The sequence below is a fragment of the Ligaoa zhengdingensis genome, assembly GCF_014384885.1.
GTDB lineage: Bacteria > Bacillota > Clostridia > Oscillospirales > Ruminococcaceae > Ligaoa > Ligaoa zhengdingensis.
On sequence record NZ_JACRST010000014.1, the window covers coordinates 1 to 57671 of the forward strand.

Consider the following 57671-nt stretch of genomic DNA (forward strand, 5'->3'; position numbering starts at 1 on the left):
CTCCTTTCTCCGCCATGATACAAAAATACCGCCCGTAGTCTCGTTTGGGCGGTACTTTGTGTAAGATTGGCAGTCCATTATTAAGTTTTTTATTATGTTCCCTTTGTACACCGTTGCAACAGGAACCTCACCACCTATACCCGCGAAATGGTGCTGAAAAACTTGTCCCCCTATTCGGTGGAGAACTACGACCTTATGGTGGAGCGCCTTGCGGAGACCAATAACCTGGGCGGCGCGAAGGAGGAGGTCATAAAACAGTTTCAGCTGGAAACCATGATCCGGCTGCTGGAGGAGAAACCGGCCGGTTATGACTTCGTGTTTTCAATTCGGAAAGAGGATGGGATACGGTATAAGCAGGTCAATGTGCTGTGGGGAGGTGAAAACCACAGGATGGTCTGCCTGGTCCAGGCGGATGTGACCGACATGTTGACCGCAGAGCGCCAAACCAAAAAGGCGTTGGAGGGGGCGCTAACCGTTGCGGAGGAAGCAAACCGGGCGAAGAGCGACTTCCTTTCCGCCATGAGCCACGACATCCGCACCCCGATGAATGCCATCATGGGGATGACGGCGCTGGCGACCGCCCATTTGGACGATCGGGAGCGGGTGTCCGACTGTCTGCGGAAGATTTCCGTCTCGTCCAAGCATCTGATGAGCCTCATCAATGATATCCTGGATATGAGCAAGATTGAACGCTCTAAAATCACCTTGAACCGGATGAAAATATTCCTTCCAGACCTGATCGAACAGATGTCCGCGATGATGGCGCCGCAGGCCCGTGAGGCCAGTTTGCGGTTTGAAATCGAGGCGAAGGGGGTTCGGCACAACTATTTTTACGGCGATTCTCTGCGTATCAGCCAAATTTTGATCAATCTGCTGAGCAATGCGATCAAATTCACGCCCGAGGGCGGCGCGGTGCACTGCTTGGTGGAGGAGTTAGACCCGGCCGATGACCCGTTATGCGCGCGTTATCGGTTTACGATCAGCGATACTGGAATTGGAATGTCGGAGGAACTGCTTACACACATTTTTGAGCCGTTTGCGCGCAGCAGGAACGCGCGATATGTCGAGGGTACGGGCCTCGGCCTCAGCATCACCAAGGGCTTGGTCGACCTGATGAAGGGCGAAATTTCCGTGGAGAGCCGGGCGTATCAGGGCACCACGTTCCGGGTCGAATTGGAATGTGAATACCTGGGGGCTGAACTGGACGCGCGCACGGATGCCGGTGAAGCTCGCCCCCCCGCATCTGAGCATACAGAGATATTCGCCGGCCGCTGCTTCTTGGTGGCCGAGGATAACGCGATCAATTCGGAGATCCTGTGTGAGCTGCTTCAGATGTACGGTGCGAAGGCGGTTGTAAAGACAGACGGCGCACAGACGGTGCGAGCGTTCCAGGAAGCGGCGCCGGGCGCCTTTGACGCGATTCTGCTGGACATTCAGATGCCGGTGATGAATGGTTATGAAGCTGCACGGGCCATCCGAGGGATGAAGAGGGCTGATGCGGGGATCGTTCCGATCATTGCGATGACAGCCAATGCCTTTGCTGAGGATATCCAGGCGTCGATCGATGCCGGGATGGATGCGCATGTCGCCAAACCTATCGACCTGGAGGTGCTGAACGCCACATTTCTCAGGCTGTTGGGGAAGAACCGGACGGCTGAACAGTGAGCAGAAGGGTGATGCGGCCAAACGTCCGCTGCATCCACTGAAAAGTTCCTGGAACCACTGGTTTCAGGAACTTTTTGTATCGATGCGGTGGAATATTTTTCGCCCTTTTACCAACGCTAACAGTATTGGTATCGGGAGCGCGGCCGTTTGAAGGTTTCCTCCAAAAGATGCCTCCGGCGGATGGGGCGACACGCGCACTGCGCGCGTCCCCTCGCCAATGAACAAAGATGCTCTTATCGTCCCTTTCCTTCGCGCGATAAGGGCCTGCTTTCCAACAATATTTTGTGCCGGCGTGAAGCGGCGGAATGGAGAATTGATATGAGAGCGCTTGATTGTCAAGACATCCGAGCGGTACAGAAGCTCAGTGGCCGTATGAAAGGGGCGATGCGGCTGTGAACGAATCCATTTGGAGCAAAACGGTCCAGTTCCCGGAGCGTCCACCGCTTCCGGGCGACTTAACCGCTGATGCCGCCGTGATCGGCGGAGGTCTGGCAGGCGTGCTCACGGCGCATTTTTTGAAGGAGACGGGCCTGCGCGTGGTGGTTCTGGAGGCGTCCCGCGTGGGCAGCGGGCAGACCAAAAACACCACGGCCAAAATCACCTCCCAACACGGGTTGATCTATCACCGCCTGCTCGAACAGATCGGGGAAGAGCGGGCGAGGCAGTATGCCGAAGCCAACCAGCGCGCCATAGAGGAATACCGAACCCTTATCGCTGAGCGGCGGATGGAATGCGACTTTGCCGAAGCGCCCGCCTACCTTTATTCCACCGCTGAGCGGGAGTCGTTGGAGCAGGAGTTCAAAGCGGCAAGGCTGCTCGGGATCGACGCCGCCCTCTGCGACGGCGCGGAGCTCCCGTTTCCCGTAGCCGCCGCCCTGCGGTTCGACAGGCAGGCGCGGTTTCATCCGATGAAATTCCTGCGAACCGTGGCGGAGCCGCTGGAGATCTACGAACAAACCGCGGTGCAATCGGTGGAAGGGAACAGGTTGCAGACCGATCGCGGCACAGTGACGGCGCGGCACATTATCTTTGCGACCCATTATCCGTTCCTGAACGTCCCCGGTTATTACTTTATGCGGATGCATCAGGAGCGCAGTTATGTGCTGGCGCTGGAAAACGCCGCACAGCTTGCGGGGATGTACCTGGGGATTGATGAGGACGGCCTCTCTCTCCGCCCGCAGGGAGATCTGCTGTTGCTCGGCGGCGGCAATCACCGCACTGGGGAAAACTCAGCGGGTGGACAGTATCGCAAATTGCGGGAGACCGCAAGGCGGTATTGGCCGGAAAGCAGGGAAGCGGCCGCTTGGAGCGCTCAGGACTGCATGACGCTGGACGGCGTGCCCTATATCGGGCGGTTTTCGTCCTCCACGCCGAATTGGTATGTGGCGACTGGATTCCAAAAATGGGGGATGACCTCGTCGATGGTTTCCGCCCTGCTTTTGACCGATTTGATCGTAAAGGGTGAAAGCCCGTGGGAAGCGGCGTTCACCCCCCAGCGCTTCGAGCCTACCGCTTCGGCGAAGGCGCTGATGCAGGAGACCGCCCAGGCCACCAAGGGGTTGGCGCGCAAGCTCTTCACGCCGCCCCGGGCGGACATCGAGGCGCTCCCCAACGGGCACGGCGGAGTGGTGGAATACGACGGCGATAAGGTAGGCGTCTACAAGGACAACAGCGGCGAAGTGTTCATCGTTTCAATCCGCTGCCCGCACCTGGGCTGTCAGTTGGAGTGGAACCCGGACGAAAAAAGCTGGGACTGCCCCTGCCACGGTTCCCGGTTCGATTACCGCGGGAATCTCATCGACAATCCCGCACAGAAGGGGTTGGAACATGAGTGAAAATCTGCTGATCCATGAAAAGTCGCCCTATCTGCTCCAACATGCCCACAACCCGGTGCATTGGTATCCCTGGGGCGACGAGGCGTTCCAGGCCGCCCGCCGGGAGGATAAGCCGATCTTTCTCTCCGTCGGCTATTCCACCTGCCATTGGTGCCATGTGATGGAGCGGGAATCCTTTGAAGATGAAGAGGCCGCGGCGCTCCTCAACCGGGCGTTTCTTGCAATCAAGGTGGACCGGGAGGAGCGGCCGGATGTGGACGCTGTTTATATGGCGGTATGCCAGGCGCTGACCGGGTCCGGCGGATGGCCGCTCACCATTCTGATGACCCCGGATCAAAAACCGTTTTGGGCGGGTACCTATCTGCCCAAGCGCAGCCGCTACGGCCAGACGGGCCTGATGGAGCTTTTGGAGCGGGTGGAAGCCCTCTGGAATACCGGCCGGGAACAGCTCTTGCAGGCCGGGGACGAGATTGCGGCCCACATCGCCCGCCCCGAAAACACGCGGGCATCGGAGCCGGACAAGGAATTGCTGCACGAGGCTGTGAAGCTGTTCCGCCGCAGCTTCGACGGCAAAGACGGAGGTTTTGGGGCGGCGCCCAAATTTCCAACGCCCCACAACCTTTTGTTTCTTATGGAGTATGCAGGGCTGGAAGGCGCCCCAGATTCCCTCCACATGGCGGAAACAACCCTCGTTCAGATGGCGAGGGGAGGGCTGTTCGACCAGATCGGCGGTGGATTTTCGCGTTACTCCACGGACAAGCGGTGGCTGGCGCCCCACTTTGAAAAGATGCTCTACGACAATGCGCTGCTTGCCTACACCTACCTAGAGGCGTTTCAGCGGACGGAGCGACAGTTCTACCGGGTTGTGGTCGAACGCACGCTGGATTATGTCCTGCGGGAGCTCACCGGCCCATCGGGGGAGTTCTACTGCGGCCAGGATGCCGACAGCGACGGTGAGGAGGGCGGATATTACCTGTTTACACCGGGCGAGGTGGAGCGGGTACTTTCTGCAGGGGAGAGTAACTTGTTTTGCAAGTGGTACGGAATCACCCAGCAGGGCAACTTTGAGGGAAAGTGCATCCCGAACCTGCTGATGAACCCCGATTATGATCGGGAACCGCCCGAGCTCGCCCAGGTACGCCAAAAGCTGTACGAGTACCGCCTGAACCGCACCAAGCTACACCGGGACGACAAGGTGTTGACCGCCTGGAACGCCCTGATGATAGCAGCCCTGGCAAAGGCGTACCGGGTGCTGGGGGAAACGAAGTATCTGGATGCTGCATGCCGTGCACGGGATTTTATCCGTGAGAATATCGCCCTTCCGGATGGGCGGCTCCGGCTGCGCTGGCGGGAAGGGGAGGCCGCACATGCCGGGCAGTTGGACGATTATGCGTTTTACGCCTGGGCACTGTTGGAGCTCTACGCTGCAAATTTTGATGCCTCCTGCCTGATGGAGGCGGTGTCGCTTGCGGAACAGATGAGGGAACACTTTTGGGATGAACAGCGCGGCGGCTTTTATCTCACCGCCAACGATGCGGAACAGCTCATCGCCCGGCCGAAAGAGACGTATGACGGCGCGATGCCCTCCGGGAATTCGGTCGCCGGGTTGGTGCTGGTCCGGCTGTGGAAACTGACCGGAGAGGAAAAATGGTCAGAGCTTGCAGGCCGTCAGCTATCGTTTTTGGCTGGCAGCGCGCAGGAGTATCCGGCGGGTTTCAGCTTCGCGCTGCTGTCAATTTGCGAAATGCTCTATCCCTCGCGGGAGATGGTCTGTGTCACGGCGAACGGCGTGCCGGATGGACTGTGTAAGCTCAGCGAACAGAACCGGCTGCACACCCTGCTCAAGTCTCGAGAAAACGCGGATTTGCTGACACAGGCTGTACCGTTCACGGAGCACTATTCCGTGCCGAAATCGGGGAATGCTTTTTATCTCTGCAAAAACGGTGCCTGCGCCGCCCCGGTTTACGATCTAGAGGAGCTCAAGCGAATGATATAGAAGTAGCGAGGCCACTATTTTCTACGCGCATCCGGGCACTTCGTGCCCTGGCGCTTTCGATTCTAAGGTCGTGGGGCGCCTAACGCCTCACATGGCCGCTTTTTATATCTTGCCCTGGGGCGAGATATAAAAAAACCGCCTCTTCACAAAATGGAGAGGCAGTTTTGCTCGCTGCTTTATTTTAAGACCGCTGCTTCACGGGTGCAGCCAGAATTTCGTCTTTTCTCTGTAAAAGTGTGTCGGAGAACAGTTCCTGCTCCAGTTTCTCAACCCCAATCCGGTCAATGGCGGCTCCCAAGCGCTCCTTTTGGCAGGCGTTTTCTTTGAACCAAAGCATGGTCTTTTCCAACAGTGGGAAGATTTCGTCCTCCTCCACCATGCGGGAAAGGGCGGTGCCCATGCGGGTGTGCTTGCCCCAGGTACCGCCTACAAAAATTTGATACAGCACGTGGTCGTGGCGCTCCACCGCACCAAAGGGGCATTTGCCGGTGCACACCCCGCAGGTTTTGCAGGTATCGTCTATCACCAGCTTTCCGCCTTTTAACGAGGCGGCCTTTACCGGGCAGCATTTTTCTATTTGGCAAACCTTGCAGCCCCGGCATTTTTCATCGCTGTAATGCGGCGCACGGTGCCCTTCAACGCCAAAGTCGTTCAAGCTGGGCTTCATGCAGCTGTTGGGGCAGCCGCCCACAGCGATTTTAAATTTATGGGGCAGCTTCACGTCCCGCCACCCTTCGTAATAGCGTTGATGAATTTCCCTGGCCATAGCCTGGGTGTCAAAATTTCCATAGACACAGGTCGTGCCCTTACAGGCGGTGACTGGCCTGATCTTGGCGCCGGTTCCCCCAAATTGCAGCCCGCGTTCCGCCGCGTAGGCCACCGCGCCTTCTATGTTTTCGTAGGGGATCCCCACAATTTCTGCGGTGAGCCTGGTGGTAAAGGCCACTTTGCCGCTGCCAAATCGATCGGCTATTTCTGAAATCACCTGCAAATCCGCCGCGCTGAACACGCAGCCGGCGGGCACAATGCGGCCGGAAAATTCTTCCGTCCCCCTGTTAAGTAAAAAGCCCATCGCTTTTACTTCGGCAATTTGTGCTGGTTTCAACGACATTTTTACCATCCTTTCTCTTTTTCACACATTTCCTATTGTACACCCAGCCAGTTATTTTGTATAATATCAATATCGCGTTGTTTTAATAGGTAAATAGCTATAGATGGAAGGGGAAAACAGAATGACGCAACGCCTGCTGTATATCTTTCTGGCGGTGGTGGATGAAGGAACTATGAGCGCAGCCGCCAAAAAACTTTATATTGCCCAGCCTTCCATCAGCGGGGCTATCGCAGAGTTGGAGCGGCACTACAACACAAAATTGTTTGACCGTCTGGGTCGCCGCTTATACCTCACCGAAGCGGGGCGCAGGCTGAGCATCCATGCCCGCCGCCTGCTGGAAATGGAGCGGCAGATGGAGCTGGAGATGCGGGAGAACGCCCAAAATACGCCCCTGCGCCTGGGCGCCACTGTGACCGTGGGAGCCACCATTTTAAGCGGCATTATCAAGCGTCTCAACAGCCCTGCCGCCCCCTTTGTGCGCATCGATAATTCCGCAGAAATAGAAACCCTGCTGCTGAAAAGTGAATTGGACGCGGCGCTGGTGGAGGGCTGTGTCCACAGCCCGGACCTGCTGGTAAAACCGGTGATTCAAGATGAGCTGATTTTGCTGTGCCCACCGGGACATCCGTTTGCTCAAAAGCGGGAAATTTCGCTGCACATGCTGGACCAGCAGCCCTTTATCCTGCGGGAAGCCGGCAGCGGGACCCGATCCCTTTTTGAAGAAACCCTGCGCAGCCATAACATCGCCATCCGGCAGCAATGGGTATGCAGCAGCCCTGCCGCGATTTTGCAGGCGGTGGAAAATGGCCTCGGACTCACAGTTATCAGCCGCCGCTTGGCGCAGGAGAAAATGGACCAGGGCAGGGTGTGCGGGGTGGCTTTTGAAAACCATTGCTTGCAGAGGGATTTCAGCCTGGTCTATCACCGGGATAAATATTTGACGCCTCAGCTTTTGGAGTTTTTTGTTCAATGTGAAGAGGTCTGATTTTGCTGTAAAAAGGCACGGCAATAGGCTGTGTGCTCTCCGCGGCGCAGCCTTAAAGCAGGTTTTATAACCCATAAAAGCGCAACAGGGCAGCCAGGATTTTTCCTAGCCGCCCTGCACTGATGCGGTAAAGTTACTATTTAACGGGACCAATGAGATGTTGAACTATATTCAGCTTCAAGACACCGATCCCGTGGCGTTGTGGCTGGTGGTTTGATAAAGAACGATATCTTGTGGAATGTTTTTTCCTGAGGCTCAAGACCTTCACGCGTATTGCACCAGATATGAAAAGAAAGCACGTTTCTTTGCTGCTGCTCTCTCTTGCATCTTCGTTTGGTCACTTTGATAATTTTAAAGCAGACTTTAGTGCGTCCGCCATTCCGCCATCCTCGCATTTATATGACACAGGCTATAGTTCTTGCTTTTACAACGAGATTCGTTGACATTCGCGATTGGATGTAGTATAATCTTCCTTAACAACTGAATAGAACTATATCAAGTGCTCTGCCCACAGGCGCAGAGATAATAGGGAATTGGGTGAGAATCCCAAACGGACCCGCCGCTGTAAACGTGGAGTGCAGCTTTTATTATGTCACTGAGCAATCGCTTGGGAAGACGAAGCTGCGTGAGGATGCGTGAGCCAGAAGACCTGCTTGGTATTTCACTGGAAGCAAACTACGTGGAGAACAGTTTGTGAGGGGGCGTTTTTCGCCTTTTGTTGTTGCGAATACGTGCGACGGTCAGAATTTTCTGATCGTCGCATTTTGTTTTGCAGGGCAGATCGCGGAAAGAGCTGACGTATAGCTGTGAAAACGGACGGCCGTGGAAACTTTGGTTTCCGCGGCCGTTTTGATTTTTTAAATACAATCGGCTGTCCCACCGTTCTGACCGCAAATTTGCCTCTGAACAAGTATGAAAAAAGGAGATTCCGACTTTGAGCGCCATGCGCTCAAAGTCTCTCTTATGGGAGGTGTGGCCGATCGTTTCGCACATGGCGGTATCCATACATTCAGCAGAAGAAAAACATTGATTGAGGATCAGTGAAAGGGGTAGAATTTGATGAAATCAAGTTTTAAAATGCGGAGATTAAACCGCATTGTGTCCTTGGTACTAAGCATCGTGCTGGCATTTTCCCAGTTTTCGGTCTTAGTTTATGCGAACGACACAGGGATGAATGCGGGTTGGGCTATTTCCCCCCGGATCGAAAGTGAAACTCATCAGGAAAACAATGAAGAACTGGTAACGGACAGCAAAGCAGAGAATCGGCCAGAAGCTCCACCCGCAATAGAAGGTGGTTCCGATTCCAAAGAAGAGGATCGTCCGGACGATCCGGGGAACCAGCCGACGCCGGAATGCACCTGCGAGGTGTCGGAGGGCGAATCCCACACGGAGGATTGCCCGCTGTATGTGGGGCCGTTTGAAGCCTCTGCGACAGTTGAGGGCGTCATCGTAGAAGTGAAAGCGGATACAGGCGTGCTGCCAGCTGGCGTTTGCATGGAGGTCCGGGCCATTGTGGACGAGGGCGAGACCGCACAAATCCGAGAGGCCATTGAGAGTCAACTGGACGGCGGAAGAGTCATTCGCAGGATTAATTCCTATGACATCAGCTTCTGGAGTTATGGGGAAAAGGCCCATAGCACGGATTGTGCGTCGCTGAGCGGGGAGAACTGCAATTGTGGCTCTCAATCGGGGAAGGCATTGGAGGTCCAGCCGGACAACGCCAAGGGCTCTGTTACTGTGACATTCCGTGAGATCGAGGCGGAGGATCCGGAGACGCTGGAGGTGTTCCATGTGGACGCCCAAGTGGAATCGGCCGAAACTATGGAGATCACGGCGCAAGCAGATGCAGTTGTATTCCAGGCTCCGCACTTTTCGACCTATGCATTGGTGGAACTTGAGAATGCATTTGAAGCCGGAAACGGCAGTCGGGCGACCCCTTATGAGATCAAGACTGTGGAACAACTAGAAAATCTTTCCGCATTGGTTGCGGCGGGAACGACTTTCGAATACAAGTACTTTAAGTTGACTTCAGACCTGGACCTTTCCGGCGTTTGCCATCCGGCGGGACCAGGCGTTGAAGAAAAGAGCTGGAACCCCATCGGAACCAGCGCTTTTCGGGGTGGCGATTGGGAACCATGGGATCCTGCCAAGGGATTTGGCGGGTATTTCGACGGAGACGGGCATTCCGTTACCGAGCTTTATATCAACCGGCCCGAAGAGGATTTCCAGGGCCTTTTTGGATATGTACACAGCAATGGTTGGATTCAGAACCTATCAGTCTCAGGCACTGTGACTGGTAAGGACTATGTAGGAGCGATTGCGGGATTCTATTATGCGTACGGTAACGCAAAGAACTGCTATGCGGAATCGAAGGTGTCGGGACATGACTCCGTAGGTGGTCTCTTTGGACAATGTACAGGAATTATAGATTCCTGTGGCGGAGATATCGAGGTTCGTGGACGCCAGTTGGTGGGGGGCCTGGCCGGCTACGGCAGGAATGGGGCCCAGAGCTCCTTCTCGCAGGGAATTGTCTCCGGAGAAAGCAGTGTCGGTGGCCTGATCGGTGGCTCTGAAGATTCTGCGACCATTAAAAACTGCTACAGCATCGCGGAGGTATCGACGACCGGAGAAGCCCCGCTGGCCGGCGGCCTGGTGGGGGGTGACGCCAACCCGAAGATCCAGTACAGCTTCTATTATTGTGAAAGTACACGGATGGGCGTTGCGCCTTCCACACATACCGGCGCACTGACCGAGGCGATGTACCTTTCAGATTCTGAGTTGGAGGGTGCGCGAGGAAGCGCCACTGATGCGGACGCTTTTCGCTATGGAGAGGCGATCTGGCGGCTGAACGGCGGCGCGAAGTTCAGCGGCATCTGGGAGCAGGGGGCGCGTTATCCGCAGCTCGCCTCGGGCGCGACCCCTTCGCAGACATACCGGGTGCGGCTGATTCCGTATACACCGGAGACCTCCGCACCCGTGACCTTTACCAATGTGGACGAAAATATCAAGATTCTTCCCTATGACGGAGGGCAGCAGGTTTATGTCCCGTCCGCCGGCATCAAGCTGGAGCTGGCAGGCGTCAGCGAGGCGGTCGTCTTTGAACCCGCGGACGCGGTGGAAAAGGATCCCGTGACCGGAGTTTACAGCATCACGGTGAGCGGCAATGTGGATATCGTTTACTATGTCGAGGAGGACCTGACCAAGCCCTCCACCGCTTGGTACAGCGACCTTGGGGCCGAGTTTACCCTGGTCCGCCTCTCGCAGCTGCAAGGGCTCCCGATATTGGTCAACAGCGGCGAGAGTATGTCGAATAAAACGATTATCCTCGGGGATGACATGGATCTCACCGGTATCCAGTGGACACCGATAGGCACTGAGGACGCTCCCTTCTCAGGGACGTTCAACGCCAACCACAAGACGATCAGCGGTCTGACCGTCGCCTCGGAAGATGGGTATGCAGGCCTGTTTGGATACACTTCTGGTGCCAAAATCTACGATCTCACCGTGACGGGAAGGGTCTCGGGAGGTGCGAACGGCGGCGATTATGTCGGCGGCATTGTAGGTTATATGGAAAAAGGATCACTATACAACAGCACATTCGGCAGCGAGGCAGAGCCTGGCTCTGTGTCGGGTCACGATTATGTGGGCGGGCTGGTTGGACACAGCACAGGTTCGATTGCAGCTCAGAGCGACTCCACCGCCGTCAGCCACGCGGCCGTCACCGGCAGGGATTACGTTGGCGGAATCGTGGGAGCCATGACCACCGGCATCGCCACCTCGAGTAAGGCGGCGGTGAAAAATCTGGGTAAGGTATCCGGCAGGACCTATGTTGGCGGTATTGTAGGACGGACCACCGGATCGCTGGCGACCAGCGGTTCCTCGATGGCCGTCAACGATGCGGATGTTGAAGGAACCTCCTACGTGGGCGGCCTAGTGGGCGAAAGCACCTCGACGGTTGGCGGCTCCTCTTCGATTGTGCAAAATAATGGGACCGTGACTGCGACGGGGATGCGCGTGGGCGGTATCGCGGGTTCTTCGTCCGGCAGTATCGGAAATCAGTCCGGCGGTACCTTAGAGAATCATGGCGCGGTTTCCGGCGGACAAAGCACGGGCGGTATTGTTGGCTATACGCAGAGCAATGTCTATCGCGGCGTCAGCGAAGCCGCCGTGACCGGTACGTCCCAGGTGGGCGGCATCGCGGGGTACAACGCCGGAACGATTGCCTATTGCCGCACTATGGTGAAGCCGGAGGGCGAGGATAACACGCTCGGAGGGCTCGCAGGTTTCAACGCGGGCACGATCAAAAACAGCTATTCCTATCATTCTGGTGCGCTGGATGTCTGCGGATCGGCCAGCACAGGAGAAGTTCGAAACAGCTTTTACTTGGCAGATGCGTCTATCGAGAATGCCTTTGGCGAGGCAAAGGCTGCCGGGGAATTTAACAAGAACAGCACTCTGTATGCGCTGAATCTGGATGAAACTGCGCACCGCAATTACTGGGTCGCGGGTGACGAGGGCTATCCTCTGCTTGGCAAGGATGGAACGGCGCTCTATCGCGTTCGTCTGCTCCCCTACACCGAGGGAACGGACCGTGGCCTGGTGGCGTTTGCCGCCTCCAATACGGTGCCGCCGGAGGGCGATTCCATTTATGTGGAGAAGGGCAGCAAGGTTGTGTTAGAGCTACAGGACACTCAAGGCCTGTTCTTGGTGCTGGATTCGGTGGTCACACCGGAGGGGGCCAGCTATGAAGTAACGGTTAATAAGGACATTGACGTCGTATTCGGACTAGGGAGCGATTTGAACGATGGGACGGCCTGGTATCTGGACAATCCCGGGTTGACCGCTTACGCCATCTTTTCGGAAAACCAGCTCAAGGGCCTTGCCAAATTGGTCAACGGAACGGCGGTGGATAAGGCCGGCAACGCCCACGGCGCCGTCAATTTTTCTGGTATAACCATCACTCTGGGGGCGGACATCGACTTGGGTGGTACCGCATGGATCCCCATTGGCGACGAAGAGCATCCCTTCGCAGGCATCTTTCAGGGTGGCGGAAAGAGAATCAGCGGACTACTGGTCGGCAGTAAGGAAGACTACCAAGGCTTGTTCGGTTATTCCACCGGAAAGATCAGCGACCTCGACGTGACAGGTTCGGTGACGGGCGCGGATTATGTCGGCGGTATCGTGGGCCGCACAACCGCTCCGCTCGACAACTGCACCTTTGGCGAAGAGGCGGGCACCAGCAGCGTATCGGGCCGTAGCTATGTGGGCGGTATCGTGGGATATGTCACGGGGTCCCTTGCTTCCAGCAATGCGAGTGAACTTGTAAACCATGCCTCGGTGACGGCGCTGGGCGACTATGTCGGCGGCATCGCGGGCTATTCCTCCGGCGGCGCGGGTGCGGGAAGCGGCAGTGTACTGCGCAATACGGCCTCCATCCGGGGCGCGGGAAGCGTCGGCGGCATTATGGGCAATGCCTGGTATCAGGGCTATGGTGGCACGTCCCTGGGTGCGGGCCAGAAGTCAATAGTGGAAAACACCGGTTCGGTGACGGGCTCCGCTGATTGTGTCGGCGGCATCGTGGGACAAACCGGAGGACAGATTGGAAACGGGCGCCAATGTGTGGTTCACAATACGGGCGTGGTGGCAGGAAAACAGAATGTGGGCGGCATCGTCGGCCTCTCCACATATGCGGACGCCAACGCAAACGCGGCCGTTTCACGCGGCTGGAATTCCGGCGCGGTTTCGGGCGTACAGAACGTGGGCGGCATTGCCGGATCAGCGTCCAGACTGGTCAAGTCCAGCTGGAACGAGGCGTCTGTGACCGGTTCCAGCGTGGTGGGCGCGATCTTGGGCGACGGCCCTCTCGTCTCGTTCAGCTACTCCACCGTGCCGATGACGTTGTTGGGCGACGATGAGGGAATGGTCAGCGACTCGTATTACTGCGCGGCAACGGAAGTTCCAGGTGCGAAGGGCGAGGCCAAGACCCCGGAGGTCTGCCTGAGCGGCGAGGTTGCATGGCTTCTGGATGGCGGAGACGCCATCCGTACCAATAATTGGACGCAGGATGACACTGCTAGCGGACCGAGACTGGCTATCAGCGACAGCGATAAATCTGTGATCCGCTATCAGGTTACGCTGGATGCGGTGCTTCCGGGTGCGTCAGCAGTGTTGGAAGCGGACGCTGGGAAGTATCTTACCATGGAAACGGATGGTGTTGGCGCCGCGACCACCCAGGGCGCACGGCAGTGGGTCTACCTGTGGCAGGGGAACGAGATCCGGCTTGTGGTGACCACGCCGGCCGACGGCACGCATGTGCTCATGCCGGAACAAAACACCTTGGAGGTAGCAGGCCAGGTAACGACTTATACCATCGTTCCAACAGCGAGTAAACCGACGCTTTCCTGCCGTTTTGGAACGGAGGGCATAGTTCCTGACTATAGTTGGTATGTCAAGGACGATGGCACCCTAATGCCGGATCCCTACACCATTACAACGGCGGCCCAGCTGTTTGGATTGGCCCGGCTTGTCAACGGAACCGCGACCAAGGACGACCTACATATGCCGGAAGCGGATGGGACCGCTGCCCCTGCGGTGAACTTTGAGGAAAAAACGATTCAGCTCGGGGGAGACATTGATCTTGCATCCGCCGCTTGGACCGCGATCGGCAGCAAAACTGCACCCTTCGCCGGGACCTTCGACGGCAAGGATTTCCGGATCAGAGGATTAAACGTGGCCGGAAGTACAACCGCGGAATCAACCACCAATTATTTGGGGCTATTGGGCTATGTGTCGGGTGCGACCATCCGCAACGTGACTGTGACCGGCATGGTGACGAATCCGAAGCAGTACACTGGCGGCATTGCGGGATACGCGGCAGAGGGGAGCAGTTTTGAAAACTGCGTCTTCGGCGACTCGACGGGCGCCTTGGTATCCAAGCTGGTATGCGGTAACCAGGGCGGGGGTATCGTCGGCTCCATCGCATCATCGGCGGATAAGCCGACGACGCTGAAGAACTGTGCCAACTACGCCGAAATCTCGGGTGCTTCTAACGCTGCAGGCATCGTGGGTTCCACCAGTGGAAACGGCGCCGCGATCTCCGACTGTCAGAACAGCGGCACGGTGACGGGCTCCTCCAATGTCGCAGGCATCGTGGGCTCCGCCAGTGGAGACGGCGTCGCGCTCTCCGGCTGTCAGAACAACGGCACGGTGACGGGATCTTCTAACATCGCTGGTATCGCGGGCAGCATATCCGGGGATAAAAAAGAAATCATCGGCTGTGTGAACATCGGGAACATCACGGCGTCCGGTAACACGGCGGCGGGTATAGCTGCCTATTTGACGGCGGGAGGTACTATCAGCCTTTCTATGAACGAGGGGTGGATCAAGGCGAGCCAACAGGTCGGCGGAATCGTGGGCAGCATGACCAACGGCGAAGGAAAAGTCACCCATTGTTATAATGCGGGAACCATAGAGGGCACGACAACATCCCTCGAATCCAACGGCGTCGGTGGAATTATGGGCGGCGGAAACTCGGACTCTTCCGTCACGTATTGTCATAACTACGGCGACATCCGAGCGGCCGCGCCGCACTATGTTGGCGCAATTACCGGTAAGAGCTTCAAAGAGAATGCCAACAATTTCTACTTGGAGGGCTGCATGGGCTACAACCGGCCGGCGGATGCCAGCTATGCCATCGCCGCTACCGCCGAGCAGTTTGCCAGTGGCGAAATCGCCTACCGGCTGGACAACGGTAAAAGCCTCCTGCGTACACGGCATTGGAGCCAAGGCAAGGACTACCCGGTCTTTGTCGATGAAACCAAGGGACTCAAGCCGGTCTACCGTTTGATGAGCGGAAGCGTTTCCGAGGGCGGTTGGGTGCGCGTTCCAGAGTACGTACAAGCCGGTTCCCGAGTACAAATCACCGTTGATCGCATTACCGGACAGATATTAAAGCTGCTGTCGATCACCGGCACGTCCGGCGAGACGGTAAACAGCGAAAGCGAGACCGGACTTAAGGAGGGCGGCGTTTTTGAGTTTATTATGGACGCTTTCGATATGATCTATAACGCACTCTTTGCGTCCAAGCCCGCGGCGGGCAGCCAATTCACCGTAACGTTCGACAGTAATGGCGGAACTGAGGTTTCTCCGGCCACGGTAGATGGAGGGAAGAAAGTTTCGGAACCCTCCGTACCCACAAAGGCCGGGGAGGACTTCGTCGGCTGGACCCTGGACGGCGAACGGTATGATTTCAACACTGCGGTCACTGGGAACATCACCCTGACGGCACAATGGAAGACAACGGACGCACTGCGGGTGCGTTTTGACACAAACCGTGGCGGCGCGGCTGGAAGCCGGGCTCCAGCGGATCAGTACGTCACCGATGAAGATCTTCTGACCCGGCCGGACAATCCGACTTGGGAGGACGAAAAGCTGGAAGGATCGGTCATCACCTCCTATCAGTTCCTGGGGTGGTACACCGCGGCCGTTGGCGGCAAGCGCTGGGACTTTGACCAGGATAAAATGGGGAGCACGGAAATGACCCTCTATGCCCAGTGGAAGGAAGAGGATGCGTTTTCCAGCGGCACTCGCACGGACCCCTACGAAATTTCCAGCGAGGATGTTCTGGCCAAGCTTGCGGAGCGCGTCAACGAAGAGGAACGTACCTATGAGGACTGCTATTTCCTGCTGACCAAAGATTTAACACTGACCGACTGGACTCCCATCGGAAAATTCGGAAAGGGCTATTTTGCCGGAAATCTGGACGGCGGAAACCACGAGATTGACTTGACTATCAACGCAAAGGCGGATTATCAGGGCCTGTTCGGTTATGCGGTCGGCGCCACCATTGAAAATATGACCATCCATGCCGACATCACCGGGCGCGGCGGCGTGGCCGGCGTGGCGGGCCTCCTTCGCAATGGGACGCTGCGCAACATCACGGTGACCGGCAGCATTACGGGCGATAAGGCTGTCGGCGGCTTGGTGGGCGGAAACTCGGGCAACAATATCATCGGAACCCTGATCAATTGCCATAACGAGGCGGAAATCTACAGCTCGGGCTACTCGGCCGAGGCGGTAAGCTGGAGCGGTTACAGTTATGTCGGCGGCCTGGTGGGCTGGGGAGGTGCAACCGCCACTGGATGCACCAACAGCGGCGATGTAACCGGCCCTGGCGCCTGTGTTGGCGGCTTCTTTGGATGGGCCAATAAGCACATCATCACCGATTCTCACAACAGTGGAAATATCACCGGCCAGGGCGGTTACGTCGGCGGGCTAATTGGGCAGGGCGGCACCGCCGACAGCCGGATTGAAGATTGTACCAATAGTGGAACCATCGATGGCGGCAGCGGCTTTACTGGGGGAAGCTCTGGCGGTATCATTATCCGGTGCACCAACAGCGGACGGATCATTGGAGGCGCTGGAATCGGTGACGGCGTGACGATCATTCAGGACTGCACCAACACTGGAGAGGTCACCGGAACCAATGCAGCGGGCATTTCCACAAGGACGGAAGCCGCTGGTTGCACCAATAGCGGCGTTGTTACAGGTACCAGTTCGGCTTACGGCATCACCCAAAGCGGCGCTGCCACCGGCTGCACCAATACCGGGGCCGTGACGGCCACCGCCGGCTCGGCCGCGGGTATCACCAGCGGCGCTGCGACAGACTGTTCCAACTCCGGCGCCATCAAGGGAAGCACTGCTGTGGGCGGCGTGACTTCCGGTGGTTCCGCGACTCGGTGCTATAATACCGGCACAGTCGCGGGGGGCAAAAATGTCGGCGGTATCACCGGTAATGGGGCTAGCGCGGTCATCACCAACTGCTATAATCTCGGTGAAATCACCGGCAGCAGCTGTGTCGGCGGGATCAGCGGCTATCTCGGCACGGTCACCGGCAGCTTCTCCTACGTTCCCACCCAAGCACTGAGCATTACCGGTGCGGGCGGGACGGTCACCAACAGCTACTATCTCGCCAATTCCGCAGCCTCGGGGGCATCTGGGACACCGGCCAACGCGGCGGCATTCGTTTCGGGCGAGGCCGCATGGGGCATTGACGGCGGCGAGGGCGCGCACCAGAACGTCTGGACCCAGGGTTCGGCCTATCCCGTTTATGGAGCACCTTCCTATTATCGGGTTTCGGCCGGCGAACCGGAAAATGGTACGTTACGGGTCAATAACAGCTCTGTGGTTTATGCCCCGGCTGGCACGCGGGTCTCTGTCACGGCGGAGGCTGATAAAGATTTCCGTCTGAAGGGATTATTCGTCATCTACGCCGGTGGAGAAACCCAGACCATTTCGGATAGCATGACGATGCGGACGGAAAATGCGGTCGTTACCGCATCGTTTGAAGAGAAAGAAACCGGGGGCGGCGGGGGAAATGACGGCCACGGCGGAAACGGTGCCAGCACTGGAACAGGAAGCTACACCGGGGCAGGAAACGGCTCTGGTGACGCGGAACAGGCCGGTGGTCTGCCAGAAGGAACGAATGATGCAGTCGCAGAGGGCGCAGAGACCGCACCCGCCGCAGCGGAGGAAGCAGAGCCCGTCGAAGAAGCGGTGGAAGCATTTGCGCCGCAGGAGGATGAGGCGGCAGCGATGGGTGGCTCAGCGGCGAGTGGGACAGATGAGGACGCGGATCCTGGAGAAAAGGAACAAAAAGTGTTCGAGATCATCGTCCAAACGCTGAAAAGCAATCCGCTCCTTGTTGCGAGCATCTTGATCCTGCTCTTCCTGATTCTGGGCGTCGCGGGCTTCAAGCGGTACCGGAACTATAAAAAGAGCGAAAAATAACCAGTCATAGACAAAAAGGCGCGGGTATTGCTTCTGCAATACCCGCGCCTTTCTCTTTGGTTCTGTGGGTTGTGGTGTGAAAACGCCACAAAGCAACGCCAAACAAAGGAAACACTTTAGCAATAAAAATGGACGAAGGGAATATCGATTTCACCCGGCTCAGAGCCTATCTTTTATTAGAAGGACTGCGTTGTATTTAAAGGAGTCAGTCATGCGGCTTGCCTCCTTTCTGGTTTTTGCCCCTGTTTGGGGATAAAAAATATCGCGTTGAAAGTGAAACTTACGCTTCGTCTTTCTTCGCGATAATTTACTTTGCGGTAAAAGCAAGAGCTCGTGCCTTTCCAGACAGCTTTGAATCGTTATGCGCTCTTACTTTTTCGGGAGAGATCCCATCCGAGCTCCGATTCCAACCACAGAAGTGACTCTTTCGCCGCCTGAGCGTCGTTGATCTCCAGCGTACAGCTCACTCCAAAATGGTTTTCTTGAAGGCTTTTCAGAAATTCCTTCATTGGAATCGCCCCGTCAGATAGGGCACGATGCTGGTCAAGGTTCCCGTCATTGTTGTGCAGATGGAAGTGTCCAATATGACTTCCCAAGCCCTCCAGCCATTCCAACACCGGACGGCTGGAAAAGACATTTGCATGGCCCACATCTAGACATGCAGTGAAGATTGGGTTTTCCACCTCGTCCAGTAAACGCTTGATCGGTTCCCAATATGGATCATATAAATTCTCCAGATGAATCTGGATGCCGTCCCCCTTTCCGGCCAGGAACTCCTTCCAAAAGGAAATGGAATTTTCCAGCCAGTTTTTCGCGTGATAAATGAGGGGCAAAAAGCCAGAATGAAATATAATCCGATCCGCCCCCACATGCTGGGCGGCTAGATAACAGGCCTCAAATCGCTCCATGGTGGCGGCCCTAACTCTGCTGTCATAACACCCCGGATTTAAATCGAGAAATGGCCCATGCAGGGACAAACCTTCTGTACAGACCGGGCCTAAATCCCGTTGAAATCGTTCTGCCGACGCATGCCAGTCATCCAGCGCCTCGCCGATACCCAATTCGTAGCTTTCCAAACCCAGATGATAAACGTCAACCAAAGCTCGCATCTGCTCCTTATGCTCCAGTTGTCCTAAATAGATCATATTTCCACCTTCCTTTAGAGCGTTTCTGAAAAGCATGCGCATCCGTTTTTTTAACAACAAATTCGCTATATTGCGCCGTTTTCCCCCGAAATCCACCCAGAATTCCTGCAAAAACAGTTTACCTGACAAAGTTTTGTCTAAAATTTTGGACACAGCCACCTTTCAGAAATGCTCTAAGAATACGACTCGTCTAAACCATATTTTTTCTTGACCCTTTGCAGCTTTGTGCCAATGGGTTTGGTCAAAACCATTAGAAATATTACGTTTGACACCGCATACTCCAATGTAAATGGCAGTGCGAGGCCAATGCTCGTCCAATACCGCGTCCAGCTCCAGGTTCCATCCAGGGAAAGTACTGTCCAGATATCCATGATCATAGAATAGGCCACGCCTGCAAAGATGCCGAATAAGGATAGACGGATTCTCCAATGATTCGATTCCAACAACCATTTCTGCAACAGGCCGCCAAGAAGGCCGATTATCCCCCAGCCAAACATCTGGAAAGGTGTCCAAGGCCCCTGACCGAAAAAAAGATTGGAGATCACTGCGGAAAGGGAACCGGTCAGAAATCCGGCTTGGGGGCCGAAGTACAGGGCGGTGATGACGGTGATCGCGGTCACCGGCTTGAATCCTGGGATGGGCGCAAAAATAATCCGTCCCACTGATGACAGCGCCACCATGACGGCAACCAGAATCATCTCGGTGGTCTTCATTTGCTTTTTCTCATAGGCCAGGAAAAACGGCACACATGAGAGCAAAGCGATGAGGATGGATATGATATTGTATTTCCTATCATGAAACAGCGCGACCCCCGCCACAATCACAGTCAATATCGCGGCGAGCGTAACAACCGTAACGGTCCACTTGCGTTTCATTGCAATCCTCCATTCCGGCTGCACAGTTCCACCACATCTTCCACCGTCACTGTATTTTCGTACAGCGTCCTGGAAATCCGGCTGGCCGCCGTCGTGTAAAAGGTGTTGGTTGAGAAGAACTCCCTGGGACGTTCCGCATCCATGATCTCCCCATGAAACAGCATGGCGCAGCGGTCTGCACAGGATGCCGCAAACTCCACATCATGGGTCACCATGATCGTGGTGATTCCCTGCTGTTGCAGTTCTTTCAAAATCTGTTCCAGGGTGTTCTTGGCATAGGCGTCAATCCCTTTGGTGGGTTCATCCAGCAGGAGCAGGCGCGGACGCAGCAGAAGAACCTTGCAGAGCGCCGCCCGCTGCTGTTCTCCTCCGGACAGGTCATAAGGATGCCGGTCCAGCAGGGCGGAAATTTCCAACTGCTCCGCCAGGCGCGCCACCACGCCCTCCGCCTCTTGCTTCTCATAGCCCATAGCGCTACAAATCTCCTGGAAGTCCTGCTTTACCGTCGGTTTCAAAAATACGGACTGTGGATCCTGCGGCAGGAATGCCACGTTATGACGGTAGAGCTCCGTCCCCTTATAAGACTGGAGCTTTTTCCCAAATAGCTCCACCTTTCCGCGGTAGGCGGCGTTTTGCCCAGAAATCGCCCGCAGCATTGTGCTTTTTCCCGAACCATTTTCTCCCAGAACGGCAAAAATCTCCCCCTGTTCCACCGTGAGATAGAGCCCTTTCAGCACGTCTGGCAGATTCCTTTCATAGCGAAACCAAAGTTCTTTGGTTTGAACGGCGGGGAGTTCCTTTCCCAGGGGTTTGAGCTCGCCATCCTCGATCCGGCGGCAGGCTTGGTTGGAGGCATGCGCCTTCAGAAACAAACGGCCTTCCTTCACCGTCAGAGGGCAGGCCCCAGTGGCATTCAGTCCACTAAAGATGCGCACTGCGCTGGGCATTCCCAGCAGCATCCTGCCCTTTTCCGGGCAGTCGCGCAGGAGACCGCCCACCGTCCTTGGGGTATCGTTGAACAGCACACGCCCCCGGTCCATGACCACGGCCTTGTCCGCGATGGCAAATACCTCTTCCAGCCGGTGTTCCACCAACAGGATGGTGAGGCCCAGATCCCGGTTCAGTTTATGCAGTGTGGTGATGAACTCCGCCGCACCCACTGGATCCAACTGGGAGGTGGGTTCGTCTAAGATCAGCACTCGGGGTTGCATCACCATAACGGATGCCAGATTCAGCAGCTGTTTCTGCCCGCCGGAAAGCTCCGATGTCTTTCGGTCAAACCAGCGGTTGATGCCGAAGAAGCTGGCCATCTCCCCAACGCGGCGGCGTATCTCCCCGTTGGGCAGGCCCAGATTTTCCAGGCCGAACGCCAGCTCATGCCAGACCTTGTCCGTCACCACTTGGTTTTCAGGATTCTGCATCACAAAGCCGATCTCCCCGGCCGAAACCCGGTCGTCCAGTTCCTCCTGTAGGGTTCCGAGGTACCGAATCTCTCCTTCCCGCTTTCCATGAGGGGAAAGCTCCCGTTTCAGCAGACGAAGCAGCGTGGTTTTACCGCAGCCGGATGGGCCGCAGACCACCATAAACTCCCCTTCACTCACTGTGAGGTTGACGGAGTTCAAGACCTTTTGGGCCTCGTCGGGATATGTAAAACTTAAATCTTTGATCGAAAATAATTCCATACGAGATTCTCCTTGACCTCTATCAAAAATGGGAGGAACATCAGTGCGGAGACAACGGCATAGCCTGCCAGAACAACCGGAGTGAGGGAGAGCGCCGCAACGCGGGGGTAATAGGAAAATTCCAATACCTTAGTTTTCATTCCCCACAGCGAGCCCCCCAGCAGGACCGCCAGAATACCCAATGCGGCCCCGTCCCGCGGCGTGAACCGGTAGATAGAATAGTTGCTGCGACCCGGCAAACCGTAGCCTCTGGCTCGCATGGATGCCGCCGTATCCACAGCATTTTCCAGCGACCAGGTTACAATGGCGGAAAACACCCGGAAACCGCCGCGCAGCCGATCCACTTTGCTTTCAGAGGAATAAAGGCCCATCGTCTTTTGAATCCGGCTGATCTTCTTCACCTGTGCCTTAAACAGCGGGACAAAGCGCAACGCCATAGAAAGAATAAGGCTGAGCTTTGGAATGAGCTTTCCAAACAGGTACAAGAACTTATCCGATGTCACCACCGTATTGTAGCACCGGCACCAATACATCACGGATATGACCATTCCCGCGGCCGCGGCTCCGTAAAGGATTGCCTCCAGGGTTACCGGGTTGTCATTCATAAAAAAGAGCGGAGTCACGCCGTTGTGGGAAAACAGCGGATTCGTGACCGCGATCAGCAAAAACATGGGGACATAGAATCCCAGGCTCACCAACACCGCGCGGGGAGTCTCCAACATTGACGCAAACAGAACCGCCCCCAGCAGAGAAAAAAACAGCAGGACTGGATGCAGGGTGAACATGGTGAGTAACAAAACGCTGATGAAGTAAAAAAACAGCACCAATGGATGGAAATTGGAAAACGCTTTCATGAGCCTGCTTCCTCCTTCCAATCGTTGCCCACATCTCGGCCCAAGTCGCAAGTGTATACCCATTCGATCACATCGCCGTCCTTGAGCTCATAACGGCTGCATCCGTATAGGGGGAATTCCCCGTTTACCCGATACATCCAGCCGGAGAGCGGACCGCAGGAAAATTCGTATAGATAGTGAATCCCCTGTATATAGACGCTTTTATAGATGTTCTGATCGGCCCCCTGATACTCCATCTGGATCTTGTTGTAGCGCACCGCCCGCTCTAGGATATCGAAAACCGTGTCGCCTGGGCGCAAAACATATTCCGTGGGTGGCAGGATCACGCCGTCGGACGGCACGAACTCCTCCGATTGCAGGGAAGGGTCCAAGTCATCCCAGTTCTTCAGAATGTTGGAGCATTCAATGCTGACCGTCACCGTTTCCGATTCCGGCGTGATGTCGTCGATGTGGGTAAGGTAGTACTCCTCCACGGTCTGAAATTTTGTTCCAGACAGCAACACCGCTACGATCAGCAGCACGAACCCCAGTGCCAGTAGGTCCTTTTTCATAGATCCTCATCCTTATATTGTTCTGCCAACTGCTCCATCGCGCGTTTTTTGCTTCCGGCGCGGTTGCAGAGACGCCTTACCGCCACGAGGGCCAAAATCAGGGCCAGCCCGGCTAGAACAATGGCAATGTAAACGGCCCGCTGCAGGTTATCCACCTGGGTTTTAGTTTTAACTACATCGTCCCAGCGGAGGATTTTCCCTTGGTCGTAGCTTGACAGTCGCTCATAGCGGGACACAATGGAGTCCACCGTTTTTTTATCCTTAAGAGAAATTTTATTAAATGGATAGAGTTTCTCCAACACGTCCCGGTTGATACCATCGATCTCGTCCTGGACGGCCTGAATCTGTTCCTTCGCCTCATTCAAAACTGAAGTATAGTGCTCTTTGCCCTCAAAATCCTCGCTTTTTTCCAGCTTGTCCAGCAGTTTGATCACCGTGACGTAATTTTCTGTGGTCAAAAGGCCGGGTAATGCGTCCACCGCGTCCCGGTCGCTCTGTGCAAAATAGAGTAACACGGAGCTGTCCTCCTGACTCCCGGCATCAGCGTGGACCGAGCGGGGATCATCCGGCGGAAGGCCATCCGCACTGCCCTCCGGCCGAAAGTCATACAGCGCATTTTTTCCATTTTGCTGCCGCCACAGCGCGGTCAGGGCATAGACTGTCTGTTCCCCGGCCATGGTGTTGGATTGATTGGGCAAAGACGAGGGATTGTCAGCGTCATAGACTCTGGAGTGAAGGAACCCCCCATCCGGCTGGCGGAAGCTCAGGATCGCGTCCAAAAGCGTGTTTCCATTTTTGACAAACCGGGCATCGGAAAGGGGGTCGATTCCCAAGCTGCAAAGCGCCACCAAAACCTGATCGGCGCTCTCCACGTTCTCAGTCCCCCAGCTGGCATACCCCCCGTTTTCCAGCTGCATGACGGATAGACAGGCCAACGCTTCGTCCACCACCTCCCGCACCGTGCGGCTGACCTCCTGTTGCCCTCTCCGATAGGAGTAGACCGCGTCGCTGATGTAGTAGGGGGCCAATGCCTGGAGGGCCATTGCCGTAATATCGGGGTCGGCCACACTGCCCGTCAGTGCGAAGCCGCCGTCCGGCAACTGGCGCTGTAAAATCTGCTTTAAGATATCGGCTCGGGAATAGTAGGCGCCCTCTGGAATCTCATAGCGCATGGAGTCCAATGCGATAAGCCCCCAGATCCAGCCATTGATCCCTTGGCGGCCCAGAGAAGCGGTGTTCCCTCGGTTATACACGCCGTCCGCGATCAAATTGATGGGGTTCCCAGCCTCGTCCACGCCAAAACAGGTCGGATCCCCCCCACAGGCCAAGACCGCCAACGAGATGCGGTGCCACTCCGTGGCCTTGTCCCGGTTGAGCTTTTCCGGCTTGCGGTAGCGTTCCTGAACCTTTTCTTTTAACATAGCCAAATAGGCCCCATAGTCTTCCTCATATCCAAACCGGCCCATGCCGATGGGATACCAGTCGCCCGCAGTGGTTCCCGCCTGACCTAAATAGGCATCGTTAAAAAAGGATTCCTCCGGGGCCGATCCATTCTCCGCCTTTTTCCAGAGAATGATCCCCTCGATAACCTCCTCCAGCGGGGAATTTTCCACACCGAGCGGCTCCGCCGCCCATGCGGCGGACATCTGTGTCAAGAGCATAGTCAGGGCGATTACCACGGATATGATACGGCTCCACCATTGTTTCATTTTCGCCGCTTCCTTCCGTTCCTTTATTTTGCAGCTTTCTTTTTGCGCATCATGACCACGATCAAGATGATGATCAGAATGATCAAGACTGGAATACCCACAGTGGTTGCTACCTTCAGGTTATGATCCTTTTGCTCCTTGGCGGCTTTCTGTGCCTCATAAGAGGATATTCCCTCCTGCAGGGCGGTCAGGGCTTCATCGATCCGCGCCTGCTCCGAGGTGGCGTCTGTGAGGACCGCCATAGCGTTGGTGTATGCCTCGATGGTTTGCAGCTCCTCGCGGGGCATAGCCGCATTCAGCTCTGCGACCTGCCAGATCAGGGCGTCCTTATCACCCACGTTCACCAGGCTCTCCGAGCCCCACTCGGAGTTATCCGCGTTTAAGTCAGAACCATAACCGTAAATTGTATACTGCCAGCGCATGACCTCGCCGTCATTTAGATGCCAATCCGCCGCGCCCACCGGCGGGAACGTGGCGTCGCCGGTCTCCTCCGCCGTTCCAATCGTGTACATCCAGCCAGACATATTATAAAAATCAAACTCGCCCAGCCATTCATCCTCGGCGTCGGCGTAATTCAAATCAGCGCCTACCTTGTCCAGCAGGAACTGGGGAATGTTCGCCATATCCCGATGGTCTGGGTCATACACCTGGGAGAGATAAAACCCGCTTGTGATCTCTCCGGTATGCTGATAAGGTGGAACCACCTCCGGGTATTTCTCCTGGAGAAGGTTGGTGATGACCACAGAGGCCTGGGTTCCCTTCGGTACCTTGACCAAGGTGGGCTCAATGATGTATCCCTGACCCAGCGTCAACTTCTCCATAGTCACACACACCGTGATTTCATTTTCTCCGGGTTGGCTCTCCTCCGGGGCTTCGGCAAAGGCGGTTATCTGCATGCAGCCGGCCATCACAACAGCCATCAGGCCTGCCAGCCATCTTTTTTTACTCAGTTTCAATGTTTTTCCTCTTTTCTTTCATTTTTTATTGGTCAGTGGGCATGATTACATACATTTTTCCGGTCTCGGGGTCCTCGTATACGACGCCCCGCTCCTGGTAGGCGGCCGCGGAGTTGATGTCCTTGACCGCTTTTTCAGGGTCTTCCACCTCCACCAGTTGTTCCTGTTCCAGAATCTTCACCTTGTTTTGGCTGAGGTCCACGTTCCAATTCAAGATCAGAGCTACCATCAGCCCGCAGGCAAACACCAGCATCACATCCGCCAGATTTGCCACACCAGCCATCGGATCCGCTTCCTCCACGCCAAACGAGTGCCGGTTTTTGAGCCGTCCGCTATTCAGCATCCTCTATCACCTCCTGCAAGGTCGCTTCCATCAAGGTTTCCAAGATTACCATATCATCGTGATACCAGCGATTACGGATGTTGGAGATCACCGAAGCCACTGCCGCGCTGATGAGTCCCGCGATAGTGGTATCGAAGGCAACCGCCAGAGAACTAGACAGAGTGGTCGTGTCCCCCTGCCCCAGGGCTACAATGCCCGGCCCTAAGGGAATCAGCGTCCCCAATAGCCCAAACATAGGCCCCAACTTGGCCACCAGATTGGTGACGGCCACGGTCTTCTCACAGCGCCTTTCCGCCGTCGCCAGCTGGCTCTGTGCCAGGGCCACCAGGGATTCCTTGGGCAGGTTATCCGCTTGGATCATCGAGAGGAGGATATCTTTCTGCCCCCGCAGGAGGCCGCTGGCCTCGATCTGCTTCGCAAGGTGTTCCTTTCCGCCTGCATGCAGCGCTTGCATGAGCTCCGGCACTTTTACGCGATATTTCCGCCGTTCCACCAGCAGTTCTACCAGCAGGTCACCCACCTGCCAGACGGCCACCGCCATGAGCAGGAACAGCACGACCAAGCAAGGGTTCATCAACGCCTGGCCAATGGTGTGCAAAATATCTTCTAATGTAAAATCCACTGACTACACTCCTTTTATTGAACCCGCTTTCGGGTTATCCTTCGAAAAACTCACCGGGGAGGCCTTATGCTTTTCAGCCAAATTAAATGTACGTTTTTTCATTGGCTGGACGATTGAGCCCGCAAAGGTACAATCTGGCATCCGATAGCGAATCTTTTGATGCGGGGTATCCTTGTAAAGCACCTTGCCGGAGGGTGCCGCCGGGCGTTTAAGTACCGTCCACATCCGGAGAAAGCCGCTCCAATGCAGCTCCTCGCCGTTCTCCAAAAGCTCCTGAACTGTCCCACGCATCGCTTCCAGAACCGTTTCCACGGTGTCTTCTGGAACCCCTGTGCGTGCCGCAATCTTTTTTCGTAACCCATTTTGATTCAACGTCTTATCCTCCTGTTCTCTGTGACAAAAGCGTCCTGTTTTTCGGTCCCCGCTCCGCCCATCTTCTGGGCAAAAAGGAGGACCCTCCTCTGCAACTCGAGGACGGCCCTTTTTACTTTTGCCAATCCGCCGAGCACAAATTAAAAAGCAACATGGACGCACAGCAATCACCTCCCGCCAAAAAACGGCTGGAAACCATTGGTAGCCTGTGTTCCATTGCGGGCCAATCCCTTGGATCGGCTCCCTGCTTTCTGCTTCGTGCTCGCTAACAGATCTCAGCTTCCGCACAAGGATGGATTCTGGCTCGAGGACGAGTCCTCTCACAGCAGCGGCACTGCCCGGGATTTTCACCCGATTCCAAATTACGCCGGGAGGGATTTGCCCCCCTGGGCAGCCCGGCGACTTGCGCTTCATGAACGATATTCAGTTGTTTCACTTTTCGGTTTTCTACCCAGCAAATAAAAAAACAGCAACTGGAAACTCCAGCTGCTGCCCGTCTTTGCAACAACAAATAAGCCATAGAACCTATGGCGACAAACATTCCCGGTTACCGGCAGGAATGTTTTCGGCGAATGAAGCAGGTCTTCTGGCTCACGTATCCACATCGGCTTTTGTCTTCCCAGGCGACTGCCCAGTGACATTCAGCAAGCCGACTCCACGTCTACAGCGGCGGGTCCGCACGGGATTTTCACCCGTTTCCCTATTCTCTCCCCAGAGGGAGCACTTCATCACTTATTTTTCTGTCGGTTTTTATTATAGGACAAGAAATATCAATTTTCAAGCAATTTTCACCTTAAGTTCATAAACAATTTATTTTTCGGAGAAATTCACACTTTTCTTTTCATAATCTCACATTTTGCACAAAAATGAATCTCACTAAGAAGCGTATCAGAACATATACCGCAGAAGGTGAACGGTCTCACAAAACTTTTTGAAATACAAAAAAGGCGGCTGCGTTTTGAGAAGGAAGAACACAGCCGCCTTAAAGTACTCAGCAAGTGGAAGCTATTTGATTGGATTCTCTTGAGACTCTTTTCGGCCTTAAAATAGAAACACCCCGCTTTTTTCAAAAAACAGGATGTTTCTATAAAAACGGGGATTTCGAATGGTAAATTCAAAATCCCCGCCAAGCCGCATAGACGCCAGGTTTTTAAACTCAGCATCTATTCATAATATGGAGCTAGTAGTCGGACTCGAACCGACGACCTGCGCATTACGAATGCGCTGCTCTACCAACTGAGCCATACTAGCATCTTTCAAATTGCAAACAGAAACGTTCACCTAAACCGCCCTGGTCAAGCGATTAAATCCAGCGGACAACATACAATATTATACATAATAAAGGGCTTTCCGTCAAGAAATTTTTTTGTATCCCTTAGCGAAAAAGGAATTTTACAACGAGTAAAATATTGTTGGATAAAAATGGTGGTTATTCCACGGCTTCAACCGAGTTTTCCACGGACCGGTTGGCGATGTGGAGCAGTTTTCGAGGAATAAGGCCATTTTATGTGGAAAATTTGGTTGGAAGTGTTGATTACGGAACGTATAATTGCTATAGATGTGGAAAAGTATGTGCAAAACTGGAGGACAAAAGACGTTTTTATTCGGCAGAAACGCAGAAAAATCCCTTGTGGAAACGGTGGAGAAGGTGGGGAAAGCGCAGGATCAAATTTTCTTTACGGAGTATTCCTGTGGAGAATATGGGAAGACTGTTCCACAGATTTGTAGCCGATTATAGCGGAATAAATTCACAAAATAGCAATGGCAATGATAACGGGTTTGTAGTATAATAAAAACTCAGTTACAGCTTTTCCGGCGAAGCCGGTGAAGGGCAAAGGGGAACAGGCATGGCAAGAAATCGGGAAGTGTTTACCAGTCACAATAGAAAAAAGCCTTCGGCGGCCGGGGGGGCGTTGGTGATCCTGCTGCTGTCCGCAATGGTGGCGTTTGTGGGCGCGTATGCGTGGCAGAGCTTCAGCGGGGATCAGGAGAAGCTGGAAGCCAAGCAGTCGATGCAATCGATGCTTGAGGCTGGGATCGGCGCAAGCTCCTCCTCGATATCGGAGCCGGCGCCGTCTGAGCCCGCCAGCAGCACTGAGCCTGAGCCGGAAAGCTCGTCTGAGCCGCCCGAGATGACCTCGGTGGTGGTGCCCAAGGGGGAGCGAGTGAGCAGCTCGTACTTTGACGACGCGCTGTTTGTCGGCGATTCGATCACCAGCGGCATCCTCTCGTATGAGATCATGAAGAATACCACGGTCATCGCGCACACCGGCATCAATCCGGACACCATCCGCACCAAGAAGGTCTACCGCAACTCCCAGGGGGAGCTGGTGACCATACTCGACGGGATGAAGGAGTATCCGGACGCGAAGAAGATCTACATCATGCTGGGGGCGAACGGGCTGGCCTGGATTGAGCAGGACCTCTTTATTGAATACTACGAGGAATTTCTGCGCGATGTGATGGACGCGTTCCCGGATGCGACCATCTATGTGCAGTCGATTCTGCCGGTCACCAAGGCCAAGTCGGACGGGGATGAGCGGTATGCAAACAGCAAGATCGACGCGTACAACGCGGATATCCTGGCGCTGACCGAAAAATTGGGGCTCTATTATGTCAACGTGGCGGAGGCGTTCAAGGACGAAAGTGGCGCGCTGCCGGACGACGCGAGCCCCAGCGATGGGATGCACTTCACCTCAAAGTATTATCAGAAGTGGTTTGACTATTTAAAGACCCATACAGTACAAAAATAAGGAAGCAAGAGGGCGGTCCTCCGCCCGACATCGAAAGGAAGTTGAATGACAATGGCGATGAAAAAAACTGCGGTGACGGTATTGACGATTCTCCTTGCGCTGAGTGCGATTTTGAGCGGCTGCGGCAAGCAGGCGGCTGCGGATGTCAATGCGGCGTCGATTGCACAGGCGCTGATGGACGGGCTGACCTTCCAGGATGAAATGAAGGAGAACGATATCTCCATCGTAAACAATTTTTATCCGACAGTCGATGCGAGCACGTTGGCCGGCTTCAAGATGTACAAAGGCGCTTCGGGCGGCACGGCAGAGGAGATCGCGGTGTTTGAGGCGAAGGATGCCGAAGGGGTCGCAGCGATCGAAGAAGCGGTGCAGATGCGGCTGGAGGATCTGATGTTCCAGTTCGAGGACTATGTGCCGGAGGAGGTCAAAAAGATAAACGACGCCGTGACCGAGACCAAGGGCAAGATCGTGGTGCTGGTGGTGGCTGACGATGCGGACGCGGCGCAGAAGATTGTGGACGAACAACTGGGATAATGATATAATAAAAGAGGAATTCTAACAACAAGATTCAGGAAGGGGAGGGAACTGCCTTGTTGGTGGAAAGCTGGGTCATCATTGTCCTGATCCTGCTGATGGCGGCGATCATCTTTCGCACGGGCCGTGCAGGTCAGGCAGTTGCGGTGCTGCCGCTGGCCACAGTGCCGCTCTTTCATCTGCTCGGGATACCGCTGTCGCACCTGCTGGACGGTTGGTTTTCCGGGATGTCATCCGATCTGTTTCAGGTTTCATTTCAGGTGGTGGGTTTGGTGATCGCCTGTGTGCTGTACGGCCTGCTGGCCGGTAACATGGGTTCACGCAAGGGACGGCGGGTCTATATGATCCTGTGCGGCATCTTCAGCGCGCTGCTGACGATCGTTCTGGTCAACAGCACCCTTCAACTGTAACCGTTTTTTGCCGGGCGGCGATGGATTATTCCTCACCGCCCATTTTTTCTGCCTTTTGGCGCGTTTTGACGGCCAAACAACCGACGGTTGGGCCAAAATCAACCGGCAGTAGGGGGAATTCAACGGTTGTGCGCTTCCATTTCGGCCCGTTTTACAGAATAATGGGGAGCAGAATCCAATGGAGATGTTGCGATTCAAAGAAACAGCCGGAACCGGCGGACAGGAGGATTCAAAATGGAAAGCAGTATGGGAAAAAGAATTGCGGATTTGAGAAAAAAGAAGGGGCTCACCCAGGACCAGCTCGCGGAGCAGTTTTCGGTGTCCGCGCAGGCGGTGTCCAAATGGGAGAACGATATCTCCTGCCCGGACATCATGATGTTGCCGCAGTTGGCGGATTTCTTTCATATTTCGGTCGATGAGCTGCTGCGCGGCAGGCAGGAGGAATCGGTGCGGATGGTGCCGAAGGGGGAGCGCAAGGAACTCGACGATATGATGCTCAAGGTGATTGTGGACAGCCCAAAGGGGGATCGCGTGCGCATCAACCTGCCGATATTGCTCGTCAAGGTTGGGGTGGAGATCGGGATGCAGATTCCGGAGGTGGCGAACAATACGGCGTTGCAGCAGGTGGATTTCGCTAAAATTTTTGAGTTGGTGGAGCAGGGTGTGATCGGAAAGCTGGTCGAGGTCGATTCAGCGGAAGGCGAACATGTGGAAGTTGTGGTGGAATGAGGATTTTTGTCAAAGATAAGCGCCATTTTCTGTGGCTGCCCATCCCAACAGCGCTGCTCTACAGCGGGCTGGCCGAGCGCATCCTGTTATCCGAGGCAAAGCGGCGAGGCGCCACGCTGGAAATAGAACAGGCGCGCCGCATTCTGGAGGAGCTCCGCCGCATTGTGCGGCGTCACCCCAAATTGATGCTGGTGGATATCAAAGACCGGCACGGGGCGCGGGTACAGATTCGATTATAACGGAAAAAAAGCGGGCGACCGGGGAACAATACCCTTGGCCGCCCGCTTTTTCTTAAATTGTTTACAAATTAGACTTGTTTTTTTTGGCAATATGTATTATTATAATTTTAGCACTCAAATGTAATGAGTGCTAAAACAAATGCAAAGCTATTTCACGATAGAGGAGTGAACGCAATGAATGCACAAAAATTGACGCAAAAATCGCTGGAGGCCCTGCAAAGCGCGCAGACGCTGGCGATCGAGCACCAGAATATGCAGATCGAGCAGGCGCACCTGGTGTACGCGCTGCTCGGGCAGGAGAACGGGCTGATCCCGCAGCTCCTCAAAAAGATGGACGTGGATGTCGAGGGCTTAGCCCGCGCGGTGGACGGCGAGATCGCCAGAATCCCGGGAGTGAGCGGATCGGGGCGCAAGAGCGGCGAAATCTATATTTCCCAGGAAGTGGATGCCGCCCTGGCGCAGGCGGAAAAGACAGCCGACAAGATGAAGGATGAGTATGTGTCGGTCGAACACATCTTTCTGGCGCTGCTCGAAAAGCCGAACAGCGCCATGGGGCGTGTGTTCAGCGCGTACTCCATCGATAAAAACAAGTTTCTGGCCGCGTTGCAGACGGTGCGCGGAAACACCCGCGTCACCAGCGACACCCCCGAGGACACCTACGACGTGCTCAAAAAGTACGGGCAGGACTTGGTGGAGCTGGCAAAAAACCATAAGCTCGATCCGGTCATCGGGCGCGATGCGGAGATCCGCAACGTCATCCGCATCCTGTCGCGCAAGACCAAGAACAACCCTGTGCTGATCGGCGAACCAGGCGTTGGCAAGACCGCCATCGCCGAGGGGCTGGCGCTGCGCATCGTGCGCGGCGACGTGCCCACCACCCTGAAGGACCGCAAAATCTTCTCGCTGGACATGGGCGCACTGATCGCAGGCGCCAAGTTCCGCGGCGAATTTGAGGAGCGGCTCAAGGCGGTGTTGCAGGAGATCAAAAAGAGCGAGGGCAAGATCATCCTGTTCATCGACGAGCTGCACACCATCGTGGGCGCGGGCAAGACCGACGGCGCGATGGATGCGGGCAACCTGCTCAAGCCCATGCTGGCGCGCGGCGAGCTGCACTGCATCGGCGCCACCACCCTGAATGAATACCGCCAGTACATCGAAAAGGATGCCGCGCTCGAACGCCGGTTCCAGCCGGTGATGGTGGATGAACCGACCGTTGAGGACACCATCTCGATCCTGCGCGGTTTAAAGGAGCGTTACGAGGTGTTCCACGGCGTCAAAATACAGGATCAGGCGCTGATCGCGGCCGCGGTACTCTCCAACCGCTATATCACCGACCGGTTCCTGCCCGACAAGGCGATCGACCTGGTGGACGAGGCGTGCGCCACCATCCGCACCGAGATCGACTCGATGCCCACCGAGATGGACGACCTCCAGCGCAAGATCATGCAGCATGAAATCGAGGAGGCGGCGCTCAAAAAGGAGAAGGATCAGCTCTCGCAGGAGCACCTGGCCGAAATCCAGAAGGAGCTGGCCGACATGCGGGCCAAGTTCAAAGAGATGAAAGCCAAGTGGGAGAACGAAAAAAATGCCATCCAGAAGGTGCGCTCCCTCAAGGAGGAGCTGGAACAGGTAAACGGCGAGATCGAAAAGGCGGAGCGCGCCTACGACCTCAACAGAGCTGCTGAGCTCAAATATGGCAAACTGCCTGAGCTGCAAAAGGCGCTGCGGCAGGAGGAAGAGGTCGCCGCCAAGGCCGAACAGGGCGACAGCCTGCTGCGGGATAAGGTCACCGAGGAGGAGATCGCCCGCATCGTCGGCCGCTGGACCGGCATCCCTGTGTCAAAACTGATGGAGGGGGAGCGCGAGAAGCTGCTGCACCTGGAGGACACCCTGCACGAGCGGGTGATCGGCCAGGATGAGGCGGTGGAGCGGGTCTCCGAGGCGATCCTGCGCTCGCGCGCGGGCATCCAGGACCCCAACCGCCCGATCGGTTCCTTCCTGTTCCTCGGCCCCACTGGCGTGGGCAAGACCGAGCTTGCCAAGGCGCTGGCACAGAGCCTGTTCGATGATGAGCGCAACATGGTGCGCATCGATATGAGCGAATACATGGAGAAGTACAGCGTCTCCCGCCTGATCGGTGCCCCTCCGGGATACGTCGGCTACGACGAGGGAGGCCAGCTCACCGAAGCGGTGCGCCGCAAGCCCTATTCGGTGGTGCTGTTCGACGAGATCGAGAAGGCGCACCCCGATGTGTTCAATGTGCTGCTCCAGGTGCTGGACGACGGCCGCATCACCGATTCGCAGGGCCGCACGGTGGACTTTAAAAATACCATCATCATTTTGACCTCCAACCTCGGCAGCAGCTATATCCTCGAGGGCATCGGGGCGGACGGCTCGATCAGCGAGGAGGCGCGCGCGCAGGTGAACGCGCTGCTCAAGCAGCAGTTCCGCCCCGAGTTCCTCAACCGTTTGGATGAGATCGTCTTCTATAAGCCGCTCACCCGGGAGGAAATCTCCTCGATTGTGGACCTGATGATGAAGGACCTGGCCGGCCGCTTGAAGGAGAAACAGCTCACCATCGCAGTGATGCCCGCCGCCAAGGAGTTCATCGTGGAGCACGGGTACGACCCGGTTTACGGCGCGCGCCCGCTGCGCCGCTATATTCAGCAGAAGGTCGAAACCATGCTGGCGCGCAAGATCATCGGCGAGGACCTCGCCCCGGGCACCCGCCTCACGGTGGATTGCACGGACGGCAATCTGACCCTCCGCAGGGAATAAATTCCCGCTGTTGGGCGGGCCCGTAAGTTTCCGGGCCCGCCTTTTCCATGCGCAAACAGGCTGAAAAATTCCATAGGCATGATACAATCTTCGCTTGCGTCCCCCGCAAGGAACCGATATAATGGAACGTGGAAAGCTATTTCTTATTTTAAATTTCTCCGCGCAAGCGGCTCAGGAGGTATATGATGGACGAAAAAGCATTGTATCAAAGATGGCTCGAGCTGGCGGTGGACGACCCCGACCTGCACCGGGAGCTCAGCGAGATCGCGGGCAGGGAGGAGGAAATCTTTGACCGCTTCTACCGGGAATTGGAGTTCGGCACCGCCGGACTGCGCGGCGTGATCGGCGCGGGAACCAACCGCATGAACATCTACACCGTGCGCAAGGCCACCCAGGGCCTGGCCATGATGCTCAAGGAGCGCTCGGACGCCCCCATGGTCGCGATTTCCTACGATTCGCGCATCAAGTCCGACCTGTTTGCCAGGGAAGCTGCGCGCGTGCTGGCGGGCAACGGCGTTAAGGCGTGGCTCTATCCCGAGCTGATGCCCACCCCGGCGCTCTCCTTCGCGGTGCGCGAGCTGCGCTGCCAGGCGGGTATCATGGTGACCGCCAGCCACAACCCTGCCAAATATAACGGCTACAAGGCCTACGGCGCGGACGGCTGCCAGCTCGGCACCGAGGAATCCGCCCGTGTGCTGGAGCACGCAAACAGCGTGGACTTGTTCACCGGCGTCAAGCTGGCCGATTACGACGAGGCGCTGCGCACCGGCATGATCGAATTGATCGGCGAAGAGGTGGTGCAGAGCTTTCTCGACCACGTGCAGGCCCAGGCAATCCGCAAGGGCATCTGCGAGCGCGCCGGCCTCAAGGTGGTTTACACTCCCCTCAACGGCGCGGGCAACCGCTGCGTGCGCTCTATCCTCGACCGCATCGGTGTGAAGGACGTGGTGACAGTGCCCGAGCAGGAGAAGCCGGATGGCAACTTCACCACCTGCCCGTTCCCCAACCCCGAGATCCGCGAGGCGTTGCAGAAGGGGCTCGACCTGTGCGAAAAGGAGAATCCCTCCATCCTGCTGGCCACCGACCCCGACTGCGACCGCGTGGGCATTGCGGTGAACCATCACGGCGAATACATTCTGCTCACCGGCAACGAGGTGGGCGTGCTGCTCACCCACTATATCGCCACCAGCCGCACCGAGCTGGGCACCATGCCCAAGGATCCGATCGTGGTCAAGACGATCGTCACCACATCGATGGTCAATAATATGGGCGAGGACCTCGACATTCAGGTGATCGACATCCTCACCGGCTTCAAATACATCGGCGAGCAGATCGCGCTGCTCGAGGCCAAAGGCGAAGAGAACCGCTTCCTGCTCGGTTTTGAGGAGAGCTACGGCTATCTGTCGGGCACCTATGTGCGAGACAAGGACGCGGTGGTCGCCTCCATGCTGATCTGCGAGATGACCGCCTACTACAAGGAGCAGGGCATGACCCTGGTGGACGCGCTGCAAAAGCTGTATGAGAAATACGGCGTACATAAGAATGTGCAGTCCAACTTCTACTGCGAGGGCGCCAGCGGGATGCAGCGGATGGCTGAGCTGATGAACTCGCTGCGTACCGATCCGCCCAAGGCGCTGGCCGGCCTCAAGGTGGTTGCGGTGGCGGACTACGAAACCTCGGTGAAAAAGCGTGTGGACGGCGGCGAGACGCCGATCACCCTGCCCAAGTCGAACGTGCTTTCGTACGACCTCGAGGGGGATTGCCAGGTGGTGATCCGTCCCTCCGGCACCGAGCCCAAGATCAAAGCTTATTATATGGTGAAAGCGGACACCCAGCAGCGCGCGGATGAGATTGCGCAGAAGCTGGTGGCGGATGTCACCAGCTTGCTGGGTTTCTAAGCGAAAAGAAGCTCTGCCAATCCCGGTGGCACAGCGCTGGCTGCGCTCCGCAGAAGAAAGACAGAAAAACAGCCCCCGTATCTAATTTCGATGCAGGGGCTGTTTTTTTATGTTGTCCTTATCCATGAATACTGTCGATCTCCCGCCGGATGCGATCGATCAGCGCGCGGCCGTGTTCGCCGATCGGCCGCTTGCGCGGATAAGCGATCACATCTTTATTCGAGAGGTCGGCCAACGCGCAGTGGCGCAGCACCAGGCCGTTGCGCTGAACCACCTCGTCGGGCATGGGGGAGACCCAGAGGTAGCTGCCCCGCACCTGGCGGAGCAGCTCAAACTGGCTGCCGCGATCGTAGATATATAGCCGTTTGGAGGGGCTGCTGAAGCTGGCGTCCTTGTTGATTTGAGAGAAGGAGAGGGAGGGCACCTGGAAATCGCCGTGCACAATCTCGGTGAATCCGCTGAGCATGTGGTAGGGCACATCGTCGTAGTGGGCCAGCGGATGCGTTTCGGACATCAGCAGCATCATTTTAAATTCCCATAGGGGCTCGTAGTCCAGCTCTTGTTCCCGCAGCAGATGGACAAAGTACCGCTCGTAGATGGTCTGGAACCGGACGATTGCAAAATCCGATTCCCCGCTCGCCACATCGTTTACCGCTCCCATCGAGCTCGTCTCTTTGTAGCGCAAATCGACATGAGGCTCGTTTACGAACCGGCCGGCAAAGGCCGCGAAGGCGGTGGATACATACGAGGCGCGCGGCACTGAGACACATAGTTCCACGGCGTTGTCGGGGCGCGGTTTGTAAAGGCTCTCCAACTCATCCACCTGGGAGATGATCGTATGTGCGTAGGAGAGGAATTCGGCGCCTTTGCGGGTCGGCTCCACCCCGCGTGAGGTGCGCTTGAACACCGTGATGCCGATTTCACTCTCCAGTTCCTTGATGGCTTTGCTCAGGTTGGGCTGCCCCATATAGAGGTTTTGCGCGGCTTTGGTGATCGAACCGGTGCGTTCGACCTCAAGGAGATATCTGAGGTGGGTCAAATTCATTGGCAGGTTCCTCCTATGCAGATTCCGATATACCCGATATTGATATTTTACATTACCCGTGCGATAAAAACAATGATAAAATATTAACAAAGAGGGCGAAATCCCCTCTTTTCCGGCGGAAAGCGACAAAATATCCATCGCTGTGACGCCCCTGCGCACCCCGTCGGGGGTTACGGCGTTCGGGTATTGCTGGCCGGCGGTATTCGAAGGTTCCATCTGACGATTATATATGGGAGGAATTGTTTATGGCACGGTTTACATTACCGAGAGATCTGTATCATGGTTCCGGTTCTCTGGCGGAACTCAAAAACCTGAAGGGCAAGCGGGCTATCGTTGTTGTGGGCGGCGGTTCAATGAAGCGCTTCGGCTTTTTGGACAAATCGGTCGATTACCTGAAAGAGGCCGGCATGGAGGTGCGCCTGTTTGAGAATGTCGAGCCCGACCCGTCGGTGGAGACGGTGATGAAGGGCGCGGCTGCCATGCGCGAGTTCCAGCCCGACTGGATCGTCGCAATGGGCGGCGGTTCCCCCATCGATGCGGCCAAGGCGATGTGGGTGTTTTACGAGTACCCCGACACCACCTTTGAGGAGATCATCCAGCCGTTTTCCTTCCCGACGCTGCGCCAGAAGGCGAAGTTTGTCGCCATTCCCTCCACCTCCGGCACTGCGACTGAGGTGACCGCGTTCTCGGTCATCACCGATTATGCGAAGGGCATCAAATATCCGCTGGCCGATTTCAACATCACCCCGGATGTGGCGATCGTCGATTCCGACCTGGCTCAGACCATGCCTGCAAAGCTGACTGCGCACACCGGCATGGACGCCCTGACCCATGCGATCGAGGCGTATGTTTCCACCCTGCACTGCGACTACACCGATCCTTTGGCGCTCAAGGCCATCGATATGGTGTTCCGTTATCTGAAAGCGTCCTATGACGGCGATAAGAAGGCGCGCGAGAGCATGCACAACGCGCAGTGCCTGGCCGGCATGGCCTTCTCCAATGCTCTGCTGGGCATCGTGCACTCGATGGCGCACAAAACCGGTGCGGCCTACAAAAACGGCCACATTGTACACGGTTGTGCCAACGCCATGTATCTGACTAAGGTGATCAAATTCAACGCGAAAAATCCCGAGGCAGCCGAGCGCTATGCCGAAATCGCCAAGTTTGTCGGCTTGACCGGCGGCACCACCGCTGAGTTGGTGGACGCCCTGTGCAAAAAGATCGACGACTACAATGTGCAGCTCAACATCCCGAAGTGCATCAAGGACTATGAAAACGGCATGGTGCCGGAGGATGAGTTCCTGGAGAAGCTGCCGAAGGTGGCCGAGCTCGCCATTGGCGATGCCTGCACCGGTTCCAACCCGAGAATCCCCACCCAGGAGGAAATGGAGAAGCTGCTGAAGTGCTGCTATTACGGCACTGAAGTGGATTTCTGATCCTGTTTCTCAATCTATTTTTGTACGGGCTCCCCGTTTTCCCCTATTGGTGGAAAGCGGGGAGCTTTTTAGATAAAAAGCGGCCGGCGCCCCCCAAGAGCACCGGCCGCTTAACGGTTAGGCTTTCTTTTTCTTTGTTCCCTTGCGCTGCCATGCCCCGACAAACAGGTAGCAGAGGATGGCGAACACCACGCTGAACAGGCAGACCACAAAGGATGTGTAGTTGAAAATCTGTCCGATGAACACCAGGGCAACCACCATGACGCCCAGATAGACCTGAAACGCGGTGGCCATAGCCCGTTGGCTGCGCCTCGCTGCATCCTCGTCCGGGATTTCTGCGGCCGCCGCCGCGAGCTTTTCCCGGTTGGACATCATCAGCAGCGCTTTGACAGCGGAGCCGATACCAAAGACCAACAGGGCGATGCCCATGCCGATCACGTAGGCCTTATAAAAATCGAATAGCCCGCTGTGTGGGGAGGAAAACCACCATGCCAACACGGCCGCACCGAACAGCGCGACGACCAGGTAGGCGGCTAGCTTTATCAGCAGCTTCTTTCTATATTGTACCACGCGTGAATCCTGTGAATCTCCCATTGAACAACACTCCTCCAAATCACCGTTTCCGTCTGGGCCGCATCCTGCGGCAGACAAAAGAGAATAACGGTCTTAGTATAGCCAAATTTGCCGCTTTTTGCAAGGAGAGCGCAATCCCACTCGAGCGGGCCGCAACTTGACTACTGGTAGAATAAACCATCGATGTGAAGCGGATATTCGTAGGATGTGACAAAATTGTGAATTTATGATGGTGGTTTCGCCCAATTCTATGTCGCATCTGGGGCCGAAAAAACAAAAATGCGATCGGTTTTCGCCGAATTTTTGGATTGTAAAAAACAGCTTCATCTTGTATAATTACGGTTGAGGTCCGCTTTTTGAGGAGCCTTGATTTCTGTTGTTTCGTCGAGGAAATTTGCCGCTGGATGCATGGCCTACACCCAACGGGAACAGAATACATATGATGGCAGTAGGGAGCAGATGTGGTGTGACAGGTACAATCGTCAATACATTAGCCATTCTCGTCGGCGGCGCGCTCGGCCTTTTGATCAAGCGCGGCGTCCCCAAGCATATTGAAAATTCCGTGATGATATCGCTGGGCGTGGGTATCGTGATTGTGGCGCTCAACGGGGTGATCGCCTCGATGTTCACCGCCTCGCCCGAGGGAAAGCTCTCGGACAGCGGCGGTTTGCTGCTCATCGTCAGCCTGGCGCTGGGCACCCTGGTGGGGGAGCTGCTGCGCATCGACGACCACCTGAGCAATCTCGGCATGAAGATCGAAAATAAGCTGGGGGTCGCGGGCTTCGCCAAGGGGTTCATCAGCGCTTCTCTGATCTTCTGCGTGGGCGCTATGTCGATCATCGGGCCGCTCAACGACGGCCTGCGGGGGGACTCCAGCGTGCTGTTCATCAAGAGCGCGCTCGACGGGACCACCTCGCTGATTTTGGCCTCCACCCTGGGGGTTGGCGTATTGTTTTCGGCGGTGCCGGTGCTGGTCTATCAGGGCGCGGTGGCGCTGCTGGCCGGCGTGCTCACCCAGGTGGTGTCCGACAGCCTGCTGTCGATGATCTGCATGGTGGGATATGCGATTGTTCTGTGCATCGGCCTCAATTTTGTGGGCTGTGCCAAAATCAAGACTGCGAATCTGCTCCCGGCGTTGCTGGTTCCGGTCGTGTATAATATGCTGATTATGTTGAAAACTTTATGGTGAACATAGACAAATGAGCCGCTCCGTATCATTACGTATCTATAAAAACAACAGAAAATCGGGAAAATCCGGCAAACGGGCCGGAAATTCCGTTGACGAAACTTACCAGTATGTTATAATAAGGATATTGAATCGGACACACTGTCGCGCGCCGAACACGAATCACATAGAAACTGATCGATTGGGAGAGTATGAATTATGTTTGTGAAAGATGTAACCGTTCAGAATCAGGTTGGCCTGCATGCGCGTCCCGCAACCTTTTTTATTCAGAAGGCAAATGAGTACAAATCTTCCATCTGGGTAGAAAAGGAAGAGCGCCGGGTCAATGCGAAGAGCTTGCTGGGCGTTTTGTCGCTGGGTATCGTCGGGGGCACCGATATCCGTATCATCGCCGACGGCCCGGATGAGCAGGCTGCGGTGGAAGGGCTCATCAAGCTGATCGAGTCCGGTTTTACCGAGTGAGATTGACAACAGGGGAAAAGGTTAGATCTGCTGCAACATGCGCGCTGTCAGTTATGGCAGCGCGTTTTTTGTCCCAAGGGAGGTGTGGAACGATTGAACAACGACCGTTTGCCGTGGCTGCGCGACAAGGTGAAAAAGCTGCCGCTCGACCCCGGCTGTTACATCATGAAGGACAAGGCCGGTAAGATCATCTATATCGGCAAGGCCAAGGCGCTGCGCAACCGCGTTTCCAGCTACTTTCGCAGCGTCGAGAAGCATACCGAAAAGGTCTACCGGATGGTGGAATCGGTCTACGACTTTGAATATATCGTCACCGCGAGCGAATTCGAGGCGTTGGTGTTGGAGTGCAGCCTCATCAAGGAGTACACGCCAAAATACAACATTCTGCTCAAGGACGACAAGGGCTATTCCTATGTGAAAATCTCCCCCGGTCCGTGGAGCCGCATCACCGCCGAAAAGCAGCGCACAGACGACGGCGCAACCTACCTGGGTCCCTACACCTCCTCGTTTGTGGTCAGCCAGACGGTGGACGAGGCTAACAAAATCTTTTCGTTGCCCACCTGCACCCGGCGTTTTCCGCAGGAGTTCGGCAAGGGGCGGCCCTGCCTCAACTTCCACATCAAGCAGTGTATGGGGGTCTGCCGGGGGCGGATCAGTGAGGAGGACTACGCCCAGACGCTGGCCGCTGCGGTGGATTTCGTCAAAAGCGGCAGCACGCAGGCGCTCGATCAGCTGCGCGCCGAGATGAACACGGCGGCGGGGAACCTCGAGTTCGAGAAGGCCGCCCGCCTGCGCGACCGCATCCGCGCCATCGAGCGCATCACCGAGCGGCAGAAAGTGTTCAACACCCGCGCGGACAACCAGGACATTGTGGGCTTCGCCCAGGTGGACCGGCTGACCTGCGCGGCGGTGCTCAAGTTCCGCAACGCACGGCTGGTGGACAAGGACGATTACATTTTCACCGATGCGGGGACGCTGCAGCAGTTCCGGGCGGAGTTCCTTGCCAGCTATTACAGCACCCGGACCGACCTGCCCAAGGTGGTCAGCGTGGACGGCGAGTTCGACGACATGGAGATGACCGAGCGGTATCTCACCAGCCGGGCGGGGCACAAGGTCTCCCTGCACATCCCCAAGCGCAGCGAGGGGTATCAGCTGGTGGAGATGGCGCGCAACAACGCCGCCCAGCGCCTGTCGCACGAGACCGGGCGTACCGGGCGGGAGGTGGCCGCGCTGGATGAACTGGCGCGCCTGCTGGGGCTGTCCGCGCCGCCCACCTACATCGAGGCGTACGATATCTCCAACATCGGCTCGGACACGATGGTGGCGGGTATGGTGGTATTTGAAGATGCGCGCCCCAAAAAGGACGCCTATAAGAAGTTTTCGATCAAGACCCAGTTTACGCCGGACGATTACGCCTGTATGCGCGAAGTGCTCTCCCGCCGGTTCCAGCGCTACTTCGAGGAACAGGAGACCGGCCGCGGGTTCGGCCGCAAGCCCGATTTGATCCTGTTGGACGGCGGCAAAGGGCACGTCGGGGTGATCCGGCCGCTGCTCCGTGAGATGGGGCTGGGCGATATCCCGGTGTTCGGCATGGTCAAGGACGACAAGCACAAGACCCGCGCCATCGCCGAGGACGGCGGGGAGATCGCCATCCATTCCCACCGCACCGCCTTCACGCTGGTCTCCAAAATCCAGGAGGAGGTGCACCGCTTTTCCATCGCTTACTCCCGCAGCAAGCACAAGGCCACCGCGTTTGAGCTGGCGCTCACCCAGGTGCCGGGCATCGGCGAAAAGCGCGCCCGGGAGCTGTTCCGTCACTTCAAGACGGTGAAGGCGATGAAGGCGGCGAGCATGGAGGAGCTGGCGCAGGCCCCCGCCATGACCGAAAAGACGGCCGCCGCGCTCTACCGTCATCTGCACGAGGATGAAGCGCCGGAAGGGAATTTACAGTTGACACCGGATAAAATATAACCGATAATAAATAGAAATTGATAGCCCGTCCCACGGCGCGGGCTTTCCGAAACGGGGGAACCGCGATGAGAGTCATTACAGGTACGGCGCGGGGCCGAAAGCTGGTCACGCCCGAGGGGCTGGATACCCGGCCCACCACCGATATGGTCAAAGAATCGATCTTTTCCATCATACAGTTTGAAATCATGGGCGCGCGGGTGCTCGATCTGTTCGCCGGCTCCGGCCAGTTGGGCATTGAGGCGCTCTCCCGCGGGGCCCAGTCGGCCGACTTTGTGGACAGCGACCGCCGCGCGATCACTGCGGTGCGCCAGAATCTGGACAGCACCGGCTTTGCGGACCGCGCCAGGGTCTATCCGATGGAGGCGCAAACCTACCTCTCCGGCGCGGCCGGACGGTACGACATCGCCTTCCTCGATCCGCCCTACCATCACGGGCTGGCGGCCCAGGCGCTGCCTGAGGTGGCCAAACGGATGGAGAGCAGCGGCGTCATTGTGTGCGAGACGCAGCGGGACGAGGAGCTGCCGGAGGAGGTGGGCGGGTTCCGCCTGTACCGGACCTACCGCTACGGCAAAATCATGCTGCATGTTTACCGCGGCCGAGAGGAGGAAGAAGCATGAGATTGGCCGTCTGCCCGGGCAGCTTCGACCCTATCACCAAAGGGCATCTCGACATCATCAACCGCGCGTCCAAGCTGTTCGACCGGATCATCGTGCTGGTGGTGGTCAATGTGGAAAAACACCCCAGTTTTACCACCGAGGAGCGGGTGGAGCTGATCCGCCGCGCGACCGCTGGCATCCCCAACATGGAGGTGGATACTTTCTCCGGCCTGCTGATGGACTATGTGCGGGATAAGAACGCGGTGGCCATCGTCAAGGGCCTGCGTGCGGTGACCGACTTTGAATATGAGTTCCAGATGGCGCTGATCAACAAAAAGCTCAATCCCAGTGCTGACACGCTGTTTTTGACCACGGCTGCTGAGAACATGTATCTGAGCTCCAGCATCGTCAAGCAGATCGCCTCGTTCGGCGGCGACATCGCCGACTTCGTGCCGGAGGAGATCGTGGAGGACGTGAAGTGCCGGCTGTGCCGGAAGGAGGAATGAAGATGAATGTGGAAGAGATCTTAGATATCTTGGATGAAATGATCGACCGCGCGTGGAATCTGCCGATGACCGGTGGGCGCTGCGTGCTCGATGCGGACAAGGTCCGCGACCTGATCGACGATATCCGTTCCAACCTGCCGCCCGAGATCGCGCACGCGAAAAAGATCGTGGCCGACCGCACCGAAATCATCGCGGAGGCCAAGCGTGAGGCGGAGGGGATCGTGCGCCGCGCTGAGGAGCGCGCTAAGGCGCTGGTCGACCAGTCGGAGATCACCCGCCAGGCGCAGCAAAAGGCGCAGGAGATGGTATCTCAGGCGCAGATGAAGGCGCGCGAGATGCGCCAGGCGTCTCAGGAGTTTGCGGATAAGGTGCTCAAAAACACCGAAGAGGGTCTGGCAAGGGGTCTGATGGAGGTCAAAAATACCCGGCAGGCGCTGCGCGGCGGGAAAAAATAGCCCACACGGAACGCCGACAAAATAGAATGAACGCAACGATGAAACCGCATGATGACAGGATGCGGTTTCTTTTTTTGCTGCATTTTGGCAGAACTGGAGGTGAAACAAGGGAAAACAAAACGAAGGAGCAAGAGGATATGGGAAAATATTACATTGCATCCTGAATTTGTAGAAAAAACACGCCAAAAAGAAAATATTTTCATTGCATTTCTAGTAGGAACTCGTTATAATAGAACTACGGTGGCAAGAAGTGTCATCAAGTGGGGTAAAAATCCTAAAATAAATCCTGCAGAGCAAGGCGGTGGGGAAGGTGCTGATCGGAAAATACGCGCACAGCTTGGACGCGAAGGGCCGAGTCAGCTTTCCCGCCAAAATGCGCGAGGACATGGGCGACCATGTTATTCTCACCCAGGGGTGGGAGCGCTGCCTGTTCGTCTATTCACTGGAGGAGTGGGCGCGGCTGGACGAAAAGATCAAGGCCCTGCCCATGAGCAAAGCGGGCAATCTGCAACGGTTTTTGTTCGCCAGCGCGGTGGATGTCGAGCTGGACAAGCAGGGGCGGTTGCTCATCCCGCAGGATCTGCGCGATTATGCGGGGCTCACCAAAGATGTCATGATCACCGGCGTATCGGTTCGCGCGGAGATCTGGGATCGGGAGACCTGGCTGGGCAAGAGCCAAGCCATCACCCCGGAGATGGTGGCGCAGGCGATGGACGAGCTGGGCTTCTGATCTTGCGGGAGGTGCGACATGGAATTCCATCATCAATCGGTGCTGCTGGAGGAGTGCATACAGGCGCTCAATATCCGGCCGGCCGGCGTCTATGTGGACGGCACGGTGGGGGGCGCGGGGCATTCCGTGCAGATCGCCGCGCGGCTGACCACCGGACGGCTGATCGCGCTGGATAAGGATCCAGACGCGGTCCGCATCGCCCGCGAGCGGCTGGCACAGTACCCCGGCGCACAGGTGGTGCAGAGCGACTTCGCCTGCATGACCGATGTGCTCGATTCGCTCGGCATCGACCGGGTGGACGGCATCCTGCTCGACCTCGGGGTTTCTTCCCACCAGCTGGACACGGCGGAGCGGGGGTTTTCCTATCTACAAGACGCCAAGCTGGACATGCGTATGAGCCAGACGGGCGTCAGCGCCTACGATGTGGTCAACACCTATTCCGCCGACGACCTGGCCCGTATCCTGCGGGAGTTCGGCGAAGAAAAATTTGCCTGGAAGATCGCGCAGAACATCGTTAAAGCGCGGGAACAAGGCCTGGTGGAGACGACGCTTCAATTGCTGGAAATCGTCAAGCGGTCGGTGCCCGCTGCTCTCAAGCGGGAGGGTAACCCCGGCAAACGAACCTTCCAGGCCATTCGCATTGCGGTCAACGGCGAGCTGGACAGCCTGTCCGCCGCGCTTGACACCGCGTTCGACCGGCTCAACCCCGGCGGCCGGTTTGCGGTTATCACCTTTCATTCCCTGGAGGACCGCATGGTTAAGCAAAAGTTTGCGGCGCTCACCAAAGGGTGCGTCTGTCCGCCTGATTTTCCGGTGTGCGTCTGCGGCCGCAAGCCGCAGGGCAAGCTGACGCCACGCAAACCGATCGAGCCGTCGGAAGCGGAGCTGGAACGCAACCGCCGCAGCCGCAGCGCGCGCCTGCGGGTAATTGAAAAATTGTAAGGGATCCTGTTGTTAAACTGTTTCAGATAGATTGTTAAACTATTTTTAAAGGGGAGGACGAACAAATGGCTGGCGACAGACAACACAACTCAGCGGTAGCCTATGACCTTTCGCGGTTTGAAGAACACAGCGAGCGACGCACCCTTCGGGTGGTCAAAAACAATCGGCCTGCACCCAGCCTTTTGTTCGGCCTGTCCCCGCTGGCGGTGATCTTCACAGCGGTGATCGTGGTTTCCATCACGGCGCTGTTCATCTATAACAATGTCATGCTCACCGAGATTGGCGCCCAGATCAGTGTGGCAAATCAGCAGTATGCTGAGCTGGAAAGCGAGAACGTGCGGCTGAAAGCCTCGCTGGACAACAAAATGTCCACCAAGAGTATTGAGGAAGCGGCGGAGGACAGGTTGGGCCTGGTCAAGATGGATCGGAACCAGATCGAATACATCAATCTGGCGCCGAACGACGTGGTTGAGGTGGCACAAAAGGACCTGGCGGATGGGAACCTGCTGGAGCGGACGGTCGCCAAAATAAAGGAATACCTTAACCACTGAGAAAATAAGTATGGAGTAAGCTCCGAAAAGAGTTAAGGATTTTGATATTCTTGACTCTTTCTTCATTTTCGGACAAAGCATGTCCAAAATTCGGGCAAAGCCGCCCCGGTTAGACAGGCCGGGTGCGCGGCGGGCAAAGGAGGAATTTCCGCATGGCGGTCACAGGACCGAGTTCTAAAATGAAACGGCGCATGATGGTCTGCATGGCGCTGCTGTGCGTATTTGGCACATTGGGGCTGTTGGTGCGCCTGTTCACCCTCCAGGTGGTGGACGCAGCGCAGTATCAGCGCAAGGCGGCGGAGCAGCAGCTCCGCGAGGCGGATATCTCGCCCAAGCGCGGTTTCATCTATGACCGCAACATGAAAACTCTGGCGAAGAGCGCAACCGTGTGGACGGTGGTGCTCTCCCCCTCGGACATCAGCGACAAAAGGGATTCGGACGGGAACATCGTGCGTTCGGCTGAGGAGCTGCGCTATCTCATCGCGGATGGTCTCTCCGAAATCCTCGGGGTGGACCGGGAGACGATCATCGAAAAGTCCCACCGCAAAACCTACTATGAGATCATCAAGCGGCGTGTGGAGCGCTCGGTGGCCGATCAGGTGCTGGAGTTCGCCTCCGAGAACGACATCACCTGCATCAACCTGGAGGAGGACAACAAGCGGTACTATCCGTATGGCAGCCTGGCTTCCACCGTGTTGGGATTCACCGGCAGCGAGAACCACGGCGCCTACGGCCTGGAGGCCAAGTACGACAGCGTGCTCAGCGGGACGCCCGGGCGGGTCGTATCGGCCAAAAACGCCTGGGGCACCGACATGCCCTTCCAGTACAACAAGATGTACCCGGCGGAGGATGGCAACAGCATCGTCCTCACCATCGACGAGACAATCCAGCACTTTGTGGAGAAGCACCTCGAGACGGCGGTCAAGGAGCACAACGTCCAGGCGCGCGCCACCTGCATTGTGATGGACCCCAACACCGGGGAGGTTCTCGCGATGGCCACCAAGAATGACTTCGACCCCAACGACCCTTACACCATCACCGATCCGCTGGCGCTCGCTAAGCTGGCGGAGCTCGACCCGGAAAGCGACGAGTACGCCGACCTCAAGCTGGAGCTGCAATACGACCAGTGGCGGAACAAGGCGATTTCCGACCCCTATGAGCCGGGTTCGGTGTTCAAGCTGATCACCGCAGCCTCCGCGCTGGAGGAGGGCGCGGTCGATCCCGACCACTTCTCCTACACCTGCAGCGGGTCCATCCAGATCGCCAACAAGCGCATCTCCTGCTGGAAGGGGGCGGGCCATGGAACACAGAACTTCACCGAAATCATGATGCACTCCTGCAACCCGGGCTTCATCACCGTGGGCCAGATGCTGGGGGCGGATAAGTTCACCCAGTACCGCGAGGCGTTCGGTCTGCAGGAGAAAACCGGCATCGACCTGCCGGGTGAGGCGGGCAACGCGGGGCTTTACCACTCCCGCGACCTGATGATGGCCAACAACCCCAGCGTCGAGCTCGCGTCGGAATCGTTCGGTCAGACCTTTAAGGTCACGCCGATCCAGCTGATCACCGCGGTTTCGGCGGTCATCAACGGCGGCAAGCTGATGCAGCCGCACCTGGTCAAGCAGATCATCGATTCGGACGGCAACATTGTGGAGAACATCGAGCCGGTGGTCAAGCGCCAGGTGATTTCCGAGGAGACCAGCCGCCAGGTGGCGCTGATGGCCGAGCAGGTGGTCGGCGGCGTGGGCGGCTCCGGTAAGAACGCCTATATCCCCGGCTATCGCGTGGGCGGCAAGACCGGTACCTCCGAGAAGCTGGACAGCAAGAACGAAGCGGGCGAGGTGGATAAGAGAATCTCGTCCTTCCTGGGCTTTGCGCCCGCAAACGACCCGCAGGTCATCTGTCTGCTGATGCTCGACGAGCCCTATATGTCGAACCCCTTCGGTTCGGTCATCGCCGCGCCGGTGGTCGGCGCAATCCTGAGCGAGACGCTGCCCTATTTGGGGGTGGAACCGCAGTACACCGAGGAGGAGCTCGCCAAGGTCGATATCAAGGTCCCCGACGTGGTCGGCAAGGGCACTTTGGACGCCTACGGCATCATCGGTCCGCTGGGCCTTGAATATGAAGTGATCGGTGAGGGAACAACAGTTATCAAGCAGACACCCAAGGCGCTGACCTCGGTGCCAAAGGGCAGCAAGGTGCTGCTCTATACCGACACGCAGAGCCTCGATGAAATGGTGGAAGTGCCCAACGTGGTGGGCATGACGGCGCAGCAGGCCAATGTGGCCCTGGTGGACGCCAAGCTCAACATCAAGCTGGCGGGCGCGACCGACGGGGTCAACACGGCGGCAAAACAGAGCATCGAGGCCGGCACGCTGGTGGAACCCGGCACCGTCGTCACCGTGCAGTTTATCAGCAATGACACCGCCGACTAGCCGGTTCGGCACAACCAATACGATCCGCCGGGGCAGCAACCGGGCGGGGGAGGAGGCCGCTTGTAAATGAAGCTTTCCAGGCTTTTACAGGGCATTCAGACAGAAAGTCCGTGGCAGGACTGTGAAATCACAAAGGTCACCTGCGACAACCGTCAGGTGGCAGCGGGCGCGCTGTTCGTCTGCATCAAGGGGACTAAATTCGACGGGCATTCCGTCGCGGGCAAGGCGCTCGAGGCGGGCGCCGCCGCGGTGGTCGCCGAGCGGGACCTGGGTTTGCCCCACCAGATTCTGGTGCCAGATACGCGGGAAGCCTACGCCGTCCTGTGCGGCAACTACTGCGGCAATCCGGCGCGATCCCTCAAGCTGATCGGCATCACGGGAACCAATGGGAAGACCACCATCACCTACCTCATCAAGCATGTGCTGGAGGCGGCCGGCAAGAAGGTCGGCCTGATCGGCACCATCCACAACGAGATCGGCGGCATGGATATCCCGGCCACCCACACCACCCCGGACCCGGCTGAGCTGCACGTCCTGTTTTCGCGCATGGTTGCGGCGGGCTGCGAATATGTGGTGATGGAGGTGTCCTCCCATGCGCTAGACCAGCACCGGCTGGGGGGCTGCCATTTTTCGGTGGGGGTGTTCACCAACCTGACGCAGGATCATCTCGACTACCACATCACCATGGAGAACTACTACCAGGCGAAAAAGCGCCTGTTCTCGATGTGCGACACCGCGGTCATCAACCTCGATGATGAATACGGCCGGCGCCTGGCCGGGGAAGTGGGCTGCAAGACGCTCACCTTCTCCACCGAAAGCGACAGCGCCGACTTCACGGCGCGCAACATCGTTCCCTCCGCCACCGGCAGCCGCTTCGCCCTGGTGGGCGACAGCCTGATTGGCCGCGTGAGCTTTTGTATGCCGGGGCGGTTTTCGGTGTCCAACGCGATGGCGGCCGGCGTGGCCTGTCTGGCAGCCGGCGTCGCATTCGAGGACGTGGTGAGCGGCCTGTGCACCTGTACCGGCGTGGTGGGGCGCACCGAGGTGCTGCCCACCGGCACCGAATTTACCGTGATACGCGACTATGCCCACAGCCCGGACGGACTGGAGAAGGTGATCTCCGCCGTCAAGGAGTTCGCATCCGGCCGGGTGATCACCCTGTTCGGCTGCGCGGGCAATCGGGACCGCACCAAACGACCCAAGATGGCGGAGATTGTCTCGCGCCTGTCCGACTTCGTGATTTTGACATCCGACAATCCGCGGGATGAGGACCCGCTTCAGATCATCGACGACGCAAAGCCAGGTCTGCTGGAGCACCCCACCCCCTATCAGATCCTGCCCGACCGCTATGAAGCGATCGAATGGGCGCTGGATTTTGCACAGCCCAACGACATCCTGCTGCTGTGCGGCAAGGGGCATGAGGACTACCAGGTGCTGGGGTTCGGCACCATCTACTTCGACGAAAAAGAAATCGTGCTGCGGCTGCTGGAGGAAAAGCGGCGGCCCGGCGATACGGACTGACAAAAGACCAGCGGGGTTAGCCCGCGAAAGGAGACACCTATGGATATCACCCTATCGCTGTCAGCGATCTGCGAGGCCATCTGTGCCGATCAAAAACTGTTTGGCGATATCAGCTTTGTCACCACCGATTCCCGGCAGGCCTGCCCGGGCAGCCTGTTTGTCGCGCTGCGCGGCGAGCGGTTCGACGGGCATCAGTTCATCGGGCAGGCTCTTGAAAAGGGCGCGCGGTGCGTGGTGGCGGATACGCCGGGGGACTACCCGATGGAGCGGACGCTTCTGGTGGGCAACACCGAACGCGCCCTGCGGCGGATTGCAGCGCTTTATCGCAGCCGCCTGCGCACCAAAATTGTGGCGGTGACCGGCAGTGTGGGCAAGACCTCCACCCGCGACATGGCGGCGGCGGTGCTGTCTTCGGCCTATCGCACGGCCAAAACCCAGGGAAACCTCAACAACCAAGTCGGGGTGCCGCAGACCGTTCTGGCGATCGATAGAACCCACCAGGCCGCTGTGGTCGAGATGGGAATGTCCGGCTTTGGGGAGATTGAAGAGATTTCGCTCTGTGCCTCGCCCGATGTGGCGATCATCACCAACATCGGCGTCTCCCACATGGAGCGGTTGGGCAGCCGCGAGGGCATCTTCCGCGCCAAGACGGAGATTGTGCGCGGGTTACGGCCGGGCGCGCCGCTCATCCTCAACGGGGACGACGACCTGCTGTGCACCTATCGGAATCCCGACTGCGACATCCTGTTGTTCGGTATCGACAACCCGCGGTGTGCGGTGCGCGCCTCGGATATCCAGGACGGTTTGCAGGAAACGCTGTTTGTCATCCACTATGCCGGGGAATGCTATCCGGCGCGCATCCCGGCGCTGGGCCGGCACAACGTGCTCAACGCCCTGGCCGGATTTGCGGCGGGCGTGGCGTTGGGAATCGCGCCCGAACAGGCGGCGCGGGCCCTCGGGGAGTTCGAGGCCACCGGTATGCGGCAAAGGATGGTGACCTGCGGCGGCTTCACTGTGGTCGAGGACTGTTACAACGCAAGCCCCGATTCCTTCCGGGCGGCGCTGCACACCCTGGCGCAGCGCCCATGCGCGGGGCGCCGCATCCTGATCGCGGCCGACATGCTCGAACTGGGTGATATCGCCGCAGAGGCCCACCGCGCGGTGGGCGCACTCGCGGGGGAGCTCGGCATCGACGCGGTGTACACCTTCGGCGAGCTCGGGCGGGAGATCGCCGCGGGCGCGGCCGCGGGCGGCGTGCCGGACGTGCGGCAGTTTACAAACAAGCCGGATTTGGCGGCCGACCTGGCCGCGGCGGCAAAGCCCGGCGACCTGCTCTGGTTCAAGGCGAGCCGGGGCATGAAGCTGGAGGACGTGATTGAGACGGTTTACGAGGAGCGTGGAAAGTGACATGAACGCATTTGTAGTAATTTTGACGGCGGTGATCTCCTTCGTGGTGACATCGGTGCTGGGCATCTGGTTCATTCCGTTTTTACATAAGGTAAAATATGGGCAGCCGATCAACGAGATCGGGCCCACCTGGCACAAAAATAAACAGGGGACTCCGACCATGGGCGGCGTCCTGTTCATCATCGGCATTCTGATCGCCACCACGGCCGGGTACATCACCTACATGTTTCAGAATATCGAGTCGTCCGCCGTTGAGCTCAACAACACCCGGCTGATGGCCGGGCTGATTATGGCGCTGGCGTTCGGATTCATGGGCTTCATCGACGACTACATCAAGGTGGTGCGCAAGCGCAACCTGGGGCTGACCGCCATGCAGAAAATTATCATGCAGGTGGTTATTTCGGCGGCCTACCTGGCAACACTGTATATGCGGGGGGACACCTCCACCGCATTGGTCATCCCGTTTATCGGCCAGCTCGACCTGGGGATTCTCTATTATCCGGTGATGCTGTTGTTCATCATCTTCATGGTCAACGCGGTCAATTTGACCGACGGCATCGACGGACTGTGCGGCTCGGTCACCTTTGTGGTGGCGGCCTGCTTTATGATCCTCACGGGAATGCTGCATTACTTTGAGCTCAACATCCTGGCCACCGCGGTGGCTGGCGCGATGATCGGCTACTTAATCTGGAATTTTCATCCGGCCAAGGTGTTTATGGGGGACACCGGCTCGATGTTCCTGGGCGGCCTCGTGGTGGCGCTTGGATTCGGCGTAGGCCTGCCCGCGTTTTTGATCCCCATCGGTCTGGTATACATCTGTGAGGCGGGCTCGGTGGTGCTGCAGGTGACCAGCTTCAAGCTGACCGGCAAGCGCATCTTCAAGATGAGCCCCATCCACCACCACTTTGAGATGTCGGGGTGGAGCGAGGTCAAGATCGTCAGCGTCTTTTCGCTGACCGCGGCGGTGGGCTGTGTGCTGGCTGTTTGGGCGGTGCGGATGCTGCTGTCGTAACTCTACAGTTGAATGAGGAAGGCGGGCATATCGTTTGAAAGCATTTTCTTCAAACGATGCCTTTGGCGGATGTGCAGGGCGATGTGCGCTGTGTGCACTCGTTCCCCAATGCACAGAAATGTTCTTATCATCCCTTTGCTTCGCGTGATAAGAGCCTGCCTTCCACCAATATTTTGTGCCGACGTGAAGCGGCGGAATGGAGCATGAGTATGGACCAGGCGAGAGCAGGCGGCGCTGCGCGGCCGCGCGGCGGGCGCGAACATGCGATGGAAAAGCCCAAAGTGGCGCGCGGCAGCATCGATGTGACCTTTCTGGTGCTGGTGCTGCTGTTGGTCACCTTCGGCTTGATTATGCTCTTTTCGGCGAGCTATGCCAACGCCTATTATCACAACAACGACAGCTTTTACTATGTCAAAAAACAGATCGTCTGGGTGGCACTGGGTATCGTAGGCATGATCGCCGCCGCACTGTTTGATTACCGCTGGTTCAACAAACTCGCCCTTCCTATCTTTGTTGTCACGCTGCTGCTGCTGGTGATCGTGCTGTTCATGCCGGCGAGTAACGGCGCCAAGCGCTGGATCTGGCTGCCCGGCGGGGGCAGCGTGCAGCCCTCGGAGATTGCAAAGTTCGCGGTGGTCATTCTGTTTGCACGGCTGATCGCTGCCAACCAGGATCGGATGAAGACCTTCCGGTATGGTATCCTGCCGTTCATCACTATCCTCGGCATGGTGGCCGGTTTGATGATTTTGGAGCCCCATCTATCGGGCACCATCCTGATTCTGTCCATCGGCGCGATCATGATGTTCATCGGCGGCACCGATCTCAAATGGTTTGCCATCGCCATCATCTGCGGTGTGGTGGCCATCGGCGTGGTCATCATGATCCCCGGCGTAATCGAATACGCCGCGTCGCGCATCGAGCACTGGCTCAACCCGTTCCTCGACCCGCGCGGCAAGGGCTATCAGACCATCCAGTCGCTCTACGCCATCGCATCGGGCGGCCTGATGGGCCTGGGGCTGGGCAACTCGAGGCAGAAATACCTCTATATCCCCGAGCCGCAGAACGACTTCATCTTCGCCATCGTGTGTGAGGAGCTCGGCTTCGTGGGCGCCGCGATTATCATCATTCTGTTCGCTCTGCTGGTGTGGCGCGGCTTTGTTATCGCCATGAAGGCGCGCGACAAATTCGGCGCTATGGTGGCTGTGGGCCTCACCGTTCAGGTGGGATTACAGGCGCTGCTCAATATCTGCGTGGTGACCAACACCATTCCCAACACCGGAATCAGTCTGCCGTTTTTCTCCTACGGCGGCACTTCGCTGACCATGCTGCTCGCGCAGATGGGCGTGGTGCTCTCGGTTTCGCGGCGCGCTGCGCTGGAGAAGGAATAGCGAACACTTTGGAAAGGAAGGTCCGCAATGAAAATCCTGTTTGCCTGTGGCGGCACCGCCGGGCACATCAATCCCGCCATTGCGGTGGCGCAGCTGATCCGCCGCAAAAACCCGGGTTCGGCGATCCGGTTCGCGGGCAACCCGGACGGCATGGAGGCGCGCCTGGTGCGCGAGGAGGGGTTCGAGTTCGTCCCCATCCATGTCAAGGGCTTCCAGCGGCAGATCTGCTGGCGCAACATCAAGAATAACTGCCGGGCGGTGGCCTATCTCACCACGGCCTCCCGCCGCGCCAAACAAATTTTGGACGATTTTCACCCCGACGTGGTGATGGGGACCGGGGGATATGTCAGCGGCCCGGTGCTGCGCGAGGCGGCGAAGCTCGGGTACAAAACCCTGACCCACGAATCCAACGCGTTTCCCGGTGTGACCACAAAGCTGCTCAGCCGTTATGTCGATAAGCTGTTGCTGGCGGTGCCGGAGGCGGCGGATTACCTGCACCCCCACTGCCAGACGGTGGTGACCGGCAACCCGGTGCGGCAGGATATCATCTTTGCCGACCGCGAAGAGGCGCGCCGCTCGCTCAGTGTGGGGGACCGCATCTGCATCCTGTCGTTCGGCGGCAGCAACGGCGCGCGCGCGGTCAACGAATCGATCGCCAAGCTGATGGCATGGCACTGCCGCACCGGCCGCATCTACCATATCCACGCCACCGGCCGGTTCGGCGTCGATCTGCTGCCGCGCCTGCTGGCGCAGGAGGGGATCGATGATCCGCGCGCTTACCCTAACCTGGATATCCGCGAGTATATCTCGGACATGCCGCGCTGTCTGGCCGCGGCCGACCTGGTGATCTCCCGTTCGGGTGCGCTCACCCTCAGCGAGCTTCAGGCGGCGGGCCGCGCGTCCATTCTGATTCCGTCGCCCAATGTGGCCGAGAACCACCAGTATCACAACGCTATGGTGCTGCAAAAGGCGGACGCCGCGTGCGTGATCGAGGAGAAGGATCTCACCGGGGAGAAGCTGATCGAGACGGTGCAGTCGATGATCGCGGACCCGAACCGCCTGCGGCAGCTCGGGCGCAACGCCTCGAAAATGGCCATCCTCGATGCGAATGAGCGCATCTACGACGAGATCGTGGAGCTGATCGGGCGCAGCTAGCGGCGCCGAAACTATTTCCGCAGCACAGCTTTTGGGTTTTGCCGCGGAAATCAGCTACATAGGAAGATATTGTCAATGATTTGTACCATTCCCTGTGATATACTGGATTTGCAAATCACACATTTTTTGGCCTTGCATAAGATGGTTTATAGCGAAGTGCAGCTTACATCGAATGCGAGGGAGACAATATGCAGAAATATTTGATTCAAGGCGGCAGCCGAATCTCCGGGGAGGTCCGTGTCCAGGGCGCCAAAAACAGCAGCCTGCCGGTTCTGGCGGCCACGGTGGTCTGCTCGGGCGAATCGGTGCTGCACAACTGCCCGGATCTTTTGGATACCGAATATGCGGTGAAAATACTGGAGTATCTGGGCTGCCAATGCCGCCGGGAGGGCGGTTCGGTCATCGTGGACAGCTCCACAGTGTCGCGCTGGGAGGTGCCGGACCGGCTGATGCGGGAGATGCGGTCCTCGATTATCTTTTTGGGAGCGATCGCGTCCCGCTGCGGGCGTTGCCGCCTGAGCTATCCGGGCGGATGTGAAATCGGCCAGCGGCCAATCGACCTGCACCTGCTGGCGCTGCAGCAGATGGGGATGCAGATCACCGAGGATCACGGCTACCTCGACTGCCGGGTGGACGGCGGCTTCAAAGGGGCGAACGTGGTGCTCTCTTTCCCGAGTGTGGGCGCGACGGAAAACGTCATTCTGGCTGCGGTGCTTGCCAAGGGCACTACGGTCATCACCAACGCGGCGCGCGAGCCGGAAATCGCCGACCTGGCCGATTACCTCAACCGGTGCGGGGCGCGGATTTTCGGCGCGGGCGAAGGTACTATCCGCGTCGAGGGGGTGGAAAAGCTCAGCGCATGCGAGCACACCATCATCCCCGACCGCATCGTGGCGACCACCTACCTCACAGCGGCGGCCATGACCTCCGGATCGGTCCGGCTGACCGGCGTGGACTGTCGGCATTTGAGTTCGATCTTACCGCTGTTTGAAGAGGCGGGCTGCGAGGTGCGGCGCCTGCCCAATGAAGTCATCCTGGAGACCAGCCGTCGGCCGCTGCCCATCGGGCTGATCCGCACCATGCCTTATCCCGGCTTCCCCACCGATGCACAGGCGCCCCTGATGGCAATGATGACCATGGCGCGCGGCACGTCGGTTTTTGTCGAAAACATCTTTGAAAACCGCTACAAACACGCCGCCGAACTCCAGCGCATGGGCGCGCACATCAAGGTGGAGGGCCGCGTGGCGATTGTGGAGGGAATTCAGCGGCTGCACAGCGCCGAAGTGGCCGCCACCGACCTGCGGGGCGGAGCCGCGCTGGTTTTGGCCGCGTTGGCCGCCGAAGGCACCACCGAGGTGGGGCGCATCCATTACATCGACCGCGGCTACGACCGCCTGGAACAACAGCTCACCGCGCTGGGCGCGCACATCAAACGTCTGGACTGACAGACAAGGACGAAAAACATGGAGA

At 57.2% G+C, this 57671-nt stretch carries 42 protein-coding genes, 1 tRNA gene and 3 riboswitches; of the genes, 29 read left to right on the top strand and 14 right to left on the bottom strand.

All coding sequences use genetic code 11. From position 1 onward, the window contains the following. Window positions 1-162 precede the first annotated feature (162 nt). The 3 genes from H8711_RS09240 to H8711_RS09250 all read left to right on the top strand — a co-directional run bounded on the left by H8711_RS09240 (window position 163) and on the right by H8711_RS09250 (window position 5496). Window positions 163-1665 (top strand): hybrid sensor histidine kinase/response regulator, encoded by a 1503-nt coding sequence (locus H8711_RS09240; protein ID WP_346728202.1) that lies wholly within the window; start codon window positions 163-165, stop codon window positions 1663-1665. 392 nt (window positions 1666-2057) lie between these two features. After that, window positions 2058-3500: an FAD-dependent oxidoreductase gene (locus H8711_RS09245; RefSeq protein WP_249283187.1), complete on the top strand. Its 1443-nt coding sequence runs from the start codon at window positions 2058-2060 to the stop codon at window positions 3498-3500. Continuing rightward, on the top strand, window positions 3493-5496 hold the full coding sequence (locus tag H8711_RS09250; RefSeq protein ID WP_249283188.1) for a thioredoxin domain-containing protein: 2004 nt from the start codon (window positions 3493-3495) through the stop codon (window positions 5494-5496). The genes H8711_RS09245 and H8711_RS09250 overlap by 8 nt, the downstream gene beginning before the upstream one ends. Before the next feature lie 181 nt (window positions 5497-5677). Here the strand turns inward: H8711_RS09250 and H8711_RS09255 are convergent, their stop codons facing one another. Then, on the bottom strand, window positions 5678-6607 hold the full coding sequence (locus tag H8711_RS09255; protein ID WP_249283189.1) for a (4Fe-4S)-binding protein: 930 nt from the start codon (window positions 6605-6607) through the stop codon (window positions 5678-5680). Window positions 6608-6728: 121 nt separating this feature from the next. Between H8711_RS09255 and H8711_RS09260 the strand changes: the two genes are divergently transcribed. Beyond that, a complete protein-coding gene (locus tag H8711_RS09260; RefSeq protein ID WP_249283190.1) occupies window positions 6729-7592 on the top strand; it encodes a LysR family transcriptional regulator in 864 nt (287 codons plus the stop codon). A gap of 480 nt (window positions 7593-8072) precedes the next feature. Then, a riboswitch (cobalamin riboswitch) is annotated at window positions 8073-8263 on the top strand. A gap of 427 nt (window positions 8264-8690) precedes the next feature. Continuing rightward, a complete protein-coding gene (locus tag H8711_RS09265; protein ID WP_249283191.1) occupies window positions 8691-18380 on the top strand; it encodes an InlB B-repeat-containing protein in 9690 nt (3229 codons plus the stop codon). A gap of 359 nt (window positions 18381-18739) precedes the next feature. Here H8711_RS09265 and H8711_RS09270 read toward each other — a convergent pair whose 3' ends face one another. From H8711_RS09270 to H8711_RS09320, 11 genes are all read right to left on the bottom strand, one after another. Then, a complete protein-coding gene (locus tag H8711_RS09270) occupies window positions 18740-19684 on the bottom strand; it encodes a TIM barrel protein (protein WP_249283192.1) in 945 nt (314 codons plus the stop codon). Between the two features lie 14 nt (window positions 19685-19698). Further along, window positions 19699-20400, bottom strand: a complete 702-nt coding sequence (locus H8711_RS09275) for an ECF transporter S component (RefSeq protein WP_249283193.1) — start codon at window positions 20398-20400, stop codon at window positions 19699-19701. Then, complete coding sequence (locus H8711_RS09280) at window positions 20397-22082, bottom strand: ABC transporter ATP-binding protein (protein WP_249283194.1); 1686 nt, start codon at window positions 22080-22082, stop codon at window positions 20397-20399. Before H8711_RS09280 ends, H8711_RS09275 begins: the two co-directional genes overlap by 4 nt. Next, the gene (locus H8711_RS09285; RefSeq protein ID WP_249283195.1) at window positions 22055-22936 is read right to left on the bottom strand and encodes an energy-coupling factor transporter transmembrane component T; all 882 of its coding nucleotides are present in this window, start codon (window positions 22934-22936) and stop codon (window positions 22055-22057) included. The genes H8711_RS09280 and H8711_RS09285 overlap by 28 nt, the downstream gene beginning before the upstream one ends. Continuing rightward, window positions 22933-23487 (bottom strand): DUF4430 domain-containing protein, encoded by a 555-nt coding sequence (locus tag H8711_RS09290; RefSeq protein WP_249283196.1) that lies wholly within the window; start codon window positions 23485-23487, stop codon window positions 22933-22935. The genes H8711_RS09285 and H8711_RS09290 overlap by 4 nt, the downstream gene beginning before the upstream one ends. Next, the gene (locus tag H8711_RS09295) at window positions 23484-25196 is read right to left on the bottom strand and encodes a prenyltransferase/squalene oxidase repeat-containing protein (protein ID WP_249283197.1); all 1713 of its coding nucleotides are present in this window, start codon (window positions 25194-25196) and stop codon (window positions 23484-23486) included. The genes H8711_RS09290 and H8711_RS09295 overlap by 4 nt, the downstream gene beginning before the upstream one ends. 23 nt (window positions 25197-25219) lie before the next feature. Continuing rightward, window positions 25220-26152, bottom strand: coding sequence for a DUF4430 domain-containing protein (locus H8711_RS09300; RefSeq protein ID WP_249283198.1), 933 nt, complete (start codon window positions 26150-26152; stop codon window positions 25220-25222). A 25-nt stretch (window positions 26153-26177) separates the two neighbouring features. After that, complete coding sequence (locus H8711_RS09305) at window positions 26178-26495, bottom strand: DUF2149 domain-containing protein (protein WP_249283199.1); 318 nt, start codon at window positions 26493-26495, stop codon at window positions 26178-26180. Further along, complete coding sequence (locus H8711_RS09310) at window positions 26485-27069, bottom strand: MotA/TolQ/ExbB proton channel family protein (RefSeq protein WP_249283200.1); 585 nt, start codon at window positions 27067-27069, stop codon at window positions 26485-26487. The genes H8711_RS09305 and H8711_RS09310 overlap by 11 nt, the downstream gene beginning before the upstream one ends. 51 nt (window positions 27070-27120) lie before the next feature. Next, window positions 27121-27777 (bottom strand): HU family DNA-binding protein, encoded by a 657-nt coding sequence (locus tag H8711_RS14045; RefSeq protein ID WP_343256340.1) that lies wholly within the window; start codon window positions 27775-27777, stop codon window positions 27121-27123. Beyond that, window positions 27762-27911: riboswitch (cobalamin riboswitch) on the bottom strand. It overlaps the preceding gene by 16 nt. A gap of 137 nt (window positions 27912-28048) precedes the next feature. Beyond that, a riboswitch (cobalamin riboswitch) is annotated at window positions 28049-28232 on the bottom strand. 432 nt (window positions 28233-28664) lie between these two features. Beyond that, a tRNA-Thr gene (locus H8711_RS09320) sits at window positions 28665-28740 on the bottom strand. Between the two features lie 596 nt (window positions 28741-29336). On the opposite strand from H8711_RS09320, the gene H8711_RS09325 reads away from it, so the two are divergent. The 7 genes from H8711_RS09325 (at window position 29337) to H8711_RS09355 (ending at window position 36830) form a co-directional block, all read left to right on the top strand. Further along, entirely contained in the window at window positions 29337-30242 is a 906-nt protein-coding gene (locus tag H8711_RS09325; protein WP_249283202.1) for a GDSL-type esterase/lipase family protein, read from the top strand. Between the two features lie 51 nt (window positions 30243-30293). After that, on the top strand, window positions 30294-30776 hold the full coding sequence (locus H8711_RS09330) for a DUF4358 domain-containing protein (RefSeq protein WP_249283203.1): 483 nt from the start codon (window positions 30294-30296) through the stop codon (window positions 30774-30776). Between the two features lie 56 nt (window positions 30777-30832). After that, the gene (locus tag H8711_RS09335) at window positions 30833-31186 is read left to right on the top strand and encodes a hypothetical protein (RefSeq protein ID WP_249283204.1); all 354 of its coding nucleotides are present in this window, start codon (window positions 30833-30835) and stop codon (window positions 31184-31186) included. A gap of 234 nt (window positions 31187-31420) precedes the next feature. Further along, complete coding sequence (locus tag H8711_RS09340) at window positions 31421-31915, top strand: helix-turn-helix domain-containing protein (protein ID WP_249283205.1); 495 nt, start codon at window positions 31421-31423, stop codon at window positions 31913-31915. Next, the gene (locus tag H8711_RS09345; protein WP_249283206.1) at window positions 31912-32154 is read left to right on the top strand and encodes a hypothetical protein; all 243 of its coding nucleotides are present in this window, start codon (window positions 31912-31914) and stop codon (window positions 32152-32154) included. Before H8711_RS09340 ends, H8711_RS09345 begins: the two co-directional genes overlap by 4 nt. Window positions 32155-32328: 174 nt before the next feature. Continuing rightward, window positions 32329-34932, top strand: a complete 2604-nt coding sequence (clpB, locus tag H8711_RS09350) for an ATP-dependent chaperone ClpB (RefSeq protein ID WP_249283207.1) — start codon at window positions 32329-32331, stop codon at window positions 34930-34932. Between the two features lie 182 nt (window positions 34933-35114). Next, entirely contained in the window at window positions 35115-36830 is a 1716-nt protein-coding gene (locus H8711_RS09355) for a phospho-sugar mutase (protein WP_343274529.1), read from the top strand. 118 nt (window positions 36831-36948) lie between these two features. On the opposite strand, the gene H8711_RS09360 is transcribed toward H8711_RS09355, so the two are convergent. Next, window positions 36949-37875 (bottom strand): LysR family transcriptional regulator, encoded by a 927-nt coding sequence (locus H8711_RS09360; RefSeq protein ID WP_249283208.1) that lies wholly within the window; start codon window positions 37873-37875, stop codon window positions 36949-36951. Window positions 37876-38120: 245 nt separating this feature from the next. Here H8711_RS09360 and H8711_RS09365 point away from each other — a divergent pair, with 245 nt between their 5' ends. After that, window positions 38121-39311: an iron-containing alcohol dehydrogenase gene (locus H8711_RS09365; RefSeq protein ID WP_249283209.1), complete on the top strand. Its 1191-nt coding sequence runs from the start codon at window positions 38121-38123 to the stop codon at window positions 39309-39311. Between the two features lie 117 nt (window positions 39312-39428). On the opposite strand, the gene H8711_RS09370 is transcribed toward H8711_RS09365, so the two are convergent. Continuing rightward, window positions 39429-39905 (bottom strand): hypothetical protein, encoded by a 477-nt coding sequence (locus H8711_RS09370; protein ID WP_249283210.1) that lies wholly within the window; start codon window positions 39903-39905, stop codon window positions 39429-39431. A 445-nt stretch (window positions 39906-40350) separates the two neighbouring features. Between H8711_RS09370 and H8711_RS09375 the strand changes: the two genes are divergently transcribed. From H8711_RS09375 to murA, 16 genes are all read left to right on the top strand, one after another. Then, entirely contained in the window at window positions 40351-41073 is a 723-nt protein-coding gene (locus H8711_RS09375) for a DUF554 family protein (protein ID WP_249283211.1), read from the top strand. A gap of 195 nt (window positions 41074-41268) precedes the next feature. Beyond that, a complete protein-coding gene (locus tag H8711_RS09380) occupies window positions 41269-41532 on the top strand; it encodes an HPr family phosphocarrier protein (RefSeq protein WP_249283212.1) in 264 nt (87 codons plus the stop codon). Between the two features lie 84 nt (window positions 41533-41616). Beyond that, window positions 41617-43503: an excinuclease ABC subunit UvrC gene (gene uvrC / locus H8711_RS09385; protein WP_249283213.1), complete on the top strand. Its 1887-nt coding sequence runs from the start codon at window positions 41617-41619 to the stop codon at window positions 43501-43503. Window positions 43504-43568: 65 nt separating this feature from the next. Then, window positions 43569-44120 carry a 16S rRNA (guanine(966)-N(2))-methyltransferase RsmD gene (gene rsmD / locus H8711_RS09390; protein ID WP_249283214.1) on the top strand — a complete coding sequence of 184 codons (552 nt, stop codon included), beginning with the start codon at window positions 43569-43571 and terminating at the stop codon, window positions 44118-44120. Continuing rightward, window positions 44117-44605, top strand: coding sequence for a pantetheine-phosphate adenylyltransferase (coaD, locus tag H8711_RS09395; RefSeq protein ID WP_249283215.1), 489 nt, complete (start codon window positions 44117-44119; stop codon window positions 44603-44605). The genes rsmD and coaD overlap by 4 nt, the downstream gene beginning before the upstream one ends. A 2-nt stretch (window positions 44606-44607) precedes the next feature. Then, on the top strand, window positions 44608-45060 hold the full coding sequence (locus H8711_RS09400) for an ATPase (protein WP_249283216.1): 453 nt from the start codon (window positions 44608-44610) through the stop codon (window positions 45058-45060). 310 nt (window positions 45061-45370) lie between these two features. After that, complete coding sequence (gene mraZ / locus H8711_RS09405; RefSeq protein WP_249283217.1) at window positions 45371-45790, top strand: division/cell wall cluster transcriptional repressor MraZ; 420 nt, start codon at window positions 45371-45373, stop codon at window positions 45788-45790. An 18-nt stretch (window positions 45791-45808) separates the two neighbouring features. After that, window positions 45809-46732 carry a 16S rRNA (cytosine(1402)-N(4))-methyltransferase RsmH gene (gene rsmH, locus H8711_RS09410; protein ID WP_249283218.1) on the top strand — a complete coding sequence of 308 codons (924 nt, stop codon included), beginning with the start codon at window positions 45809-45811 and terminating at the stop codon, window positions 46730-46732. A gap of 65 nt (window positions 46733-46797) precedes the next feature. After that, entirely contained in the window at window positions 46798-47283 is a 486-nt protein-coding gene (locus tag H8711_RS09415) for a hypothetical protein (protein WP_249283219.1), read from the top strand. A gap of 152 nt (window positions 47284-47435) precedes the next feature. Next, window positions 47436-49718 carry a penicillin-binding transpeptidase domain-containing protein gene (locus H8711_RS09420; protein ID WP_249283220.1) on the top strand — a complete coding sequence of 761 codons (2283 nt, stop codon included), beginning with the start codon at window positions 47436-47438 and terminating at the stop codon, window positions 49716-49718. 66 nt (window positions 49719-49784) lie between these two features. Beyond that, window positions 49785-51239, top strand: coding sequence for a UDP-N-acetylmuramoyl-L-alanyl-D-glutamate--2,6-diaminopimelate ligase (locus tag H8711_RS09425; protein ID WP_249283221.1), 1455 nt, complete (start codon window positions 49785-49787; stop codon window positions 51237-51239). 39 nt (window positions 51240-51278) lie between these two features. Continuing rightward, window positions 51279-52646, top strand: coding sequence for a UDP-N-acetylmuramoyl-tripeptide--D-alanyl-D-alanine ligase (locus H8711_RS09430; RefSeq protein WP_249283222.1), 1368 nt, complete (start codon window positions 51279-51281; stop codon window positions 52644-52646). A 1-nt stretch (window position 52647) separates the two neighbouring features. Next, complete coding sequence (gene mraY, locus H8711_RS09435; RefSeq protein WP_249283223.1) at window positions 52648-53658, top strand: phospho-N-acetylmuramoyl-pentapeptide-transferase; 1011 nt, start codon at window positions 52648-52650, stop codon at window positions 53656-53658. Between the two features lie 209 nt (window positions 53659-53867). Continuing rightward, window positions 53868-55046, top strand: a complete 1179-nt coding sequence (gene ftsW / locus H8711_RS09440; RefSeq protein ID WP_249283224.1) for a putative lipid II flippase FtsW — start codon at window positions 53868-53870, stop codon at window positions 55044-55046. Window positions 55047-55073: 27 nt separating this feature from the next. Next, window positions 55074-56201 (top strand): undecaprenyldiphospho-muramoylpentapeptide beta-N-acetylglucosaminyltransferase, encoded by a 1128-nt coding sequence (gene murG / locus H8711_RS09445; RefSeq protein WP_249283225.1) that lies wholly within the window; start codon window positions 55074-55076, stop codon window positions 56199-56201. A gap of 188 nt (window positions 56202-56389) precedes the next feature. Then, on the top strand, window positions 56390-57646 hold the full coding sequence (gene murA, locus H8711_RS09450; protein ID WP_249283226.1) for a UDP-N-acetylglucosamine 1-carboxyvinyltransferase: 1257 nt from the start codon (window positions 56390-56392) through the stop codon (window positions 57644-57646). Window positions 57647-57671 lie beyond the last annotated feature (25 nt).

What these genes read in the sequence shown, in the direction of transcription:
- H8711_RS09430 (WP_249283222.1), top strand. Translation starts at nt 51,279, where the DNA reads ATGGATATCACCCTATCGCTGTCAGCGATCTGCGAGGCCATCTGTGCC.
- clpB (WP_249283207.1), top strand. Translation starts at nt 32,329, where the DNA reads ATGAATGCACAAAAATTGACGCAAAAATCGCTGGAGGCCCTGCAAAGC.
- H8711_RS09250 (WP_249283188.1), top strand. Translation starts at nt 3,493, where the DNA reads ATGAGTGAAAATCTGCTGATCCATGAAAAGTCGCCCTATCTGCTCCAA.
- H8711_RS09285 (WP_249283195.1), bottom strand. Translation starts at nt 22,936, where the DNA reads ATGAAAGCGTTTTCCAATTTCCATCCATTGGTGCTGTTTTTTTACTTC.
- H8711_RS09380 (WP_249283212.1), top strand. Translation starts at nt 41,269, where the DNA reads ATGTTTGTGAAAGATGTAACCGTTCAGAATCAGGTTGGCCTGCATGCG.
- H8711_RS09310 (WP_249283200.1), bottom strand. Translation starts at nt 27,069, where the DNA reads ATGAACCCTTGCTTGGTCGTGCTGTTCCTGCTCATGGCGGTGGCCGTC.
- ftsW (WP_249283224.1), top strand. Translation starts at nt 53,868, where the DNA reads ATGGACCAGGCGAGAGCAGGCGGCGCTGCGCGGCCGCGCGGCGGGCGC.
- H8711_RS09330 (WP_249283203.1), top strand. Translation starts at nt 30,294, where the DNA reads ATGGCGATGAAAAAAACTGCGGTGACGGTATTGACGATTCTCCTTGCG.
- H8711_RS09305 (WP_249283199.1), bottom strand. Translation starts at nt 26,495, where the DNA reads ATGCTGAATAGCGGACGGCTCAAAAACCGGCACTCGTTTGGCGTGGAG.
- rsmD (WP_249283214.1), top strand. Translation starts at nt 43,569, where the DNA reads ATGAGAGTCATTACAGGTACGGCGCGGGGCCGAAAGCTGGTCACGCCC.
- H8711_RS09255 (WP_249283189.1), bottom strand. Translation starts at nt 6,607, where the DNA reads ATGTCGTTGAAACCAGCACAAATTGCCGAAGTAAAAGCGATGGGCTTT.
- coaD (WP_249283215.1), top strand. Translation starts at nt 44,117, where the DNA reads ATGAGATTGGCCGTCTGCCCGGGCAGCTTCGACCCTATCACCAAAGGG.
- H8711_RS09325 (WP_249283202.1), top strand. Translation starts at nt 29,337, where the DNA reads ATGGCAAGAAATCGGGAAGTGTTTACCAGTCACAATAGAAAAAAGCCT.
- H8711_RS09425 (WP_249283221.1), top strand. Translation starts at nt 49,785, where the DNA reads ATGAAGCTTTCCAGGCTTTTACAGGGCATTCAGACAGAAAGTCCGTGG.
- H8711_RS09280 (WP_249283194.1), bottom strand. Translation starts at nt 22,082, where the DNA reads ATGGAATTATTTTCGATCAAAGATTTAAGTTTTACATATCCCGACGAG.
- H8711_RS09340 (WP_249283205.1), top strand. Translation starts at nt 31,421, where the DNA reads ATGGAAAGCAGTATGGGAAAAAGAATTGCGGATTTGAGAAAAAAGAAG.
- H8711_RS09290 (WP_249283196.1), bottom strand. Translation starts at nt 23,487, where the DNA reads ATGAAAAAGGACCTACTGGCACTGGGGTTCGTGCTGCTGATCGTAGCG.
- H8711_RS09365 (WP_249283209.1), top strand. Translation starts at nt 38,121, where the DNA reads ATGGCACGGTTTACATTACCGAGAGATCTGTATCATGGTTCCGGTTCT.
- H8711_RS09420 (WP_249283220.1), top strand. Translation starts at nt 47,436, where the DNA reads ATGGCGGTCACAGGACCGAGTTCTAAAATGAAACGGCGCATGATGGTC.
- H8711_RS09360 (WP_249283208.1), bottom strand. Translation starts at nt 37,875, where the DNA reads ATGAATTTGACCCACCTCAGATATCTCCTTGAGGTCGAACGCACCGGT.
- H8711_RS09355 (WP_343274529.1), top strand. Translation starts at nt 35,115, where the DNA reads ATGATGGACGAAAAAGCATTGTATCAAAGATGGCTCGAGCTGGCGGTG.
- mraY (WP_249283223.1), top strand. Translation starts at nt 52,648, where the DNA reads ATGAACGCATTTGTAGTAATTTTGACGGCGGTGATCTCCTTCGTGGTG.
- H8711_RS09370 (WP_249283210.1), bottom strand. Translation starts at nt 39,905, where the DNA reads ATGGGAGATTCACAGGATTCACGCGTGGTACAATATAGAAAGAAGCTG.
- murG (WP_249283225.1), top strand. Translation starts at nt 55,074, where the DNA reads ATGAAAATCCTGTTTGCCTGTGGCGGCACCGCCGGGCACATCAATCCC.
- H8711_RS09275 (WP_249283193.1), bottom strand. Translation starts at nt 20,400, where the DNA reads ATGAAACGCAAGTGGACCGTTACGGTTGTTACGCTCGCCGCGATATTG.
- rsmH (WP_249283218.1), top strand. Translation starts at nt 45,809, where the DNA reads ATGGAATTCCATCATCAATCGGTGCTGCTGGAGGAGTGCATACAGGCG.
- H8711_RS09415 (WP_249283219.1), top strand. Translation starts at nt 46,798, where the DNA reads ATGGCTGGCGACAGACAACACAACTCAGCGGTAGCCTATGACCTTTCG.
- murA (WP_249283226.1), top strand. Translation starts at nt 56,390, where the DNA reads ATGCAGAAATATTTGATTCAAGGCGGCAGCCGAATCTCCGGGGAGGTC.
- H8711_RS09295 (WP_249283197.1), bottom strand. Translation starts at nt 25,196, where the DNA reads ATGAAACAATGGTGGAGCCGTATCATATCCGTGGTAATCGCCCTGACT.
- H8711_RS09345 (WP_249283206.1), top strand. Translation starts at nt 31,912, where the DNA reads ATGAGGATTTTTGTCAAAGATAAGCGCCATTTTCTGTGGCTGCCCATC.
- H8711_RS09260 (WP_249283190.1), top strand. Translation starts at nt 6,729, where the DNA reads ATGACGCAACGCCTGCTGTATATCTTTCTGGCGGTGGTGGATGAAGGA.
- H8711_RS09400 (WP_249283216.1), top strand. Translation starts at nt 44,608, where the DNA reads ATGAATGTGGAAGAGATCTTAGATATCTTGGATGAAATGATCGACCGC.